44 protein-coding genes (2 of these 44 running past the window's edge) are annotated in these 57671 nt (G+C 57.9%); 23 read left to right on the top strand and 21 right to left on the bottom strand.

The genetic code is table 11. The features are described 5' to 3' along the window. The 4 genes from mnmG to K325_RS0114360 form a co-directional block, all read right to left on the bottom strand. Window positions 1–1456 carry the 5' portion of a tRNA uridine-5-carboxymethylaminomethyl(34) synthesis enzyme MnmG gene (mnmG, locus tag K325_RS0114375; RefSeq protein ID WP_029654965.1) on the bottom strand. The gene continues 431 nt to the left of window position 1, outside the view, so 1456 of the gene's 1887 nt are visible here — the first part of the coding sequence; the start codon lies at window positions 1454–1456; its stop codon lies beyond the left edge, outside the window. Window positions 1457–1843: 387 nt separating this feature from the next. Further along, a complete protein-coding gene (locus tag K325_RS0114370) occupies window positions 1844–4990 on the bottom strand; it encodes an efflux RND transporter permease subunit (RefSeq protein ID WP_029654964.1) in 3147 nt (1048 codons plus the stop codon). A 3-nt stretch (window positions 4991–4993) separates the two neighbouring features. Continuing rightward, complete coding sequence (locus K325_RS0114365; RefSeq protein WP_029654963.1) at window positions 4994–6088, bottom strand: efflux RND transporter periplasmic adaptor subunit; 1095 nt, start codon at window positions 6086–6088, stop codon at window positions 4994–4996. A gap of 23 nt (window positions 6089–6111) precedes the next feature. Then, window positions 6112–6627, bottom strand: a complete 516-nt coding sequence (locus K325_RS0114360; protein ID WP_420835451.1) for a DUF3833 domain-containing protein — start codon at window positions 6625–6627, stop codon at window positions 6112–6114. A gap of 308 nt (window positions 6628–6935) precedes the next feature. Here K325_RS0114360 and K325_RS0114355 point away from each other — a divergent pair, with 308 nt between their 5' ends. Next, window positions 6936–8756: an acyl-CoA dehydrogenase C-terminal domain-containing protein gene (locus tag K325_RS0114355; protein ID WP_029654961.1), complete on the top strand. Its 1821-nt coding sequence runs from the start codon at window positions 6936–6938 to the stop codon at window positions 8754–8756. A gap of 66 nt (window positions 8757–8822) precedes the next feature. On the opposite strand, the gene K325_RS0114350 is transcribed toward K325_RS0114355, so the two are convergent. Further along, the gene (locus tag K325_RS0114350; protein ID WP_029654960.1) at window positions 8823–9572 is read right to left on the bottom strand and encodes a substrate-binding periplasmic protein; all 750 of its coding nucleotides are present in this window, start codon (window positions 9570–9572) and stop codon (window positions 8823–8825) included. Window positions 9573–9787: 215 nt separating this feature from the next. Continuing rightward, the gene (locus K325_RS0114345; RefSeq protein ID WP_051146666.1) at window positions 9788–10900 is read right to left on the bottom strand and encodes a methyltransferase; all 1113 of its coding nucleotides are present in this window, start codon (window positions 10898–10900) and stop codon (window positions 9788–9790) included. 134 nt (window positions 10901–11034) lie between these two features. On the opposite strand from K325_RS0114345, the gene K325_RS0114340 reads away from it, so the two are divergent. The 9 genes from K325_RS0114340 (at window position 11035) to fauA (ending at window position 21616) form a co-directional block, all read left to right on the top strand. Then, window positions 11035–12015 carry a helix-turn-helix domain-containing protein gene (locus K325_RS0114340; RefSeq protein WP_029654958.1) on the top strand — a complete coding sequence of 327 codons (981 nt, stop codon included), beginning with the start codon at window positions 11035–11037 and terminating at the stop codon, window positions 12013–12015. Between the two features lie 169 nt (window positions 12016–12184). After that, window positions 12185–12460, top strand: coding sequence for a hypothetical protein (locus K325_RS0114335; protein ID WP_051146665.1), 276 nt, complete (start codon window positions 12185–12187; stop codon window positions 12458–12460). Further along, window positions 12457–13977 carry a PepSY-associated TM helix domain-containing protein gene (locus K325_RS0114330; protein WP_051146664.1) on the top strand — a complete coding sequence of 507 codons (1521 nt, stop codon included), beginning with the start codon at window positions 12457–12459 and terminating at the stop codon, window positions 13975–13977. Before K325_RS0114335 ends, K325_RS0114330 begins: the two co-directional genes overlap by 4 nt. Then, window positions 13977–15293: an ABC transporter substrate-binding protein gene (locus K325_RS0114325; RefSeq protein ID WP_211218161.1), complete on the top strand. Its 1317-nt coding sequence runs from the start codon at window positions 13977–13979 to the stop codon at window positions 15291–15293. Before K325_RS0114330 ends, K325_RS0114325 begins: the two co-directional genes overlap by 1 nt. Beyond that, complete coding sequence (locus K325_RS0114320; RefSeq protein WP_051146663.1) at window positions 15286–16323, top strand: FecCD family ABC transporter permease; 1038 nt, start codon at window positions 15286–15288, stop codon at window positions 16321–16323. Before K325_RS0114325 ends, K325_RS0114320 begins: the two co-directional genes overlap by 8 nt. Continuing rightward, complete coding sequence (locus tag K325_RS0114315) at window positions 16320–17357, top strand: FecCD family ABC transporter permease (protein WP_036193629.1); 1038 nt, start codon at window positions 16320–16322, stop codon at window positions 17355–17357. The genes K325_RS0114320 and K325_RS0114315 overlap by 4 nt, the downstream gene beginning before the upstream one ends. A gap of 63 nt (window positions 17358–17420) precedes the next feature. Then, entirely contained in the window at window positions 17421–18230 is an 810-nt protein-coding gene (locus K325_RS0114310) for an ABC transporter ATP-binding protein (protein WP_420835450.1), read from the top strand. A 168-nt stretch (window positions 18231–18398) separates the two neighbouring features. Beyond that, window positions 18399–19289: a helix-turn-helix transcriptional regulator gene (locus K325_RS0114305; RefSeq protein ID WP_169441812.1), complete on the top strand. Its 891-nt coding sequence runs from the start codon at window positions 18399–18401 to the stop codon at window positions 19287–19289. Window positions 19290–19453: 164 nt separating this feature from the next. Next, window positions 19454–21616 carry a TonB-dependent alcaligin siderophore receptor FauA gene (gene fauA / locus K325_RS0114300; protein WP_029654950.1) on the top strand — a complete coding sequence of 721 codons (2163 nt, stop codon included), beginning with the start codon at window positions 19454–19456 and terminating at the stop codon, window positions 21614–21616. A gap of 106 nt (window positions 21617–21722) precedes the next feature. On the opposite strand, the gene K325_RS0114295 is transcribed toward fauA, so the two are convergent. The 3 genes from K325_RS0114295 to K325_RS0114285 are packed head-to-tail and all read right to left on the bottom strand — an operon-like array spanning window position 21723 to window position 23320. Further along, on the bottom strand, window positions 21723–22070 hold the full coding sequence (locus K325_RS0114295) for an AzlD domain-containing protein (protein WP_029654949.1): 348 nt from the start codon (window positions 22068–22070) through the stop codon (window positions 21723–21725). A gap of 3 nt (window positions 22071–22073) precedes the next feature. Further along, the gene (locus K325_RS0114290) at window positions 22074–22793 is read right to left on the bottom strand and encodes an AzlC family ABC transporter permease (RefSeq protein ID WP_029654948.1); all 720 of its coding nucleotides are present in this window, start codon (window positions 22791–22793) and stop codon (window positions 22074–22076) included. Continuing rightward, window positions 22790–23320 carry a helix-turn-helix domain-containing protein gene (locus K325_RS0114285; RefSeq protein WP_029654947.1) on the bottom strand — a complete coding sequence of 177 codons (531 nt, stop codon included), beginning with the start codon at window positions 23318–23320 and terminating at the stop codon, window positions 22790–22792. Before K325_RS0114285 ends, K325_RS0114290 begins: the two co-directional genes overlap by 4 nt. 230 nt (window positions 23321–23550) lie before the next feature. Here K325_RS0114285 and K325_RS0114280 point away from each other — a divergent pair, with 230 nt between their 5' ends. From K325_RS0114280 to K325_RS0114255, 6 genes are read left to right on the top strand one after another with little or no spacing between them, the layout of a single operon-like run. Continuing rightward, the gene (locus tag K325_RS0114280) at window positions 23551–24555 is read left to right on the top strand and encodes a TRAP transporter substrate-binding protein (RefSeq protein ID WP_051146661.1); all 1005 of its coding nucleotides are present in this window, start codon (window positions 23551–23553) and stop codon (window positions 24553–24555) included. 47 nt (window positions 24556–24602) lie between these two features. After that, a complete protein-coding gene (locus tag K325_RS0114275; RefSeq protein WP_036193628.1) occupies window positions 24603–25085 on the top strand; it encodes a TRAP transporter small permease in 483 nt (160 codons plus the stop codon). Further along, window positions 25082–26365: a TRAP transporter large permease gene (locus K325_RS0114270; RefSeq protein WP_029654944.1), complete on the top strand. Its 1284-nt coding sequence runs from the start codon at window positions 25082–25084 to the stop codon at window positions 26363–26365. The genes K325_RS0114275 and K325_RS0114270 overlap by 4 nt, the downstream gene beginning before the upstream one ends. Before the next feature lie 16 nt (window positions 26366–26381). After that, on the top strand, window positions 26382–27293 hold the full coding sequence (locus K325_RS0114265; RefSeq protein ID WP_029654943.1) for an acetaldehyde dehydrogenase (acetylating): 912 nt from the start codon (window positions 26382–26384) through the stop codon (window positions 27291–27293). A gap of 15 nt (window positions 27294–27308) precedes the next feature. Beyond that, window positions 27309–28337 carry a 4-hydroxy-2-oxovalerate aldolase gene (gene dmpG / locus K325_RS0114260; RefSeq protein WP_029654942.1) on the top strand — a complete coding sequence of 343 codons (1029 nt, stop codon included), beginning with the start codon at window positions 27309–27311 and terminating at the stop codon, window positions 28335–28337. 24 nt (window positions 28338–28361) lie between these two features. After that, a complete protein-coding gene (locus tag K325_RS0114255; RefSeq protein ID WP_029654941.1) occupies window positions 28362–29756 on the top strand; it encodes an FAD-binding oxidoreductase in 1395 nt (464 codons plus the stop codon). A gap of 20 nt (window positions 29757–29776) precedes the next feature. Here the strand turns inward: K325_RS0114255 and K325_RS0114250 are convergent, their stop codons facing one another. The 6 genes from K325_RS0114250 to rpmH form a co-directional block, all read right to left on the bottom strand. Further along, window positions 29777–30526: an IclR family transcriptional regulator gene (locus K325_RS0114250; protein WP_029654940.1), complete on the bottom strand. Its 750-nt coding sequence runs from the start codon at window positions 30524–30526 to the stop codon at window positions 29777–29779. A gap of 174 nt (window positions 30527–30700) precedes the next feature. Further along, window positions 30701–32071 carry a tRNA uridine-5-carboxymethylaminomethyl(34) synthesis GTPase MnmE gene (gene mnmE / locus K325_RS0114245; RefSeq protein WP_029654939.1) on the bottom strand — a complete coding sequence of 457 codons (1371 nt, stop codon included), beginning with the start codon at window positions 32069–32071 and terminating at the stop codon, window positions 30701–30703. 72 nt (window positions 32072–32143) lie between these two features. Next, window positions 32144–33838, bottom strand: coding sequence for a membrane protein insertase YidC (gene yidC / locus K325_RS0114240; RefSeq protein ID WP_029654938.1), 1695 nt, complete (start codon window positions 33836–33838; stop codon window positions 32144–32146). Between the two features lie 4 nt (window positions 33839–33842). Beyond that, window positions 33843–34136 carry a membrane protein insertion efficiency factor YidD gene (yidD, locus tag K325_RS18435; RefSeq protein WP_084694248.1) on the bottom strand — a complete coding sequence of 98 codons (294 nt, stop codon included), beginning with the start codon at window positions 34134–34136 and terminating at the stop codon, window positions 33843–33845. Continuing rightward, window positions 34136–34534: a ribonuclease P protein component gene (gene rnpA, locus K325_RS0114235; protein ID WP_029654937.1), complete on the bottom strand. Its 399-nt coding sequence runs from the start codon at window positions 34532–34534 to the stop codon at window positions 34136–34138. The genes yidD and rnpA overlap by 1 nt, the downstream gene beginning before the upstream one ends. A 15-nt stretch (window positions 34535–34549) precedes the next feature. Then, entirely contained in the window at window positions 34550–34684 is a 135-nt protein-coding gene (rpmH, locus tag K325_RS18430) for a 50S ribosomal protein L34 (RefSeq protein WP_008940054.1), read from the bottom strand. A 651-nt stretch (window positions 34685–35335) separates the two neighbouring features. On the opposite strand from rpmH, the gene dnaA reads away from it, so the two are divergent. The 5 genes from dnaA (at window position 35336) to gyrB (ending at window position 42937) form a co-directional block, all read left to right on the top strand. Further along, on the top strand, window positions 35336–36781 hold the full coding sequence (gene dnaA / locus K325_RS0114230; protein WP_241264594.1) for a chromosomal replication initiator protein DnaA: 1446 nt from the start codon (window positions 35336–35338) through the stop codon (window positions 36779–36781). Between the two features lie 60 nt (window positions 36782–36841). Further along, the gene (gene dnaN, locus K325_RS0114225) at window positions 36842–37945 is read left to right on the top strand and encodes a DNA polymerase III subunit beta (protein WP_029654935.1); all 1104 of its coding nucleotides are present in this window, start codon (window positions 36842–36844) and stop codon (window positions 37943–37945) included. Between the two features lie 18 nt (window positions 37946–37963). Beyond that, window positions 37964–39235: an ABC1 kinase family protein gene (locus K325_RS0114220; protein WP_029654934.1), complete on the top strand. Its 1272-nt coding sequence runs from the start codon at window positions 37964–37966 to the stop codon at window positions 39233–39235. 101 nt (window positions 39236–39336) lie between these two features. Beyond that, window positions 39337–40458, top strand: coding sequence for a DNA replication/repair protein RecF (gene recF / locus K325_RS0114215; RefSeq protein ID WP_029654933.1), 1122 nt, complete (start codon window positions 39337–39339; stop codon window positions 40456–40458). A 64-nt stretch (window positions 40459–40522) separates the two neighbouring features. Further along, window positions 40523–42937 carry a DNA topoisomerase (ATP-hydrolyzing) subunit B gene (gyrB, locus tag K325_RS0114210; RefSeq protein ID WP_029654932.1) on the top strand — a complete coding sequence of 805 codons (2415 nt, stop codon included), beginning with the start codon at window positions 40523–40525 and terminating at the stop codon, window positions 42935–42937. 87 nt (window positions 42938–43024) lie between these two features. Here gyrB and K325_RS0114205 read toward each other — a convergent pair whose 3' ends face one another. Next, window positions 43025–43792, bottom strand: a complete 768-nt coding sequence (locus K325_RS0114205; RefSeq protein ID WP_029654931.1) for a VC0807 family protein — start codon at window positions 43790–43792, stop codon at window positions 43025–43027. 285 nt (window positions 43793–44077) lie between these two features. Here K325_RS0114205 and K325_RS0114200 point away from each other — a divergent pair, with 285 nt between their 5' ends. Further along, window positions 44078–45871 (top strand): ABCB family ABC transporter ATP-binding protein/permease, encoded by a 1794-nt coding sequence (locus tag K325_RS0114200; RefSeq protein ID WP_029654930.1) that lies wholly within the window; start codon window positions 44078–44080, stop codon window positions 45869–45871. 96 nt (window positions 45872–45967) lie between these two features. Here the strand turns inward: K325_RS0114200 and recD are convergent, their stop codons facing one another. The 5 genes from recD to K325_RS0114175 all read right to left on the bottom strand — a co-directional run bounded on the left by recD (window position 45968) and on the right by K325_RS0114175 (window position 56364). Then, complete coding sequence (recD, locus tag K325_RS0114195; protein WP_029654929.1) at window positions 45968–48220, bottom strand: exodeoxyribonuclease V subunit alpha; 2253 nt, start codon at window positions 48218–48220, stop codon at window positions 45968–45970. Beyond that, on the bottom strand, window positions 48217–51939 hold the full coding sequence (gene recB / locus K325_RS0114190) for an exodeoxyribonuclease V subunit beta (RefSeq protein ID WP_029654928.1): 3723 nt from the start codon (window positions 51937–51939) through the stop codon (window positions 48217–48219). The genes recD and recB overlap by 4 nt, the downstream gene beginning before the upstream one ends. Continuing rightward, a complete protein-coding gene (gene recC, locus K325_RS0114185) occupies window positions 51936–55529 on the bottom strand; it encodes an exodeoxyribonuclease V subunit gamma (RefSeq protein WP_029654927.1) in 3594 nt (1197 codons plus the stop codon). Before recC ends, recB begins: the two co-directional genes overlap by 4 nt. A gap of 116 nt (window positions 55530–55645) precedes the next feature. Next, window positions 55646–55867 (bottom strand): hypothetical protein, encoded by a 222-nt coding sequence (locus tag K325_RS0114180; RefSeq protein ID WP_156836604.1) that lies wholly within the window; start codon window positions 55865–55867, stop codon window positions 55646–55648. Window positions 55868–55887: 20 nt separating this feature from the next. Next, window positions 55888–56364 carry a hypothetical protein gene (locus K325_RS0114175; protein WP_029654925.1) on the bottom strand — a complete coding sequence of 159 codons (477 nt, stop codon included), beginning with the start codon at window positions 56362–56364 and terminating at the stop codon, window positions 55888–55890. A 159-nt stretch (window positions 56365–56523) separates the two neighbouring features. Here K325_RS0114175 and K325_RS0114170 point away from each other — a divergent pair, with 159 nt between their 5' ends. Continuing rightward, window positions 56524–57671: the 5' portion of a VRR-NUC domain-containing protein gene (locus K325_RS0114170; protein ID WP_029654924.1), read on the top strand. 553 nt of this gene lie beyond the right edge of the window; only the first 1148 of its 1701 coding nucleotides appear in the window; it begins with the start codon at window positions 56524–56526; the stop codon falls past the right edge of the window.

Below are 57671 nucleotides of genomic sequence, written 5' to 3'. Positions count from 1 at the left end.
GAATGCGGGTCGCTTCCAGACGACGGCGCTCACTGGTAATGCCATCGCACTTGTTGCTGAACGCCTGCCAGCGTTCGTCGTCCACCAGTCCAAGCTTGCGTCCGGTCTCTGTCAGGCGCAGGTCTGCATTGTCTTCCCTCAGGATCAGCCGGTATTCCGCGCGGCTGGTGAACATACGGTACGGTTCCTGAGTCCCCATGGTAATCAGGTCATCCACCAGAACGCCCAGGTAAGCCTCATCCCGGCGTGGGTACCATTCTTCTTTCTCCTGAGCTCGGAGCGAGGCGTTCAGGCCCGCCAGCAGCCCTTGTGCACCGGCTTCTTCGTAGCCGGTGGTGCCGTTGATCTGGCCGGCAAAATACAGGCCCCGGATAAATTTGGTTTCCAGAGTGTGGCGCAGATCCTGCGGGTTCAGGTAATCGTACTCAATGGCGTAACCCGGGCGCAGGATGTGGGCGTTCTCGAACCCGGGAATCGAGCGCACCGCCTTGAGCTGAATATCAAACGGTAAACTGGTGGAAATGCCGTTCGGGTACAGTTCGTTGGTGGTCAGGCCTTCCGGCTCCACAAAGATCTGGTGTGAATCCTTGTCGGCGAAGCGGTTGACCTTATCCTCGATGGACGGACAGTAGCGCGGGCCCACGCCTTCAATATTCCCGGCAAACATCGGTGAGCGGTCGAAACCACTGCGAATGATGTCATGGGTTTCTTCCGTGGTACGGGTGACGTAGCAACAGATCTGCTCTGGATGTTCGTCACGGTGCCCCAGGAACGACATCACCGGTGTCGGGTCATCCCCCCACTGTTCCTGCATCACGGAAAAATCCACGGTGCGGGCGTCGATGCGTGGCGGGGTGCCGGTTTTCAGGCGCCCGATGTTGAACGGCAGTTCCCGGAGGCGCCGGGCCAGCGCGTTCGCCGGCGCATCACCAGCGCGGCCGCCGGCGTGATTCTGCATTCCAATGTGGATAACTCCGCCAAGGAAGGTTCCGGTGGTGAGAACCACGGTTTTTCCATTGAAGCGAATCCCTGTCTGGGTCACCACGCCCACCACCTGGTCGTTTTCCACAATCAGGTCGTCGGCCGCCTGCTGGAACAGGGTGAGGTTGGGCTGGTTTTCCAGGGTGTGACGAATGGCCGCCTTGTACAGAATCCGGTCTGCCTGGGCTCGGGTGGCACGCACCGCCGGCCCCTTCCGGCTGTTCAACACCCGGAACTGAATACCGGCCTGGTCCGTGGCACGAGCCATCGCGCCTCCCAGCGCATCAATCTCTTTCACCAGATGGCTTTTGCCAATACCACCGATGGCGGGGTTGCAGGACATCTGCCCCAACGTCTCAATGTTGTGGGTCAGCAGCAAGGTCTGGGACCCCATGCGCGCGGCTGCCAGGGCAGCTTCGGTACCGGCATGGCCACCACCTATGACAATGACATCGAAACGGGTCGGGAACTCCACTCTTCACCTCAGAGATCGGGCTTTAAATAAGGGTATAAAAACAGGGCGGCGAGTATAACGTCTCACCCGGGAAAATGCAGTCGAAATGTGCAAATTTTAACCAGATACGAAGTAAAATAGAAGCTGGAGGGCCATCAACAGGCACGGGAGGCCGCTGGGGAAAACCGAAAGTTTCGGGTTTTCATAGCCTTGTCATCTATTGTTCAAAAAAGTTTTCAAAAAGTTATCCACAAAATCCAGGCTTTAAAAAACCACCCAAAAACCACTTAACTATATGATAAAAAATAAATAAATAAAAAAAGCCAGAGGTTGTTAGCAAATTATCCCTAAAATTATCCACAACGCTCTGCCACGATCATGGAGTTTCGGGCAGAGCCGCCGGGCCATTCAGAAATCATCCGCTTTGCGCTGAAGTGCCACCGCTGTACCACCTCCTCCAGAGGTGCCTGTCGCCAGTCGCTCGAGCTCCTGCTCCACCGCATTTGACGATTTAGCGTACCGCGCCAGCAGGTTGTACAACACCGGGATGATGAACAGGGTGAGTGTGGTGGCAAAAATCAGCCCGCCCAGAATGACCACTCCGATCGCCGCCCGGCTTTCCGCTCCCGCTCCGGAGGCAATGACCAGCGGCACCGCACCAAAAACGGTGGAGATGGTGGTCATCAACACCGGTCTGAACCGGAGGATAGCCCCTTCCAGAATGGCATCCCTGACCTCATACCCTTTATCCCGAAGCTGATTGGCAAACTCCACGATCAGGATGCCGTTCTTGGCCATCAGCCCCAACAGCATAATGATGCCAATCTGGCTGTAGATGTTCAGGCTGATGCCCGACCAGGCCAGGGCCAGCAACGCACCGGTTACTGCCAACGGAACCGACAGCATGATGATCATCGGGTGAATCCAGCTTTCGAACTGAGCCGCCAACACCAGAAAAACAATGATGAACGCCAGCCCGAAGGTCAGGTAGATGGCCGCAGAGGAATCCTGGAACTCCTGAGACAACCCCTGATAGCTGAGGCGGGCCTCGGGCGGCAAGTTATCCACAGCCAGGTTATTCAGATACGTGAGTGCCGAGCCCAGATCGTACCCTTCGGCCAGGGAGGCACTGACCACCACAGCAGGCAACCGGTCAATGCGACGGAGGTCAGGGTTGGCGCCGACTTCTTCCACCGACACCAGCGCCTTGAGCGGAATCAATTCCCCTCCAGCCCGGGGCCGCAGGAAAACCTGCTCCAGATCACCCGGTGTTGCCCGGTCGGCATCATCGGCCTGAACGATAACATCGTATTCCCGGCCCCGGTCCAGGTAGGTCGTAACTTGCCGGGACGCAAGCATGGTCTGGAGCGTCTGGCCGACATCCTCAACGGTGATGTCCAGATCCGCCGCCCGATCCCGATCAATCCGAACCCTCAGCTCCGGCCGGGTCAGTTCAAAATCGGTATCCACGTTCAGGAGATTCGGGTTCTCTTTGGCCCGCTCGGCGATTTCTTCACTCCAGGCCTGAACCGACTCGTAATCCGGCCCCGCAATCACAAATTCCACAGGCTGGCTAAAGCCGCGCTGGCCAAGACCCGGTGGGTTAATGGCATTGATTCGGACCCCGCTGATGTCCGACAGCTTGTCCCGGATCTGTGTCGTCACCTGCTGCTGCTTGATGTCTCGCTGCTCCCAGGGCATCAACCCCATGATCATAAACGCGCTGTCTTCCTCATCGCGAAACCCGACAATCGACAAGAAGCGCTCCGCGACTCCCTCCTCCAGGTAGGGTAGCAGGCGTTCCTCCGCCTGTTTCACAAAGTGGTCGGTGAATTCCACGGTGGCGCCTCTGGGTGCGCTGACCGGCATGATGATCACGCCGCGATCCTCAGTCGGGGCCAGCTCCTGAGGCAATTTCGGGAAGATCACAACAGCAACCATCAACCCCACCAGCCCGAGCCCAAGCAACAAACCGGGCTGCTTCAGGGAGAAACGAAGGAGCCTCTCGTAACCGCGGGTGAGCCCGTTGATCAAGCGTTCACTGACCGCCCAGAACCGGTGCCCTTCCGCGCTGTCCGGGCTGTGTCTCAACCATTTGGAACACAGCATGGGCGCCAGAGTCAGGGCAACCAGGCTGGAGACCACCACCGCCGCCGCCAGGGTAAACCCGAATTCCGCAAACAGGCGCCCGACATTGCCGCCCATGAACGAAATCGGCACAAAGACGGCCACCAGCGTCAGTGTGGTCGCAATCACCGCGAAGGCGACCTGCTTCGCACCCCGGTAGGCCGCCAGTAACGGTGGCTCACCTTCGTCGATCCGGCGCTGGATGTTTTCCAGCATGACAATGGCATCATCCACCACCAACCCGATGGCCAGAATAATCGCCAGCAGGGTCAGAACGTTGATGGAGAAACCCAGGAACCCCAGGCCGATGAACGCCCCGATCACCGCAACCGGGATGGTCACCGCCGGAATCAGGGTTGCCCGCCAAGAACGCAGGAACAGAAAAATCACCAGGATCACCAGAGAGACGGCAATCACCAGCGTGATCAGCACCTCTTTAATGGAAGCCCGGATGAACACCGATTCGTCATAGCTCTCGGCAATCCGGACCTCCGGTGGCAGGGTTCTGCGAATGTTCTCCAGTTCGGCCTGCACGGCATCAGATACCGCCACCGTGTTCGCTTTAGATTGTCGGATCACCCCCATTCCGATGGCCGTCTCGCCATTGGCCCGCAACCGGCCAACATCCGATTCCACCCCCACCTGAACATTTGCCACTTCCCCTAGCCGCAACAAATCGTTGCCGTCGCGGCGAATCACCAGATTCCGGAATTCCTCTACGGTGGATAAACGGCCCTCGGCCCGCACGGTAAAATTGCGGGTGGAGGAATCCACAGAGCCCGCCGGAAGTTCGACGTTGTTCTGCCGCAACGCCTGTTCCACCTCCGACACGGTGATGTTGCGTGCGGCCAGGCGGGTTCGGTCCAGCCATACCCGAATGGCATAACGCCGCTCGCCTCCAATTCGCACATCGGCCACGCCATCAAGTACCGACAGCCGGTCTGCCAGTACCCGGTCTGCAAAGTCACTCAGCTCGGCACTGTCCCAGACATCGCTGATGAGGGTCACCCACATCATCGGCCGGGCATCGGAATCGGCTTTTCTCACAACCGGCGGGTCGGCTTCGTCTGGCAACTGGTTCAGAACCCGGGAGACCGCGTCCCGGACATCATTAGCAGCAATATCGACATCGCGGGACGTATCAAACTCGATGGAGGTACGGGACTCCCCCTGTTCGGTGGAGGATTCAATAGAGCGGATCCCTTCAATCCCGCTGATGGCCCCCTCGATGACCTGGGTGATCTGGGTATCGACCACTTCTGCTGCCGCACCGGTGTAATCCGTGGACACAGAGACCACGGGCGGGTCAATGTCCGGATATTCGCGCACCGGCAGCCCCAACAGGGCCGCCAGACCAAAAACCACAATCAGCAGGCTGAGAACGGTGGCAAAAACCGGGCGTTTGATCGACACATCCGACAGTACCATCGCTCAGGACTCCACGGTCTGAGCAAAACGATTGTCCGGAATCGCCTGATCGTTGTTTTGCACGTCAAGGCGGTCGCCGGTACTCAGGCGATCCTGGCCCGTGATCACGACCGCGTCCTCCAGCGTCAGGCCGGAGACGATCTCGACCAGACCCGGCAGGCGCGATCCGGTCACCACAGGCACCCGACGAGCCACACCGTCCTCGGCCAGGAACACATATTTGTCGTTGCCACGAATCATCAGCGCCTGCTCGGGAATGACCATCCCCTCCCGCTCCTGCAGGGTCAGGGCCGCCGACATAAACTGGCCTGGCCGAAGCCGGCCATCCGGGTTCCCGATAATGGCTCTGACCGACAGCGTCCGGCTCAGCTCACTGATGCGCGTCGCCAACTCCACCAGAGCCCCCTCGAAGATTTCGCCCGGAAAGGCCGGTGACGTGGCAACCACCTGCTGCCCCACCCGAACCTGGCCCACGAAACGTTCCGGGACTGCAAAACTCATTTCCATGCTGTCAATGCTGTCCAGCGTGGTAATCCCGGTGCCCGCCTGAAGGTAGGCGCCGATACTGATGTCGGAAAGCCCGGCCACGCCAGCAAACGGCGCTTCAATATGATGGTTTTCCAGTCGAACCCTGGCGGACTGTCGCTGGGCCTCGGCGACACTGACGGCCGTCCTCAGCTCGTCCACCTGAGCTTGCGACACGCTGTTGTTCGCGCGCAATCGCAGAGCGCGTTCCAGCTGTCGACGGGCATCCGCCAACTGGGCTTCAATAACCTGCAGGTCAGCCCGGGCCTGGCGATCGTCCAGCCGCACCAAAACGTCTCCCCTGGTCACTTTCCGCCCCGGCTCCAGATTGATTTCAACTACCCGGCCACTGACTTCGGTGGTCAGTTCCACCGTTTCCAGAGCTTTCAGATTCGCTACTGACCGAACGTCGTCCCGAACGCTCGCCAACCGTGGTTCAACAGCGCTGACCTTGCTCACTCTGGCCTGTCCGCTACCCTGCTCCTCCACAGATGGTTCGATGGACAGGTATATCGCAGCACCTCCCGCGCCCGCAGCAACCAGCACAGCAGCAATCAGCCATTGTTTCCACATGGGGTTCACAAACCTTTCAGAGTTCAGTTCTGCGGGCCGGGCCCGCGTTTCGTTTTCTGTATCACCAACACCACTTCGCCAACCGGTATCCCCCACTTGCTCATGGTGGTCTGATTGATCAGCGTGTCGGGGGTGACCAGATACATCCAGTCATCCATCCGGACGTCGATTGTGCTGTCGCCGTATGACACCCTCAGGACATAGTTCATATGAATCGCATTGCCCTGCCAGCGCATCGTGCCTGCCTCAATCACATCCCCGGCCGTGGCGCGATAACCTCCGTTGTCCGGTGTCAGGGTCCAGACCCGGGTCTGAACTTCTCCATCATCAAACCGGAACACCTCATCCAGCGTTCCGACACCGTGTTCATCCCAACGGGCCACAATGTCGGCATCAAAAGTCCGGATAACCTCGCCGGCGTAGTCCTTGACCACACCCCGGGCGGAAAGTTCGCCCTGAAAGAACCCGGATGGCACCAGAGCCGGCCCCCGATCCCGGTAATCGTCCAGCGACGGCCCGGCACACGCGGTCAGCACCATGGTTATCAACAGTATAAGAGCCCCCCTTCGAAGGCCATTGAAATTGCCTGAAATACGCAGCTTTTGCATGACTTTTACACTCCTGGGCAAACGGGGCGGCCAACCGCCCGGATTGTTCAGGATTACGGGCCAGAGGCCAGGCCCGATCAGTCCCGGGCAGCAAGCGTCATTTCAGCCAATTGTCCGTTCTGACACCTGTCCGGGCGCTTTCCGTCAATGGCAGCCTCCCATGAATGCCGTAAAACGGCTCTTATAACGGCCAACAGGCCCAACCGATTCCGGATAATCAAAGTCAATGAGGACTGGCCATGCCTGTGTATAAAGCGCCCCTGAGGGACATGAAATTCCTGCTCAACGACGTGTTCGACTACCCGGGCCATTACCAGACTCTGGCCTCCGGTGAAAACGCCACCCCCGACATCGTTGAGGCCATCCTGACCGAGTGCGGCCGCTTCTGCGAAGAGGTCCTGAGCCCGCTGTATCAGTCTGGCGATGAAGAAGGCTGCAAACTGGACAACGGGGAAGTCACCACCCCCAAAGGTTACCGGGAAGCGTACGATCAGTACGTGATGGGGGGCTGGCAGGGGCTGTCGGCCCCGGAAGAGTTCGGTGGCCAGGGGTTACCGGCCTCCATGGGCCTGCTGAAACAGGAAATGATGGGCACCGCCAACTGGTCGTTTTCCATGTACCCCGGGCTGTCTCTGGGTGCCATGAACACCATCTTCCTGCACGGCGATGAGCACCAGAAACAAACCTACCTGATCCCCCTCACCGAAGGCCGGTGGGGCGGCACCATGTGCCTGACCGAACCCCAGTGCGGCACCGATCTGGGCCAGGTGAAGACCAAAGCCGAGCCCCAGGCAGACGGCAGTTATACACTGACCGGCACCAAGATTTTTATCTCCTCCGGGGAGCACGATCTCACCGAGAACATCGTTCACATCGTGCTGGCGAGGTTGCCTGATGCCCCGAAAGGCACCAAAGGCATCAGCCTGTTCATCGTGCCCAAATTCCTGCCCGGTGCCGACGGAGGGCTGGGTGAGCGCAATGCCGTAAGCTGTGGCGCCCTGGAAAAGAAAATGGGCATCAAGGCGTCGGCCACCTGTGTGATGAACTTCGACGGCGCAACCGGTTTCCTCATCGGCCCGGAGAACCAGGGCCTGGAGTGCATGTTCACGTTTATGAACACCGCCCGCATTGGTACCGCCATTCAGGGCGTGGGCCCGGCTGAACTGTCGTATCAGTGGGCGCTGGACTACGCCAGGGAGCGCCGTTCCATGCGCGCGCTGTCGGGTAAGAAAGACCCGGACCAGGTTGCTGACAGCCTGATTCACCATGCCGATGTCCGTCGCATGCTGCTGACCCAGAAAGCCATCGCAGAGGGTGGTCGGGCAATGCTCTATTACGCCGCCAGGCTTGCGGACCACATGGTCGAGGCCCACACCGCCGGCGACGAACAAAAAGCCGCGAAATACGACGACAAGCTTGGGTTTCTCACCCCGATCCTCAAAGGCTTCCTGACCGAACTGGGTTGCGAAGCCACCAATCTGGGTATGCAGGTGTTCGGTGGCCACGGCTACATTCGCGAGCACGGGATGGAGCAGATTGTCCGGGACACCCGCATCTCCACACTTTACGAAGGCACCACCGGAATCCAGGCTCTGGACCTGCTGGGCCGGAAGGTGCTGTTGATGACCCAGGGCGGCGCGGTGCGCGAGTTCACCCTGAAGGTTGCCAACTTCGCCCGCAAGCATCTGACCAATAAACAGCTGCGGCCCATGTCGGTGGAGCTGCTGAAACTGACGGCCCAGTGGAACCTGTTAACCGTGCGGGTCATGCTGGCGGCCCGTAAGGATCGGGATGTTGTGAGTGCTGCCGCCAACGACTTCCTGATGTACAGCGGCTACGTGACCATGGCCTACATGTGGCTGCGTCAGGCAGCTGTCGCGGTGGACCGGCTGAACGAGGGAGGCGAGGAATCTGGGGCCTTCTATCAAACCAAACTGGCAACGGCCGAATTCTATTACGAGCGGTTACTGCCCCGGGCCCAGGCGCACGCCACCAGCATGCTGAGCCCTGCCCGGAACCTGATGCAGGTAGAACCGGAGCATCTGGCCTTTACCGGTTGATCACCGGTCATTTCCTGTCCCGGGCAGTGCCCGGGACGTTTTTCGCTTTTTCAGAAACTTACTGGCTCAGAGCCCGTACTTGGTCTCAATCGCCTCGTAAATACCGTTACTCTTGATGGTTTCCAGGCCTTTATTCAGTTTCTGAATGACATCATCCGGCGTATCAACGTTCATCGCCAGATACAGCTCGGCCTCGTTGAACGAATAGACCGGAACCAGACCTTCCACATTCTGCTGAGACGCGAAGTAAGGCCCCGCGAGCTTCTCGGCGATCCACAGATCCACCTGCCCGAGTTCCAGGCGCCGGGGGTTCAGATCATCGCTTTCCATTTCCGAGACCTTGTAGCCACGCTCCAGCAGGTACTCCGTCATAACGTCACCCCGGTAGCCGGCGTACAGCAGGCCACGGGTATCTTCAAGCTTGTCGATCTTAAGATTGGTGCCGGCGGGCGCGAAAATCGTCCACAGGTTTGTCGTCAGTGGTCCGACCCACTTGAACTGAGGCGCCCGGCTTTCGGTGTAGGTGGTGCAGAAAATACCGTGGTTCTTCTTGTTCAGGGCACGGTTATAGCCGTAATCCCAGTTACGCAGTTTGACCACATGGTCCAGCCCGGAAACCTCAAGCACAGCTTTGACCATCTCAGTACAAAGCCCGTCGATGCCATCGCCATTGTGCTCAAAAGCCCGGCCGGTGGAACTCATGTTATAGGGCGGAAAGCTCTCCGTGTAGATATAAAGTTTTTCAGAACCCAGAACAGGTAAAGAAACACTGGAAAACACCAATAATGCGGTAAACAGGAAGGCTGTCTTGGACACAGGTTATCTCCTTATTATTCGAAGACTTTCACTGCAAGTGAAACAACGGCGCTGTGAATCGACATTATAGCCTACATGAATTTTATATATTCTTTTATAACTAAACTGTTTGTTTTGGTAAGGGTGGCGGCCCCCATAGAAGCGAAAGGTTACGCAAAGAGCATACCCTCAGGCACGCTCAGCCACCTGTTCCAGGAGTAGGTCCAGGTATCGACTCATGACCGCCCTCCTTCTTTGCGGGCAATCACCACGTTGACCGGCGCCACCGGAAAGCGCACCTGGGACACGGAGTCCACCCCGGAAAAGCCAGCTGCCAACAACAGCTCTTCCAACTGACCGGCCGCCAGCACCCGTCCTCCCTGCAATCGCAGATTCAGGTAATAAGGCGCCACGGCACGGTTTTGCCACCCTTCTGCCCCGATCACAGCGTGAGCGCACACCAACAACCCACCGGGTGACAACGCCTCATGCAGGCGGGCAAGCAAGCCCGGCAGGTCTGGTACAAAGTGAAACACCGACGAACACCAGATAACGTCATAACCTTTGCCCAGCTCATCGCTCGATAGATCCCCTCCGAGCACACTCAGCCGATCCTCAAGCCCCGCTGTCGCGATGTTCTCTCGGGCCACGCTCACCACCTCCGGGAAATCAAACACCACCCCCGACAGCAGCGGCTGGTGGCGGGCCAACTCGATGGCCACCAATCCTGGCCCGCCACCCAGGTCCAGCACGGTCTGCGCCTGGCCGAACTCCGACTGCGCCGACATCACCGACAACGCCACCTCGGCGCTCACGGCAGCCTGTTCCTGAGCAATCTGTACCCTGGCGGCTTCCGCCCAGAGCGCCGGTTGCCCGGCCACGCCCCTCGGTGGAACCACAGGCACCTCATCCGACAACAACCCCATGACCTGATCTGCGGCCTGGCGCAGCACCCGAAACCGGAACAGCAGCGCATCACCGCAGTAGGATTCAGAAACTGGATTGAGATAAGGAGACAACTCCGGCGCGGTGCCATACAACCACTCACCATCCGCCTGCTGGCGGCGCAGCAACATGCCCAGGCTCCACAACACCTCCAGGGCATACGCCAACCGCCCCGGACTCAGGGCAAGACGTTGCGCCAGAGTGGCGGCTGAGACGGCCTGCTCGGTCTGCGCGAACAAACCGACCTCCAGAGCTTTTTCCACCAGGCCGGCGCCCACAGACGACAACGGCAGAGCCCACAGGGAAGACAACACATGGGGCTCCGCCAGAGCATGTTTCCAGGCTTGAGTGGTACCGGCGGTTTCCGGAGGAACCTCAGGCGCCAGCGAGAAATGGTCAGTCATGAATACCCCGAGGTAGTTGGCTGAATTGAAATCTTGCTATATATTAATGAGATTGAATCTCATTTAGATATGAGGAGGGCAAGAATAACTATGCAAAACGCAAGATCCGGCTGGGCAACCCTGGGAGGGACGTTATGGCGGGCCTGAAGCTCCCTTGCCGTGTTGAGGCGGCCTTGCCGCGAAGTCGACACATTCTGGAAGATGGACGGGTACGCCTGCAGCTCCCCGACGAGCTGGGGGAGTGCTTTCACGACTATGTGGAACTGGAGCCCGGGTTAGGGATAGGCCAGCTTCACTATTCGCCATCGGTACCCCTGATTGAAGAAAGTAATGGCTTGCACCCTGGCAGAGTCATGGTGATTACGCTGGGTATGCAGGGCTGTTCCTCATACCGGGCCGACGATCGTACCCAGCTAGAATTTGCGAAAGGCCATACCACCATTTCGTCGTTTCACGGAATCTCGGGAGAACGCTGCTACAACGCAGGCGAGACCATTTCTCAGTTGCGGGTAATTGTTCACGAATCCCTGATCAGCAAGTACGTTGGCGAGTCCCGCGCTGAGGCCATTCTCGGGCACGATCCCCTGAGCCGCCTGGCGTTCCGTGCCAGTAACCCGGCCGCGTTAGCTCACGCCAGGGCCGTTATGAACCACCTTCGCCCTGACCAAAGCCACCTTCCACGGCTGGATATACATATCCACACCCTGAATCTGCTCAGTGAACAGTTCAACCTGCTGGCACCTGTGAGGGATCTGCGCTCTTCCCCGTTCACGCCTTCTGAGATTGATCGCCTTGAAAAAGCCCGGAACTGGATGAAAGAGCACTTGGACAAACCCCTGACGCTGGATTACCTCTCCACCCGAATGGGCATCAGTAAAACCAAACTCAAAGATGGCATGCTTTATCTGTATCAGCGCACGCCAAGCGACCTGTTGCTGGAACTGAGGATGAAAAAGGCCATGCTGTTGCTGGAATCCGGGCTACAGGTGTCCCAAGTGGCCTGGCAGGTAGGCTACAAATACGCGAACAACTTTACGGCCGCATTTACCCGTTACTACGGCAAATCTCCCAGAGCGATGTTTGGCAGGAAGAGATGCTCAGACAGGACGCCATGAAATCCAAGGAAGCTATGTCATTTGCCACAATGCTTATGCACGCTGCCAAAGCCTCTGTTTGACGAATGCGACGGTGTAAACCAGTCGATAGACTGCGTTCGCTCAGCGCATCCGGGTCTCTCCCATCCGGGTGTCCGCCGTCTCGCTCACCGTTGGACAGGACAGATTCATGACGGCCAAAGTTCGGTTTTATCCAGCCCCCTTGCTCAGGACACTGGTTGCCATTGCCTGTGCATTCCTGTTGACGCGCTGGAGCAGCCTGGCGGTGCTGGCCTTACCCTGGCAGCCGGAGCAATCCGTGGTCGCCGGTATGTTGCTGGGATTTAGCGTCTTCGCGGCCACGGTGATCTGGGTATTCGTTGCGGGCAGCCTGCGCATTGCGTGCCTTGGCATTCTGCCTGCCGGGGCATTTCTTATGTATTTCAGTCAGCAGGGCGCCTTGTGATCGCGCCTCTGGGAGCGGGTGTACGCCAGCGTATGGCGCAATTGCATCGCTGGACGGGGCTGCTCTTGGGTTGGTTACTGTTTGTCATTTTTCTGACCGGCACCCTGAGCTTTTTTCGCCAGGAAATCACATTATGGATGCAACCGGAACGCCCCTTAGTCTCCGAAATGGTTCCGTCGGCTCTGGCGCTTGAACAAGCGTCCGGTTATCTGCAACGGCATGCTTCCGAAGCCAGCCACTGGACCGTGACACTTCCGAACACGCGTGACCGTCTGGTTCACCTGAACTGGCGGGGGCCCCACGGGCAGGGCCAGGCCTACCTGAATCCACTGGGTGGAGAGGTAATACCCGTCCGAGACACCCGTGGCGGGGATTTTTTCTATCGCTTTCATTTCCAGTTGCACTACCTGCCGGTTCTCTTTGCCCGTTACCTGGTGGGCATTGCAGCCATGCTGATGCTACTGGCCCTGATCAGTGGCGTCATCACCCACAAGAAAATCTTCAAGGACTTCTTCACCTTTCGCTCGGGCAAAGGCCAACGCTCCTGGCTGGATGCACACAATGGCTTTTCAGTCCTCGCCCTGCCTTTCCACCTGATGATCACCTACACAGGGCTCGTCACCCTTATGATGCTGTACATACCCTGGGGACTGAACCAAGCCTTTCCTGAACCTGAACAGCGCCAACGCCTGATCAGCGATGTGTTTGCTTTCTTACCGGCAAAGCCCCCTTCCGGCGAACAGACGCCGATGGTGGCTTTGCCAACGTTACTCGCACAGGCCGAGGCACATTGGGAAGGAGCGAAGGTGGGTCGGGTCCAGGTCTCCAACCCCGGTGACCGGCATGCCCGGGTCGTTATGGAAGCCAGAAGCGACCAGCCGGACCTGCTGGGCATCCGCGGTCACCCCCCCTTTCTGGTCTTTGATGCTGGCAGTGGCGAACCGCTGAGAGAGAAAGTCTCGGCGCCAGCCTACGATACCTACGGCCTTCTATTAGGGCTGCATCTTGGGCGCTTTGCCGACTGGCCCACCCGTTGGCTCTATGCTCTGCTGGGCGTTGCCGGGTGTGGCATGCTGGCCTCCGGGTTAATACTCTGGTCCGTCAAGCGGCGCCAGAAGCCGGGGCATTCCGTTGTAGGCCTCTGGCTGGTCGACCGGCTCAACCTGGCAACCCTGGCCGGTTTTCCGGTGGCGGTCGTGGCTTTTTTCTGGCTGAACCGATTGCTGCCTGCAGCATGGCCAGAGCGGTCCCAGTGGGAAATTCACGGGCTGTTTCTGGCATGGCTGGCCATGCTCATTCACGCACTCATTCGCCCCTTACCCGCCGGTTGGCGGGAGCAACTGGGGCTGGCCGGCGCACTGTTGCTGGGCCTTCCTGTTCTGAACATGGTGACCACGGAAAGAGGGTTCGCCACCAGCCTGGTTGCCGGTGACTGGTTGTTTGTCGGTTTTGATCTGGCTCTGATCATTCTGGCAGCCCTGATGTTCCGGTTCGCCCGACAGAAGCGAGCCTCCTGATGACGCATCTGATCGTTTTCACCCTCTCCTTCGCTGGGTTTCAACTGTTGGCGATAACCACCCCCAAGGGAACATTCCGGCATCGGCGCGATGGGTTCTGGTTGGGCTGGCTGATGTTGCTGACGGCGCTGATAGCGGCCATCCATATCTGGCACCCCGGATTGGGCCTGGCGCTTTGGCTCGGCTATCTCAGTGCTGGCGCAGGCGCCGTATTTGTACTGAACATGTCGGGGCGTCGTCATGGTCTCTTTACTCGCTGGCCCATCATTTCGGTCATGCTGTTCGGTGCACTACTCCTGGTTCTTTCCGGTTGTGACCGCACATCCGCGATACCCGATGACAAGGCGACGGACCCAGCCTCCTTGTCACCATCCCGGGCATCCGGTTTTCCGGTCCGGATCCGCACCGCCCACGGGGAAGCGTATATCGCCCGGCCCCCCGAGCGGGTGGTCACTCTTGGAGCAGCTGCGGAAGACTGGGCGCTTCAATTGGGGGTGGTGCCGGTTGCAATTGAGCCCCATTACTGGGGCGGAGATCACGCCGGTTACCTGCCCTGGTTCCGTGACGCAGTGCAGGCTCAGGGGGGCAAGTTGCCGGAAATCATCAGCAGCTACCCGGAGCTGGATGTGGAGCGCCTGCTCGCCCTGCAGCCGGACCTGATTCTGGCGCCGCAATCCGGACTGACGCGCGAAAGCTATCATCAACTCAGTCAGTTGGCACCGGTTGTCGGCTATCCCAGCCAGCCATGGCTAACCCCGGTTGAGGATCAGGTTCGGCTGATTGCCAGAGCATTAGGGCGATCGGATCGCGGCGAGGCTCTATTGGCGGAGCGTCGGGCCTATCTGGCGGCCCATGCCAAGGCGAATCCTCATTTTTCCGGGGTATCCCTGGCCTATATCAATGCGGCAAGCCGGGTCGGCAACCTGTCGGTGTATGTGCGGGGTGACCCACGTGTCGATGTGCTGTTGGCACTGGGTTTCGTTGAACTACCTGAACTGGCGGATCTGCAGGCAAGCCGTGGCCACTTTGCAGCCCTGCTCGGTCTGGAGCAGGCTGACCGGCTGGATAAGGCCGGCCTGATTATCAGCTGGTACAGCTCTGAGCAAAGCCGGCGTCAGGTTGAATCCCTGCCGTTGATTCGTCGGTTGCCAGCCTTGCGGGAGTCCCGCTATCTGGCCATTACAGACCCTGCACTGGTGATGGCCAGTTCTTACGGCAGCTTGCTCAGTTTGCGCTGGAGCCTGCCCGAGCTGATCGCCCAACTCAATCAGGTTTTGCTACCGGCACTCGCAGGGGAAAGCAGTCTCTATGATTAGTAACGCAGACCTTCTTACCGAGAAGCGGCCAATCCCCGTTTCGATCAAGCTGGGCCTGCTGACCGTTATTCTGGCGTTTCTGGTCCTGGCGAATCTACTGGGCGGAACCCGCTGGCTTTCCCCCGCCTTACTGATGCAGCTGTTTGAGCCCCCCGGTAACAGTCATGAGCTTCTGGTTCTGCAAGCACGACTCCCGCGCTTACTGATCGGTCTGTTGGCAGGAATGGCACTGGCGGTGGCTGGCACAGTAATTCAGGCACTGTGTCGCAATCCATTGGCCGATCCCGGCTTGCTGGGTGTCAATGCCGGTGCCAGTGCCTCGCTGGTCACCCTGAGCCTGTTGCCGGTAGCCGCTGAATGGGGCCTGTTCTGGCAGGCATTACCCGGAGCGCTGTTGGCCAGTGCCTGCGTCTATATGCTGTCATTGCTACAGCATGCCAGTGGACAGTCGCAGGCTCCTGTACGCCTGATTCTGGCAGGAGCAGCCATCAGCGCTGTGTTGGGGGCCTATGTTCAGGCCCGAGTGCTGCTGAATCCACAATTATTCGATGGTTTTCGCTACTGGATGGCGGGTTCACTGGCCGGACTGCGCTGGACCGACGTGCATGCTCTCTGGCCTTACCTGATTCCCTCGGCGATCACTCTATGGCTCTTGTCACCCGGGCTGAACCTGTTGCTTCTGGATCGAAGCACTGCCCTGTCACTGGGCGCCAGTCTGCAGCGACATTCCGTACTCGCCTGGCTGAGTGCCACCCTGCTTTGTGCGGCGGCAACGGCTGTCGTCGGTCCTCTGGCGTTTGTCGGCCTGGCATCTGGCCATCTGGCGCGGGCCTGGCTCCCCCAGTCGTTTCGACTTCTATTACCTGGCACTGCGCTGATCGGCGCGGTGCTGGTGCTGCTGGCCGATCTGATGGCCAGAACCTTGCTGCCGCCAAGGGAACTGCTTACCGGAATCCTGATCGCCGCTCTGGGAGCCCCTTTTCTCTATTTTTCGGCACGCAGCGCGGCCGGGGAGCGGAGCGCCTCATGAGTGTTTCTCGCTTTCCTGTGTGGCAATGGGGCCCTCTTACGATCCGGGCGCCCGCCCGAGGCGCCGTAAAGACCGCCGTATTTGGCACCCTGGGGGTCTTCCTGGCCCTGGCGTTGAGCCTGACGCTGGGCGAAGCCGGGCTGTCTCCGGACCGCCTGCTTCAGGCCTTTCGTGGCGAAGCCGAACCCTACGAACACTGGCTGTTTTGGCAATCACGTTTACCCAGAGCACTGACTGCACTGGGAGTGGGTGTAGCGCTGGGGGTTGCCGGCGCCATCTTTCAGAGTCTGAGCCGCAACCCGCTGGGGAGTCCGGATATTATCGGTATCAATGCCGGTGCCAGTGCCGGAGCCGTCCTATGGCTGCTACTTGTACCAGGGATGTCAGTTGCCTGGGGGGCCCTGATTGGTGTCGTAACCGTGCTGCTTTTGCTGATACCAGGGATGGGGAGAAACGGACAACTGTCTCGCAGTCTGGTGCTCATGGGTGTCGCAATCAATGCGCTTGCCATTGCTCTGGTGCAGTTTGCCCTGACGCTGGTACAACGAGAACAGGCCCAGCAAATGCTGGGTTATCTGGCCGGCAGCCTGTCTCATAGAGATTGGCAACAAGTCACCTTGATTGCCACAACCCTCGCCGTAGCATTGCCTTGGTTGCTGCTGTTGAGCCGTCGGCTGGGACTGCTGGCGCTGGGACGGGATACCGCAATAAGCCTGGGCGTCCCTCTGCGCACCACTCAGTTACTCGCACTCGTACTCGCCACGGTTCTGGCACTGGGCGCAGTGCTGTGTGCCGGGCCGGTCGCCTTTGTTGCTCTGGTTGCCCCCCACCTGGCCCGCTGGAATGGGAAACAACTGGCTTTGCTACGCTCAGGGTTAATCGGCGCCTTGCTGCTGTTAGGGGCCGATACATTAACTCTGATATTGCCGGGAACTCAGCGGCTGCCAGTCGGGGTGCTGACCGCCATGCTGGGCGGTGCCTATCTTGCCTGGATCCTGTTTGCCGAACTCTTCCGACAAAGAACGCCGTCCTGAACACCGCTGACATTTGATAAAACCAAGGAGATTCCCGTGACACCCAAGCAACCAAAGGACTGTATTCTGCAAGGGCAAGAGCTGCATCTGGACTATGCCGGCAAATCCGTAATCGCCGGGTTGAACATTCATATTCCTCGTGGGCGGCTCACCGTTATTCTGGGCACCAACGGGTGTGGTAAGTCCAGCCTGCTAAAGATGCTCAGCCAGGTGTTGCCCCCCAGCAAAGGGCGAGTCGTGCTGGATGGAAAAACGCTGGCAGAAATGGGCAACAAGGAAAGAGCGCGGCAACTGGCGCTGCTGGTGCAAAAACCCGAACTGCCGGAAGGAATCGAAGTCCAGGAACTGGTCAGTCGGGGCCGATACCCGCATCAAACGTTGTGGCAGCAATGGTCACCCGTCGATGAACGCGCCGTTGCCAACGCCCTGTCGGCAACCGGGTTAACCGGTATGGCTCGGCATCAGGTCGCCAGCCTGTCTGGCGGCCAGCAGCAACGGGTTTGGCTGGCGTTAGTGCTGGCCCAGCAAAGTGACGTCCTGTTGCTGGACGAACCCACTTCGTTTCTGGATATCCGAGCCCAGCTGTCGGTTATGGATTTTTGCAAAGCCCTGAGGCAGCAGGGCAGAACACTGGTGCTCGTGTTGCATGATATCAATCAGGCTCTGCGCTATGCCGATCATCTGCTGCTAATGCGAGAGGGGCGAATACTGGCACAAGGAGCTCCCGAAGAGCTGATCAGCGAGCAGTTATTGAGGGACGCGTTTGACCTCGATGCCCGTATTATTCGAGACCCCGAAGCGGGCTGCCCAATGCTGATACCCCGGGTCTGTCAGTACGACCATGCCTGGGACAGAAGAGAAGGCCCTGTCTGAAAACCGGTGACCCCTCACCTGTCAACAACATATGATAATCATTTAGATTTGCACTTTTAGCTATTGGCAGGATAATAGGGCTTGTTGAATCATTATTACGTCTAATCAGCCAGCGTATTGTATCTTCTCATGCCAGATCGCCATTCTCAGGAGCCATTGGACACACGAATGTTTACGCATCAGGATCTGCTTGCTTTTGGCAGAAGGTATGCGTTGGATTACCGTTTTCCTGATTGCGCTGGCTCGGGCAATATCCTGCAAGGCCAGGTGGAAGAGTTCCGGTTACGCCCAGGCATGCAACTGGTTTGCTCCAATGTTCGGGTGATCGAACCTTACGAATCCAGTTCTCTGGACCCTGCCCCACTGAGCATCATCATTGTGCTGCAAGGGCGTGTCAGCCTGACCCTCAGGGGCGAAACCGTCGAACTGTCAGAGCAGATGGCCCTGACCTTGAGTCTGGAAAAAGAAGTGCAGTTTGATGCCTTACAACAGGCCGGCCAGGACCTCCGGGTGTTGACCCTGAGCCTTGATCATGTCGCTCTGGACCAATTACAAGCCCCCATCCGCAGGGGAAACGGATGGTTTATCTGGCGATTACCCCCACACCTCTATCAGGGATTACAGCTCTTCCGCAACGATATGAGTCTGGCAAAACTCTATCTCGAAGGGCTGAGCCTGCAAATCCTGTCACAAGGCCTGAAGCTCGATAAGCCATGCGCATCCGTGTGTGAGGTTCGCATTCACCCGAAGGAACGGTTACGCCTGGAACGCGTTCGGGATCGGATTGCGGCCCATCCGCAAGCCGAGTACAGCCTCAACGAACTGGCCCAGACGGCTGCCATGAGCCCAAGCAGCTTGCGCAGCAAGTTCAAAGCCTGCTATGGGCAAACACTGTTCGACTTCCTGAAAGAACAGCGGCTGCAAATGGCACGAGACTATCTGTTGAGGGGGTTTAGCGTGCAGCAAGCGGCACATTTCACCGGCTACAGTTACGCCACCAATTTTACGACAGCCTTCCGAAAACATTTTGGTGTTGCCCCCAGCTCCCTGATTCGCTGACTTCATCGCCAGCTGCATAGGTATCCTGTCATTTGGCATAGCTCAACTGCGAGGGAATACTAAAAAATAACCATTCCCATTTGCTACTGATTTTGGCTTGGCACCTTGCAAGGTGTGAAGTGCAGAACATGGCATCATCCCCTGTGGTTTGGAGATCCCCCTGCATGTTCCTCGACTCTTTTGCACTGCGTCAGATTGGGCGATTCGGCCTGCTGACCGCTCCTCTGTTGTTGAGCGTTCCTGTTTCCGCCAAAGAGTTCCCTCTGGAACTGGAAGCGCTGGTAGTCAGCGGGCGCCAGTTATCCGCTGATTCAGAGCAGCGCGACAGCTATGCCCCTGGCGCCAGCACAACGGCGACAAGCTTACCCCTATCCATCAAGGAGACGCCCCAGGCCGTCAGTGTGATTACCCACCAACAGATCAAGGATCAGGGATTGGGCACCAGCGGCGAGATCTTGCATCGGGCCCCGGGCATCTCGATGACCCGCAGCGACAGCAACCGTTTCAACTATTCCGCCCGCGGGTATTCGATTAGTACCTATCAGTTCGATGGACTGATGACGCCCATTCAGGGCTACTGGAACTTTGGCGATACCGACTGGGACAGTGCTATTTACGACCGGATAGAAGTTGTTCGTGGCGCAACCGGGCTCCTGACCGGCGCCGGTGATCCCTCCGCCAGCGTCAACTTCATTCGAAAAAAGCCCTTGCCGGAGTTCGCCGCTCGTCTCAGCGGAGATCTCGGGCGCTGGGACAAGCGACGGTTGGCGGCTGACGTCTCCACCCTGCTCGGAGATTCAGGCCGAACCGCAGCACGTTTCATTGCGGTGCGCGATCAACAGGATACCCATGTCGATAACATGGAGCACGACAAACAAACCTACTACGGTGTTCTCAACTCGCAACTGACCTCTAACACCGATGTCAGTCTGGGGGTTGAATACCAGCACAATCAGACCGATGGTGCCGGAAGCGGCTTTCCCATGTTTTATGCGGATGGCAACCGCACCGACTTCAATCGCTCTGCCTCCAACAACACCCGCTGGTCTCACTTTTTCAATGAAACCACCCGGGCGTTCATCGACGTGAATCACTTCCTGGACAACAGCTGGCGACTCCGGGCGGCTTACAGCTATGACGACGGCAATTACGGTTTAACCTATCTTTTCCGGAGCGGTTTTCCTGACAGGAACACCGGGGAAGGTATGTCCGCCTATTTTGCCAACTACCGGGGCGATCGTAGCCGTCAGGATGTGCATTTCACGGCTGAGGGACCTTTCGAACTCTTTGGTCGAGAGCATGAAGCAGCCTTCGGCTGGGTGCGTACTCAGGACGATCTCGACATGCGCCTGGCTGGACCCGCAGGAGCAGCACCAGGCATCGGAGCCTACCATGATGGCCAGGGCGATCCGGTTGCCGAGCCAGTCTGGGGTGCATTCAACAGTGTCGATGACAGCAAGCTGGTTCAGAGCGGCGCCTATGCCGTTACCCGATGGTCACTCGCAGCCCCGTTGCATCTGGTTGCCGGTATCCGGCTGAGCAACTGGGAGCTTGAACAAGTCTATTTCGGGGACAATCGAAAATACTCCTACAGCGATGAACTCACGCCCTATGCCGGGCTGATCTACGATTTCAACCACCGTTTCAGTGGTTATGTCAGTTATACCGAAATTTTTCAGACTCAGAACGTCCGTTCCGCAAACGGCTCTCTGCTTGATCCGATCACCGGCCGCAACTACGAGGTGGGCTTGAAAGCGACGCTGGCGGATGAACTTGATATGAACGTGGCCGTTTTCAGAAGTGAACAGGACGGCCTGGGTGAAGCCATTCCAGGTGAGACCGTGAATGGTCGCCCGGACAGCCAGGCGTATCGGGCCGTCGATGGCGCCACCGTTGAAGGTTTTGAAACCGAGCTGGTCGGGCGTCTGGCGCCGGGCTGGAACGTCAACGCCAGCTTTACTCTGGCGAATCCGAGAAATGCAGACGGGGACCGCATGAATACCGCACACCCTCGCCAGCAAGCCAAACTGTCTACCAGCTATCAGTTTACCGGCAACTGGCGTCCGCTCCGCCTGGGTGGAGGCATGCGCTGGCAGAGTGACATCTACAGGGATACCCAAGGGCCGGCAGGCACAACGCGTGTTACCCAGGGCAGTTACTCTGTGGTAGACCTGATGGCCCGTTACGACTTTACTCCGGATATCAGTGCTCAACTGAACCTGAACAACGTGTTAGACAAGGAATACCACGATCAGGTCGGATTTTATAGCCAGGCCTGGTGGGGCGCACCACGCAACCTTCGCTTGTCACTGAGCTACGACTTTTAAGTGGCAACAAGCCCCTGCTGATATCTGTAGCTCATGGCAGACAGATAAGTCTGCCATGAGCCATCGACGCAGATACCCCGAAACTTCAAGATTGGTATTGCCCGGTTCAATTGACGGTGACAGCAAGAAACCGCACCACCCCAAACGCTACAACACCCCAGACGACCGGCCACCCCAGGGACTTGGTTCTCCACCAGACCAGTAGAGTTACGGCCCCCCCAACAATCGTTGCAACCCAGGCATTCAGGGTCCCGGCAGCGGGGACCAGCGAAGCCCCCAGCATGGCCGCAATCATCACCGGGCCGAGCACGCCCAGCCATCGGGGCATGGCCGCTGCACCGCCCTGACCGTCTTCCCGGGCCAGACGCCTCTGCATCCACACCAGGGGTAACAAACGCATTAACAAGGTACCCGCTGCCGCAACGATCACCGCAACCCACAGTTCGCCAGCCATGCGTTAAACCTCCGCCCGTGTATTGGATTGCATTACAAAGAACACCGCCGCGCCCAGAAGCGCCGCAACCGGTATCGCCACATTAGGCAGGCCATTGGCCGCAAACAACAACGCCACGACAATGGCACACCCCAGGGCCGCAGCCCATAACCAGGAGGTAAATCTCGGGGCCAGCAGCACCACGAACAGGGCCGGTAGCGCAAAGGGCATCACGTCGTTCAGCAATGGCCAGCGCCCGGTCAGCTCCTGCCCCGCGAAAGCGCCCAGGGCCGTGCCTCCCACCCAACTGAACCAGGCCAGCAACATGGCGCCAGTGAACCACCCCAGGCGCTCCGATGACGGCAACGCCGGCAGGCGGGTGTGCGCCAGGGCGAAAACCTGATCCGTCAGCCCGTGCATCAACCAGAACCACCACCGGTTTCCGGTGAGCCAGGGAGCCAGGTTCGGGGCATAAACCAGATGCCGGGCATTGATCAGCAGCGTCATCACCACCACAAGCCACAAAGGGGCTCCCGAGGCCACCATGCCGACAAACAGGAACTGGGAGGCCCCCGCATAGATGACCAGAGAGATGATGATGGCTTCCCAGCTGCTGAAACCCGACTGATTGGCGATCAGGCCAAAGGAAATCGCCACCGGAATGTAGCCCCCGAGCAGCGGAATCGCATCCCGTACCCCTTTTACCCAGGCGCGGCCACCCGCGCTGATTGCCTGATCGTTCATGACTCGTCACCGTCTTTCTGGTACACGATGGTCACCAGTAACGTCGCCCAGGCTTCCCGTGTCCGGTAAAGGTGTGGCTGCTCAGCATCAAAGGTGTGGCTCTGCCCGGCCCGCAAATGCTGGCTTTGGCCGGTGACACCGACTTCCAGTTGACCACTGATCACGGTCACAGACTCCACCGTCCCCGGCGTATGGCCCTCCGCCATGCGCGTGGTGTTGGGGGCACAGGACATCCAGTAAGCGTCTACCCTGGGGTTGTCCCCACCCTGATCCACAAGCCGGACCTGCACCCCCTCCTCACCAACCGGAACACGGATGGGGGCAACCAGATTGCCGAAGGGGACATTGAGCTGAACCGCCAGTCGCCAGATGGTATCGAGCGTCGGATTCCCGTTTCCCTGTTCCAGGCGGGACAGATTCGATTTGGCAACACCTGCGGCGGCGGCAAGCCCGGAGAGCGACCATCCGCGAGCCACCCGCAGGGACTGCAGGTGTCGCCCCAGGGTTTCGAGAGAAAGCTGATCCATGTAAACCACTCCCAGTGTTCTATTTATAGAACGTTCTACAAAAGGAACAATAAAATGTCAATGAAGTGGTATCAACGCGTACTATAAATGATCAAAAATTTTCCACATTGTGAAATTATAATTCGCCATTTGACACATTTAGGTTTTTTTACCTATTCTCCGCCATCAGCATCTCGACATTACGAGTAAACCGATAAAAACAACGGCAACAATGACTAAACGAGGCAAACATGAAAAAACTGTTACAGATTGGCAGTAAACTCGTCTTGGCCAGCACCCTGGCTACCACTTTCACCTTTAGTCAGGCACAGGCTGCTCCAGAGATAACCATTAAGGCCGCCCATGCCGCCTCCGCCACCAATACCGGCCACCTGGCGCTGGAATACATGGACAAGGAACTGCGCGAGCGCACCGACGGTAAGGTTGGTCTGGAGATTTTCCCCAACGGCCAGCTCGGCGGCGAACGGGAACTGATCGAGAGCATTCAGCTTGGCAACATCGACATGGTGTTTGTGTCCTCCGCGCCACTGGCCAGCTTCAATAAACAGTTTTTCGCCCTGGACATGCCCTTTCTTTTCCAGAATAGAGACTCGGTCTACAAGGTACTGGATGGTGATATCGGCCAGGAGCTGCTCAGCAGTCTCGATGGCGTCGGAATCGTTGGCCTGGGTTACTGGGAAAACGGTTTTCGCCAACTGACCAACGACCGCCAGGTTGTTCACACAGCCGAAGACCTGAAGGGTCTGGACATGCGCACCATGGAAAACCAGATCCATCTGATGGCCTGGCGTGAGCTGGGGACCAACCCGGCACCTTTGGCCTTCAACGAGCTATACACCGCGCTGCAGCAAGGCACTTTTGAAGCCCAGGAAGGCCCCATCAATCTGTTCCGCGACATGCGTTTTGATGAAGTACAGAAGTACATCAGCAAAACCAACCACATTTACTCCCCGTTTGTTGTCCTGATGAACCCGGAAGTCCAGTACCGGATGTCTGATCAGCAACAAGCGATCTTCAGTCAGGTGTTTCAGGATGCCAAAGCCTACCAGCGCGGCCTTGCCCTGGAAGCTGACGAGGCGGCTACAGCCGAACTGGTAGAAAAGGGAATAACCATCACCACCCTGACACCAGAGCAACTCAAGAGCTTCTCATCACAAATGAAGCCAGTCTACGACCGTGTCGAAGACATTGTTGGTGCTGACTTTGCTAAACGCGTAATCGAGGCGGCTCAATAACAGCACCTCCAGGCAGGCCCTGCGCCTGCCTGGTAAGAGGCCCTACCATGAAGTTCCTTGACAAATACTTTGAAGAAATCCTCCTGGTCGCACTGATCAGTATTATGTCGGCCCTGATTATCGCTCAGATTTTCATGCGTTTTGTTATTGGCTCGTCCATCACCTGGTCGGAAGAACTGGCCCGGTATCTGTTTATCTGGGTCACCTGGATCGGGACCAGCTATGCCGTGAAAAAGCACGCCCACATTCGGGTCACCGCCTTTTCACAAAAGTTCCCACAGCGCTTCAGCCATCATATCAACATCATGACGTACATCGTCTTTATGGTGTTCTGCGGTTTGGTGATCAAAGAAGGAATTGCCCTGACGGAGAAAATCTTCCGCTTCAACCAGCAATCCGCGTCTCTGGGTGTGCCCATGGGCTATGTCTATCTTGCCCCCGTGGTCGGTCTGTCTTTGACCGTACTGCGCCTGCTACAAGCCATTTATCAGGAAATCCACGCCATCCTGAGCGGGGGTAAAACCGCATGACCGCTTTGATTCTGTTTGGTTTGTTCGGCCTGTTACTGATGGCAAGCGTGCCGATTGCTATTGCTCTGGGGCTGGCCTCAACCGCTGCCCTGCTCTTCAGCGGAAAAGTCAGCTCAAGTTACGTGGCCCAGGGGCTGGTGACCTCGATCGATTCGTTCCCTCTGATGGCGGTGCCCTTCTTTATTCTGGCCGGTAACCTGATGAGCCATGGCGGCTTATCCGAGCGGCTGCTGGCAGTCGGCAAGATTCTGTTCGGCCGGTTCAATGGCGGTATGGCAGTAATCGCCGTGGTGACCTGCATGTTTTTTGGTGCCATCTCAGGCTCCGGACCTGCCACGGTCGCGGCGGTCGGCGCCATTCTGTTGCCAGCAATGACCCGGAACGGCTACCGGCCCGCCTTTTCCAGTGGCCTGATTGCCTCTGCCGGCAGCCTGGGCATTGTCATCCCTCCCAGCATTCCGATGGTGATCTACGCCTCTTCCGCCAACGTCTCGGTGACCGGTCTGTTCCTGGCGGGCATCGTCCCGGGCCTGATCATCGGCCTGTTTCTCATTGGTTATGCCTGGCTGGTAAGCCGACGCGAAGGGATTGGCCTCAAAGAACCCAGTCCCAGTATAAAGCAAGCCCTTGCCACGGTCTGGGATGCCAAGTGGGCTCTGCTGGTACCGGTGATCATTCTCGGCGGCATTTACGGAGGCGTTTTTACCCCCACCGAAGCCGCTGCCGTCGCGGTATTCTACGGCCTGATTGTCGGTCTGTTCCTGTATCGGGAACTGAACCTCAAATCGCTCTACCAGATCCTGGCGGACTCAGCACTGGTAACCGCCACCATCATGATCATTGTCGGCGCCGCGACCATTTTCGGGCGGGTACTGACCATTGAACGTATTCCGGTCCAGCTAACCGAATGGGTGATGGAATTCATCAGTGATCCACTGATGCTATTGCTTCTGATCAACATCCTGCTGCTGATCATCGGCACCTTCATGGAAACTCTGGCGGCCGTCATCATCCTGACGCCGATCCTGCTGCCCATCGCCAACAACATCGGGGTCGACCCGATTCATTTCGGCATCATCATGATCGTAAACCTGGCGATCGGCATGATCACCCCGCCCGTCGGCGTCAATCTCTTTGTCGCCTCCCGGGTAGCGTCGCTGTCGCTTGAGAAAATCATGCGCAGTGCGGTGCCTTTCCTGATTGTGATGCTGGCTGCATTGCTTCTAATCACCTACGTACCCGCGATTTCGCTGGGCCTTGGCAACCTGATCAACAGCTGACAGGCGAGAGATAAGTATGAGTAAGAAACTGAAAGCGGTCATTATTGGCCCCGGCAACATCGGCACCGACCTGCTGATGAAAATGCAACGATCCGAGTGGATTGAGCCCGTCTGGATGGTGGGGATCGATCCGGAATCCGAGGGCCTCAAACGCGCCGCGGAGATGGGGATCAAAACCTGTGCCACGGGCGTGGATGGCATGCTCGAACATGTGATTTCAGATGACATCCGCATCGCCTTTGACGCCACCTCGGCCTACGTTCATGCGGAAAACAGCCGCAAACTGAACGAGCTGGGCGTAATCATGGTGGATCTCACCCCCGCAGCGATTGGCCCCTTCTGTGTGCCACCGGTGAACCTGGCAGACCATGCCCGCAACCTGGAGATGAACGTCAATATGGTGACCTGTGGCGGGCAAGCCACCATCCCCATGGTGGCGGCCGTGTCCCGCGTACAACCGGTGAACTACGGTGAGATTATCGCCACGGTCTCATCCCGCTCGGTTGGCCCGGGTACCCGCAAAAACATCGACGAATTCACCCGCACCACCGCCAGTGCCGTGGAGAAGGTCGGCGGAGCCCGCGAGGGCAAGGCCATTATCATCATCAATCCGGCTGAGCCTCCCCTGATCATGCGCGACACCGTTCACTGTCTAACCGAAGGTGAACCGGACCAGGTGGCCATCACCGAATCGGTCCATGCCATGGTGAAAGAGGTGCAAAAATATGTGCCCGGCTATCGCCTGGTTAACGGCCCGGTCTTCGACGGCAACCGTGTGTCCCTGTTCCTGGAAGTGGAAGGCCTGGGCGACTTCCTGCCGAAGTACGCCGGTAATCTGGACATCATGACCGCAGCGGGCCTGCGGACGGCAGAGATGTTTGCCGAAGAAGCCCATAACGGCGTCATTTCACTACCCGAGCGCGGCTAAGCAGGAGCTACTCCAATGAATTTAAAAGGTAAGAACGTCACACTGCACGATATGAGCCTGCGCGACGGTATGCACGCAAAGCGCCACCAGATCAGCCTGGAGCAGATGGTGGATATCGCAACAGGTATGGACGATGCTGGCATTCCACTGATTGAGATCACTCATGGAGATGGCCTTGGCGGACGCTCCGTGAACTACGGGTTCCCCGCCCACAGCGATGAAGAATACCTCAACGCGGTCATACCGAAAATGAAGAACGCCAGGGTATCGGCACTGCTGCTACCGGGCATTGGCACCGTCGATCACCTTAAAATGGCACGGGACTGCGGCGTTTCCACCATTCGGGTGGCCACGCACTGCACCGAAGCCGATGTCTCCGAACAGCACATTGGCATGGCCCGGGAAATGGGCATGGACACCGTTGGCTTTTTGATGATGGCCCACATGAGCACCCCGGAGAAGCTTCTGGAGCAGGCCAGGCTGATGGTCTCCTACGGCGCTAACTGCATCTACGCCACCGACTCCGCCGGCTACATGCTGCCAGACGACGTCGCTGATCGAATTGGTCTGTTGCGAAAAGAACTTCCGGATAACGTTGAGGTCGGCTTCCACGGCCACCACAACCTGGGCATGGGCATTGCCAACTCACTCACGGCCATTGAGGCCGGAGCCACCCGGATTGACGGGTCCGTTGCAGGCCTGGGTGCCGGTGCGGGCAATACCCCTCTAGAAGTGTTCTGTGCTGTGCTTGACCGCATGGGAGTGAACACCGGCGTGGATCTCTACAAAATCATGGATGTCGCTGAAGACCGAGTGGTACCGATGATGGACCAGCCGATCAGGGTCGACCGGGACGCGCTTACTCTGGGCTATGCCGGTGTCTATTCCTCGTTCCTGCTGTTTGCTCAGCGGGCCGGTCAGAAATACGGCGTGTCTGCCCGGGATATACTTGTGGAACTGGGCCGGCGGGGAACTGTCGGTGGCCAGGAAGACATGATTGAAGACCTGGCACTGACCATGGCCAAAAACAATCCGTCTAATTGAAACCCCACAGATAACGAGTATGTCATGAAGCCAAGTACTGATCTGAAGGTCCTGTTCGCCGAACTGGCAGACTGCCTCGACGAGAGAGACCTGCATCAGGATGTTCCGCCCGCCCACCTGCATGACTGGAGTGACGAGCGCGCGGGACAGCCCCTGGCGCTGGTCACCCCACGTTCCACCAAACAGGTATCAGACGTGATGGCTGTGTGTGCCCGCCATAGCATTCCTGTCGTCCCCCAGGGTGGCCTGAGCGGTCTTGCCGGAGGCGCTGTGCCCTCCGAGGGTTGCCTGTTGCTCTCTCTGGCACGGATGAATGCCATTGAAGAACTGGATTCGGCCGTTGGCACCATGCGTGTGCAGGCGGGAGCCGTTCTGCAAACCATCCAGGAACAGGCAGAGTCGGAAGGCTGGATGTTTGCACTGGATCTGGGCGCACGGGGCTCCTGCCAGATTGGCGGCAACATTGCGACCAATGCCGGAGGCAATCGGGTCATCCGTTACGGTGTGATGCGCGATCTGGTGCTGGGGCTGGAAGTCGTCCTGGCCGATGGCCAGGTGCTGGACCTGATGCAATCCATGAAAAAGAACAACACCGGGCTTGATCTTCGCCAGTTGTTCATCGGCTCTGAGGGTACACTTGGCATCATCACCAGGGCCGTGCTCAAACTGAGCCCGGGGGTAGGCGGCGCCAACACGGCCCTGATTGCCTTTGCCAACTACGATCAGGGTTTGCAATTCCTGAAACAAGCGCAGACCGCCTTTTCCGGCCACGTCAGTGCGTTCGAACTGATGTGGCCAGATTACTATCAGTTTGCACTGAAAACCCTTGGGCGGCCTGACCAGTTTGACCGTGATTATGGCTACTACCTGCTCTTCGACGTTCAAAGCAGCCACCCCGAGCAAGACTACCCGAAGTTTGAGCAACTGATGGCCGATGCCTTCGAAAACGGCACGGTCGAGAACGCGGTGCTGGCCAGCTCTGAGCGGGAAACGGAAGAGCTCTGGCAACTACGCGATTGCGTCTCGGAAATTCTGTCAATCAATGCCCCAACCATCAACTTCGATGTCTCGGTAAGCCTGAACCGAATCGGTGATTTTGCCGACCAACTCAAGGCAACTCTGGACGAGCGCTTCCCGAACCTGATCACCCTGTTCTTCGGTCACGTTGGTGATGGCAACCTACACTTGGTTGCCGGGCCGGTACAGGGAGGAAAGGAGATGGAGCACGCCATTGAATCTGAGGTCTACCGGATTACACGGGACTTCTCAGGGTCCGTCTCCGCGGAACACGGTATTGGCCTGCACAAGAAAAAATGGCTGAGCCATTCCCGCTCAGAGTCGGAGCTGGCGCTGATGAAATCCGTCAAACAGGCAGTAGACCCTCAGGGTTTACTTAACCCTGGCAAAATCATGGACTGAAATGGTGAACCGGCTGGGCGTCAACCCGGCCGGTATCCATAAACTTCCGCACTGATATCGGCCGCGGTGTTTTTGACGACTTGAATCAACTCATTGATTCTCTGATCGTTCATATACTCCACTGTACTGGAAACACTGATCGCAGCCACCAGGCGGTCAGGTTTAGCCAGGATGGGGGCAGCCACACAACGAATATTCGGGCTGTCTTCCCCGTTATCCAGCGCGTACCCCTCCCGGGCATACTGCTGCATATTAAGCAGAAACTCACGGCGCTGCTCGGGAACCCCACCTTCCCTCTCGTAGACTTCAGCCAACTCCTCCGGGGTGCTCAGCAATAACAGCGCTTTCCCCACACCGGTGTTGTGGAGACATTTTCGGCCGCCAATACTGGAGCTGATGTTCACAGCCCGATAACCGGCCAGTTTGTCCAGATACACAACATTGCCAGACTCCCGCACCGCCAGATGGACGGTATCCTGCGTCTGCTCGTTCAATGCTTCGAGAAAGGGTCTGGCCGAACGGACCAGATTCGTATTGTCATACGCCCGGAACCCCAACTGAATCAATTTGGAGCCCAGCTTGAATTTCTTGCCGTTGGATTTCTGGACATAGCCCTGATCGTACAGAAACTGCACAATCCGGTAGGCCGTGCTGTAGGTCAGATTGCAATGTTCGGCCAGAGTCGGAATATCCTGATCAGCGATCATCAGCTCATCAAAAATAAGAAAAGCACGCTCAATCGTCTGACTTTTACTCTTGGGCTTAGTCATTCTTTTTCTTGGAAATTTTGTATCATGGCTAACCAGATCCCGTGCTCGCGGAAACACCCTTCATGATACCATTTCAAAGCCCGGGTAGCAGCCAATGGATAGTGCTACCGGGTACCGGAAAGCCCAGCTTCTTGTGTCCGGAACGTTTGTTGAAGTTAAACTTTTTTTACCACCTTACTTCCCGATGCAGAAACTGCTGAATATCTTGCCCAGAAGCTCATCCGGAGTCAGGTGTCCGGTAATTTCGCCCAGAGCATCCTGGGCCGCACGCAGGTCTTCGGCCAGCAGTTCTCCGGCACCGTAGCCCTCCAACTGGCGTTGCCCCTGCAACAGGGAGTCCCTGGCCCGTTCCAGCGCATCCAGGTGCCGGCGTCGGGCGAGAAATCCCCCTTCGGTAGTGCTGGCAAAGCCAATGCAGTCTTTCAGGTGGTCTCGCAACACCTCAAGTCCTTCGGAAGCTTTTGCCGCCAACCGGATAACCGGAGCGGTCTGATGAGGCTCAGCACTAATGCCAACCGGTTCGCCAGACAAATCCACCTTGTTGCGGATCACAGTGACCGGGGCATTCGCCGGGAGCTGATCAATAAAGTCCGGCCATATTTCGTGGGGTTCCGTTTTATCGGTGGTGGTGGCGTCGACCATCAGCAGAATGCGGTCGGCCTGGCGGATCTCTTCCCACGCCCGGGCAATGCCGATGCGCTCAACCTCATCCGGGCTGTCCCTCAGGCCCGCAGTATCGATAATGTGCAGCGGCATGCCATCAATGTGGATATGTTCCCGCAACACATCCCGGGTGGTGCCTTCAATGGCAGTAACAATGGCGGCTTCGCGCCCGGCCAGGGCATTGAGCAGGCTGGACTTGCCAGCGTTGGGACGACCGGCGATCACCACCTTCATACCATCCCTGAGAATGGTGCCTTGCTGAGCTTCAGACAAAATCTTATCCACAGCCTGGAGCAGCGCCTGTAGATCCGAACCAACCTTGCCATCCGCCAGAAAGTCGATCTCTTCTTCTGGAAAGTCGATGGCCGCTTCCACATAGATTCTCAGGTGGGTTATGGCATCTACCAGGTTATCCACACGCTGTGAAAAAACGCCTTGCATGGACCGCACTGCGCACCGGGCCGCCTGCTCAGAACTGCTTTCAATCAGATCCGCAATGGCCTCTGCCTGAGCCAGATCGAGTTTGTCGTTGAGAAACGCCCGCTCAGAAAACTCCCCCGGCCGGGCCAGGCGGGCCCCCAGGCTACAGACTTCTCGTAACAGGATATCGAGAATCACCGTGCCACCGTGGCCCTGGAGTTCAAACACATCCTCCCCGGTAAACGAGTGGGGATTCGGGAAAAACAAGCCGATGCCTTCATCGACCAGCTCACCCTGTTGATCCCGGAAGGGCCCGTAGTGGGCGTAACGGGGTTTGGGCTCAAAGCCCAGAACGGCGCGGGCAATGTCGGCGGCTTTGGGCCCAGAGACCCGGATGATTCCCACACCGGCTTGTCCCGGGGCAGTGGCAATGGCGGCAATGGTGTCTGTCGCTGGCTGCATCTTGGTGTTCCTGCAATAGAAAAAATAAAGGCTCCGCGAGGGAGCCTTTATCAGGTCAGAAGTACTGTTGGGTCAGTATTTCTTGCCTGCGGTTTCCGCTTCGATCTTGCGGGTAATGTACCACTGCTGGGAGATCGAAAGAATGTTGTTCACCAGCCAGTACAGGACCAGACCTGCCGGGAACCACAGGAAGAACACGGTAAAGATCAACGGCATCAGCTTCATGATCTTCGCCTGCATGGGGTCTGGCGGTGTCGGGTTCAGGCTCATCTGGATGAACATGCTGGCGCCCATCAGAATCGGCAGAATGAAGTAAGGGTCCATCTGGGACAGATCCTGAATCCAGAGCATGAACGGCGCATGGCGCAGCTGAACACTTTCAAACAGTACCCAATACAGCGAGATGAACACTGGCATTTGCACCAGAATGGGCAGACAGCCACCCAGCGGATTAATCTTTTCCCGTTTGTACAGTGCCATCATTTCCTGGGACATACGCTGACGGTCGTCACCGTAAAGTTCTTTCAGTCGGGTCAACTGAGGAGCTACGGCCCGCATTTTTGCCATTGAGCGGTAGCTGGTGGCCGAGAGGTGGAAGAACACCGCTTTCACAAGCACCGTTAACAGGATGATGGCCACACCCCAGTTACCGACCAGAGCGTAGAACCACTCCAGAATGTAGAACAGGGGCAGAGAGATAAAAAACAGCCAGCCAAAATCAACCGTTCGGTCCAGATTCGGCGCCAATGCCTCCAGCCGGTCGATGATCTTGGGACCAACGTAAGCGGTGGCTCCAACCTCAGCGCTTTCACCCGGGGCAACGGTGGTGGCGGGATAAACGAATCCCATCACATGCAGATCACCGCGACGGGTGGTCTGGTACTGAGCTTTCTGGTCACGTTCCGGCACCCAGGCCGTCAGGAAATAGTGTTGCAGAAAGGCCAGCCAGCCATTGGTAACCGGCTGGTTCACCCGCTTTTCCGAGAGATCTTCAAAGTCGTATTTCTCGTAAGGATCTTCCGGCGTACTGACAACCATTCCCAGGTAGGCGCGAATGCCCATGCTGGCCTGAGAGGTTGGATCCGGTGCCTGATCCCGGACAATTTTACCGGTGAAATTGCCCTGCCAGGGTGTCTCGGAGCGGTTATCAATCAGATAACGGACGTCGATCTGATAACTGTCTCGGGCCAGGTGGTAACGCTTGGTGATTGCAACACCGCTGCTGGTGGTGTGTACCAGATCCACCGTAATTTCGTCCTGGCCTTCTGCCAGTTCATACCCTGCCGACTCTGACTGGAACACCGGAGCGTTGCCTGCTTTGCTGCCATCCGGCCCGTCCCGGCCGATCAGGCCGCTCTCCAGCAGGTAAGTCCGTGTGCGGGTATTCGTCAGCAGCTTGAGAGGCTGTTCGCTGTCCAGAGATTCATCGTATTGCAGCAGTGAACTTTCCACCACGTTGCCACCGACCCGGTCAATCTTGAGCCTGTAAACGTCGGTGGTGACAGTTACAAACCGATCCGTCAGGTCTACGGCACCTTCAACGGAAGGCTGGGAGCCGGATTCCGGCGTGGAGAACTCTTCAGCACCAGACTGGCTGTCTTCCGGCAGAATCATGTCATCCGCCGCTGAACCGTTGCCCTCGGCAGATGCTTGTATCTGGGCGACCTGTTCTGTTTGAGGCTGGTGATAGTCCTCATTCCAGGCAAGTACCATCAGGTAACTGACAATGGCGAGACCGGCAAACAAAACAATGCGTTGAATATCCATAAACTTAGTGTCTGGTCTGAGTAGTGGAATGTGTGCGTTCTTTCGGGTTGCAGGCCTGGCCGGAGCAAGGCGCCGTTTTCAGGTTGGTTCCCGGTACTGGATCATAACCGCCTTCGGACCAGGGATGACACCTGAGTAATCTAGCTGTTGCAAGGTATCCGCCTTTGAGAGCGCCATGATGCTGAATGGCCTCAATGGCGTATTGTGAACAGGTAGGGTAATGGCGGCAATGGCTGGCCATCATAGGGCTGATCGCGTACTGATAGAACCGGATAGGCAAGAGCATGAGCTTGCGCATTACTCTGTACCTCTGAGATCACCAGAGGAAGGGCTTGATGCTGTCTGACGATGCTTTTTCTTCAGGCGACGCCAGATGTCGTTCAGGGCATCAGACACCGACGAATTGTCCAGTTTATCGAGACCTTGTCGTCCGAGCACAATGACATCCAGACCGGGTAAATCGGGCTGTAGCCGGAAAGTCTCTCTGACCTGACGCTTGATCCGGTTTCTCTGAACTGCGAGCCGAAGGTTCTTCTTCGAAAAAATCAATCCGACCCTGGCGTGGCCCAAAGTATTGGGAGTGGCCAGGATCAGAAAATTCCTGTGCGGAACTTTCAGCGTGACGCCATCGAAGACCCTGCTGTAATCCGAAGGTTTCAACAGCCTGTGAGACTTCGGAAACGGTAAGGCCTTCATGAGGCGAGCTTCAGATTACGCAGACAGGCGCGCACGGCCCTTGGCACGGCGACGGGACAGTACCTTGCGACCGTTGGCAGTGGCCATCCGGGCACGGAAACCGTGTACACGCTTGCGCTTCAGGACGCTTGGTTGAAACGTTCTTTTCATGGTGATGATCTCACAAATCGTCAATGGACATTGTCACTGGCTGGAAAATAGACAGCCAAAACAGGAGCGGCATTCTAGTCAAATACCGGTGCAAGTTCAATGGTTATACGTTAGCCAGGCCAGTTTTCGGCATGGGTACTATCCGACATGACGAGTAATAGAATCTATAAGGTCTTTTTTAAATTCTTTCAAAGATATTTATTACTGTTATTAGGCACATGCTTTTCTGTGGATAAGGTTATTTTATTGCAATAGATCAGTAAGTTATTGCGATGACAAGGCATGTGACAGATGGGGCTGAGGCCTGTGGATTTCGTTATCACGGATTGTGTATAAGTCGGATTCAGGGTCCGGAGGGAAGTTATGCATGGATGGGTTCATAACTTTCACACAGGGTCAGACACCGGGTTTACACAAGGTACTGTGAATAACTTTTTTTCAAAGGTTTTCTGTACACAAGGTTGTAGATATGTTTGAAACATTCTGAAATTTATAAAGAAATGTTTCCACAGGCTGTTCATGACCCAGGTTTTCGGTCTTTTACTGAAGGCTGGCGCGGGGTAGAATCGTCGGTCACTTCAGGCACCGGTCGATATCCGTCCAGTGCCTTATCAGTCAGGTTTTCGGGAGCAGGCGGTCGTGCCGAACAATATGTGGCATCAATGTCTTGAGGTACTCCGGGATGAGTTTCCCGCACAGCAGTTCAATACCTGGTTGAGACCCCTGCAGTCAGACCACCGGGAGGGGCAGCTGATGCTGTTTGCTCCTAATCGGTTTGTGATGGACTGGGTAAATGAAAAATACCTTCGCCGTATAGAAGAAGTACTGAAGGACCTGAATGGCGGCCAGGCGCCGAGAGTGACGATGAAGGTGGGCTCGGCACCAAAACCGACAGATCCTGTGGTTCGGTCAGAAGTGGCGCCACCGGTTAGGGTTTCGGAAGAAGCGGGACAGACGGTCACAGAAGAAGAGAGAAGCGTGGCGGCCACCGTTTCAGAGACGAGCCGGCCGGCGCCTGCGGTGTCGAAGCCCCAGACAGAGCGTCGCACGGTACAGGTTGAAGGGGATATCAAGCATCAGAGCTTTCTGAACGAGACCTTTACCTTTGATACCTTTGTTGAAGGCAAGTCGAACCAGTTGGCTCGTGCTGCTTCGATGCAGGTTGCTGAAAACCCGGGTGGCGCCTACAACCCGCTGTTCCTGTATGGCGGGGTCGGGTTGGGGAAAACCCACCTGATGCATGCCATTGGCAATGAGATCGTACGTCGTAATCCCCGGGCGAAGGTGGCCTATCTGCGATCAGAGCGCTTTGTGGCGGATATGGTCAAGGCGCTGCAGTTAAATGCCATCAACGAGTTCAAGCGATATTATCGGTCGGTGGACGCCCTGCTGATCGACGATATTCAGTTTTTTGCCCGCAAGGAACGGTCCCAGGAAGAGTTTTTCCACACCTTTAATGCCCTGCTTGAAGGCGGGCAGCAGGTCATTGTGACCTGTGACCGGTTTCCGAAAGAAATCTCCGATATGGAGGAGAGGCTGAAATCCCGTTTTGGCTGGGGGCTGACGGTGATGGTGGAGCCACCGGAACTGGAAACCCGGGTGGCGATTCTGATGAAAAAGGCGGAACAGGCGAACGTTAAACTCAGCAGCGAGGCGGCATTTTTTATCGCTCAGAAAATCCGCTCAAACGTTCGTGAACTTGAAGGGGCGCTTCGTCTGGTGATAGCGAATGCTCACTTCACGGGTTCTGAGATCACCCCGCCGTTCATTCGGGAGAGCCTGAAGGATTTGCTGGCACTGCATGAAAAGCAGGTCAGCATCGACAACATTCAAAGAACGGTGGCTGAGTATTACAAGATCAAAGTGTCAGACCTGTTGTCGAAGCGCCGGACCCGGACGGTGACAAGGCCCCGGCAGGTAGCGATGTCGCTCTCCAAGGAACTCACCAATCATAGCCTGCCGGAAATCGGAGATGCTTTTGGTGGGCGGGATCACACCACGGTATTGCATGCCTGCAAGAAGATCGTTGAATTGCAGGAAACGGATCCGGGGATCCGCGAAGACTATCAGAACTTTATGAGACTGCTGACCACCTGAGGCAGGTGGTTTTTTGCGAACAACACATACATTCACTTCCGATAACTGAAGCCGAGTGCCATGAAACTGACCATCAGCCGTGAATCACTGATCACCCCGCTGCAAAGCATTGCGGGCGTTGTGGAAAAGAAACAGACCATGCCGGTGTTGTCCAACGTCCTTCTGGAAGCGGAAGACAATACGCTGACACTGACCGGCACCAACATGGAAGTTGAGCTGGTGGCGCGGGTCACGCCGGTCCACGTGGATCAGCCGGGCCGGATCACGGTGCCTGCCAGAAAGCTGGCCGATATTTGCCGGGCTCTGGGGGATGAAGCCCCGATTGACCTTGTGCTGGAAGGCGATCGCCTGCACCTGCGTTGCGGCAATTCGCATTTCACCCTGTCGACGCTTCCGGCTGAGCATTTTCCGAACGTGGAAGATGAGCCTGAGAGTTTTCGTCTGGCGCTGCCGCAGAAAGAACTGGGCCGCATGCTGGACGCCACAGCGTTCGCCATGGCGCAACAGGATGTGCGTTATTACCTGAACGGCCTGTTGCTGGAAGTGGATGCAAATCATGCCCGAGCCGTGGCAACCGACGGTCACCGGTTGGCGATGGCTCAGTTTGATCTGGATACCGGTTGTCCTGAACTTCGGCAGGTGATCGTGCCCCGCAAAGGGGTACTGGAGCTGGCGAGGCTGCTGGACGATGTTGAGTCCCCGGTCACGCTGGTCATTGGGGACAACCACCTGCGGGCGACTGTCGGGAGTTATACCTTTACCTCGAAACTGATCGAGGGCAAGTTCCCGGATTACAACCGGGTGATTCCTCGCGGTGGCGACAAGACGGTACTGGCGGATCGATCAACCCTGAAGAGTACCTTGCAGCGAGCGGGCATCCTGTCCCACGAGAATATCCGGGGAGTGCGCCTGAACCTGTCGCCAAACCAGCTCCAGGTATTTGCCAACAACCCCGATCAGGAACAGGCCGAAGACGCGCTGCCTGTTGAGTATCAGGGCGAATCCCTGCAGATCGGATTTAATGTAGGCTATCTGGTGGACGTGATGAACGCACTGGATGATGACCAGGTGAAGATGACACTCTCGAATCCCAACAGCAGTGCGTTGATTGAGGCACAGAACGATAACCGCTGCCTGTATGTTGTCATGCCTATGCGGTTGTAGTCGGTTTCGGAGGACTCTATGGGTGCTGTAACGAATGGAATCAAAGGGGTATTCAGGGTCGGTCAGACCCTGTCTGTGCTCGGCCGAACCGGGTTCAATTGGGTACGGGGGGATCGCCCCCCTACCCCAACCCTGCTGCGGCAGACCTTCGAGAACCTCGGAGCCACTTACATCAAACTCGGACAGTTTATTGCCAGTTCCCCCACATTCTTTCCAAAAGAATACGTCGAGGAATTTCAGTTCTGCCTGGATAAAACCCCTAGCCTGCCGTTCAGCGTTATCAAGAAGATTATTCGGGACGAACTGGGCCGGCCTATCGATCAGGTGTATTCAGAGATCGACCCCGTCGCCCTTGCGTCGGCGTCCATTGCCCAGGTTCATGCCGCACGTTTGGTAACGGGTGAAGAGGTGGTCATTAAAGTGCAGAAGCCCGGGGTGGAAAACATTCTGCTGACCGACCTTAATTTCCTTTACCTCTCAGCCCGGATTCTGGAAACCCTGGCACCGAAACTGTCCTGGACGTCGCTGTCCGGCATTGTCGATGAAATCCAGAAAACCATGATGGAAGAATGCGATTTCATCAAAGAGGCGAACAACCTCAAGGTATTCCGGGCGTTTCTCCAGGCCACTCACAACGATGATGCGACGGCACCGAAAGTGTATGAGCAGTGCAGCACCCGCCGGATTCTGACCATGGAGCGCTTCCATGGCGTTCCTCTGACGGATCTCGACAGCATCCGGGCGTTCTCCCGGGACCCTGAGCGAACGCTGATTACCGCGATGAACACCTGGTTTGCCAGCCTGACGCAATGCGAGTTTTTTCATGCCGACGTTCACGCCGGAAATCTGATGGTGCTGGAAGATGGTCGGGTTGGTTTTATTGATTTTGGGATTGTTGGCCGCATCAAACCGGACACCTGGCAGGCGGTGAGTGATTTTATCTCCGCGATCATGGTTGGAAATTTTGACGGCATGGCCGACGCCATGATCCGAATCGGCGTAACCCGTCAGACTGTTCGGGTGGCGGAGCTATCGGCGGACCTCCAACGTCTGTATCGGCAGATGGACCGCATGGTGCCGGATGACGCGCCCTATGAAATGGAACAAGCAGACGACGACGTGAACAGTATTCTGATGGACATGGTGAAAGTGGGCGAAAGCCACGGTTTGCACTTTCCTCGTGAGTTCGCGTTGCTATTAAAGCAGTTTCTGTATTTTGATCGATACGTCCATATTCTGGCCCCGGAAATGGATGTGTTCATGGACGAACGCCTGACGATGCTTCATTAACCTCTCCTCTCTGCTTTCTAGTACACTAGGGCAATATCGGAAACGGTATTGCCCTTTCTTTTCGTCTGCTTCAATCCCAAGAACCTGAGCACTCCGATGTTATGGCGCTAGTCAAACTTCAGACCCAGCATTTCCGGAACCTGTTACCGGCGCCCATTGATTTTTCGCCCTCCTTCAATTTGCTCTACGGGGCGAACGGAAGCGGTAAAACCAGTATTCTGGAGGCCATCGGGTATCTCGGGCTGGGGCGCTCGTTCAGGGTAAGCCGGCATCAGGCGGTGGTGGCCCATGGCCAACCGAAACTGACGGTGTTTGGCGCATTGGATTCCGGGCTTGAGGAATCGGAATTCGCAGAGCCGATCCTCCATCGTGTTGGTATTTCCCGCGACGTCAGCCTCAAGGAAACCCAATTACGGGTGGATGGTGAGGCGGTTCGCAGCCTGTCGTTCCTGGCCATGCATTTACCCGTTTCAGTGATCGACCCCGGGGTGTTCGACATTGTGGCGGGAGGCCCGGGAAAAAGGCGCCAGTTTCTGGATTGGTTAGTGTTCCACGTGGAACCTTCGTTTTCCTCGCTTTGGCAACAGGTTCAGAGAGTGACGTCACAGCGGAATCAAATGCTCAGAAATGGTAGACTGGACGAATCTCTGATGCGCGTCTGGGATTCCCAGTACGGGGCTCTGGCGGAGTCCTTAACGGATATCCGGCAGTCGGTCTTTGGGCAGTTCAAAGCAGCCTTTGAATCGGTCCTGGCAGAGCTGGATGCTACCTGGGTGGATGGATTAAAGATGGAGTTCTATCCAGGTTGGGATCGCGGGTCGCCATTGACGGACGTGCTGCTCGGTCACCGGGATCAGGAGCGCAGGGTTGGACATACACTGTATGGTCCGAACCGGGCGGATATCCGGCTGAAGTATGGCGGACGCCCGGTTGCTGAAACCTTTTCAAGAGGCCAGCAGAAAACTCTGGTGATTTTAATGAAGATTGCTCAGGGAAAGGTACTGAGTGATCTGGGTAAGCAGGTGACGTTTCTGCTGGATGATATCAATGCCGAGCTCGATGTTCGCCACCGAATCATGCTTGCCCAAAAGTTGCAGGAACTGCGTTGTCAGGTGTTCATTACGTCTATTGAACATCCCGAGCCAGAAACGTTGTGGCAGAGTGGATGCGCACCTGAATACAGAATGTTCCACGTGGAACATGGAAAATTGACGGAAGAATAGACTGGCCTAGCTGCAGTGACGTTGGTCGCTGCAGGGCCGGGCTCACCTCCAGGAGTCTCTATTAATGAGTGAATCGAACTACAATTCCTCCAGTATCAAAGTCCTCAAAGGGCTCGACGCGGTGCGTAAACGGCCTGGCATGTACATCGGGGACACCGATGACGGGACAGGGCTGCACCACATGGTCTTTGAATTGGTGGATAACTCCATCGATGAGGCTCTGGCTGGCTATTGTTCCGAGATCGGCATCGTCATCCATCCGGACGAATCCATTACAGTAAGGGATAACGGCCGCGGTATTCCGGTGGATATTCATGAAGAAGAAGGGGTGTCGGCTGCTGAAGTCATCATGACCGTACTACACGCCGGTGGTAAGTTCGACGACAACTCCTACAAGGTGTCCGGAGGCCTCCACGGTGTGGGGGTGTCGGTGGTTAACGCGTTGTCCTCCACGTTGACCCTCACCATTCGCCGTGAAGGTAAGGTGTACGAGCAGAGTTATACTCATGGGGTTCCCAATGCGCCGCTGACAGAGGTTGGTGAAACCGACGCGTCCGGCACCAAGGTTCATTTTATTCCGTCACCGGAAACCTTTACCCAGATTCAGTTCCACTATGACATCCTTGCCAAGCGGCTGCGGGAGCTGGCGTTCCTGAACAGTGGTGTGCGCATCCGTCTCACGGACGAGCGTACCGGTAAAGAGGAAATATTTGAGTATGAGGGCGGCCTGAGGGCCTTTGTTGAACACCTCAACACCAATAAAACCTCAATCAACCGGGTTTTCCATTTTAATCACGACCGGGAAGATGGCATCGCCGTGGAAGTGGCCATGCAGTGGAACGACGGTTTTCAGGAAAACATCTACTGTTTCACCAACAACATTCCCCAGCGCGACGGTGGTACTCATCTGGCCGGTTTCCGGGCTGCCCTCACCCGCTCCCTGAACAACTACATTGACCATGAAGGTCTGGGTAAGAAGGCCAAGGTAGCGACCTCCGGCGATGATGCCCGTGAGGGGCTCACGGCGATCATCAGTGTGAAAGTGCCTGATCCCAAGTTCTCCTCCCAGACCAAAGACAAGCTGGTGTCTTCGGAAGTGAAAACCGCCGTTGAGCAGGAGCTTTACCAGAGCTTGGCGGAGTACCTTCAGGAGCAGCCCAACGAAGCCAAATTGATCGTCAACAAGATGATCGAAGCGGCTCGAGCCCGGGAAGCTGCCCGAAAGGCACGGGATATGACGCGTCGTAAGGGCGCTCTGGATATTGCCGGGTTGCCGGGCAAACTCGCGGACTGCCAGGAAAAGGACCCTGCCCTCTCCGAACTGTTTATTGTGGAGGGTGATTCTGCGGGTGGCAGTGCCAAACAGGGGCGGGACCGGAAGACTCAGGCGATCCTGCCTCTGAAAGGTAAGATTCTGAACGTGGAAAAGGCGCGCTTCGACAAGATGCTGTCTTCCGCGGAAGTGGGTACGCTGATTACGGCTCTGGGGTGCGGCATTGGCCGGGAAGAGTTCAACGCCGATAAGCTTCGTTATCACTCCATCATTATCATGACGGATGCCGACGTCGACGGCTCCCACATTCGTACCTTGCTGCTTACGTTCCTGTTCCGCCAGATGCGGGAAATCATGGAGCGTGGCCATGTGTTCATAGCCATGCCACCACTGTACAAGGTCAAGCGCGGCAAGCAGGAGCAGTACCTGAAGGATGAAAAGGCCAAGGAGGCCTACCTCACTCAGACGGCTCTGGAAGGCGCCCAGTTGTTTGTGAACCCGGATGCACCAGCCATCAAGGATTCGGCACTGGAAACCATGGTGAAGGACTACCAGGCAGTGATGGCCATGATCGACCGCTTGTCCCGGGCCTATCCGGCCAAGGTTCTGCAGCAGATGGTCTACAACGACACGCTGAAGCCGGAGAACCTGAAGGAAGAAGCGGATGTTGCCCGCTGGGTGGCCCGTCTGGGTGAAGGGCTGGAACTGGATACCCGCACCGGCACCAAATACGTCTTCTCGGTGACGCGCGATGAGGAACGTGGGCTGTATCTGCCCAAAGTCACCATCTATGTCCATGGTATTCCCCATGAGCATGTCTTCAGTCACGACTTCTTTGAGTCGTCCTCCTATGGCGCAATTGCTCGCCTGGGTGAGACTCTGGAAGGCTTGGTTGAAGACGGTGCCTTTATTCAGCGGGGAGAAAGGAAACAGCCTGTACTGTCCTTCGAAGGCGCACTGGCGTGGTTGATGAAGGAAGCCCAGCGTGGCCTGAACATTCAGCGCTATAAGGGGCTGGGTGAAATGAACCCGGAACAGCTGTGGGAAACTACCATGGACCCGGAAACCCGTCGGATGATGAAGGTCACGATTGAAGACGCCATCGCCGCCGACCAGATCTTTACCACCCTGATGGGCGATGATGTGGAGCCACGCCGTGACTTCATCCAGACCAACGCCCTGGAGGTAACGAATCTGGATGTTTGAGTCCGGCTTCGAGGCCTCATAAAAAAACGGTGGCTCCTTTTGGGATGCCACCGTTTTTTTTAGTTCAGTTTTTTCGGATCGCGGGATCTATTTGGATGAACCGGACTCCGCCCTCTTCCGTTCCTTTTCTTTTTCCTTCTCCACCAGGTGCGGCGCCATGACTTCTTCCAGCGTGTAACCGGTCAGCCGTCGTATGGTTCGCCACAGGTAATAGAAAATCAGGATCATCATGATCATGGAAGGAATAGCGATCATGGGATAGCTGACCAGTGTCATGCGCCCCAGCTCTTCGTTGAACGCCTCGGTCCCGGACGGGCTGACCACGATCCACTTGGCCAGCACGTAGTTCATGATGGAGGAGAACAGGAAGGTCCCGGAAAAAAAGTAACTGGCCTTCAGCAGGCGGGCTTCAAACTGGTCGACACAGCCCTTCTCCTCCAGCGAAGCGTGAATTTTATCCACATCCAGAACGTTCGGGTTATAGAGCAGTGTCCGTACCAGAGGGTATCGGGTGCGAGTGGAGATGAGCACGGCCAGGCCGATAACGGCGGGTACCGCAGCCTCCTTGATCGCCAGCCAGCCGGCATCCAGTTCCAGAAGGCCGATGCCTCCGGTCAGGGCGACGCTGATCAGGCCGAGAAGCGCAATGAAGTTCTTCTTGTGGTAGCGGATGAGCTCGAACAGCCCCCAACCTAAGGGGAAGGCCAGGCCAAGGATCAGAGCATTAACGCTACCCAGATGTTCGTCGCCACTGAATTTCATCAGGATGACCGAGGGGATAATGATACTGACCAGAAGGTCAATCCAGGGCCGGGGCTGATGGTCCGGGGTGTTCGAGGAATTCGGAGACTTCATGATGAACGCCTGATAGGTGAATCAACAGCGAGGATAAACGAAAACAACCCGCTGAACAGAGTTTCGGGCAGTATACGATGAATAGGAAGGTCAGGGTAACCGCTGCCAAAGCGCCAACGGTCTCTGTGGATAACTCCGGAAGCCCGGGCGCCGGTATCCGGTGCTTTAGTTGATAATTCGGTTTGTTCGCCCGCCAGAGCGTATCATGGGTACGGATTCCGCCTCTGGCGTATGGGTCCTTTACCAGGTTGCCCCCGCCTGCCCCTCAACCATGGAGAATGCTGCTTGCGCGCTTACGCTGACAACGACTACCCCGCCAGCCACAAACCGGACTGGTCGATCATTGCCGGGCTCTGGCCATACCTGATGGAGTTCCGGGGACGGGTTGTTCTGGCCCTGGCTCTGTTGGTGCTGGCCAAGTTGGCGACTGTGGCCACACCGGTCGCATTGAAGTTCATCGTTGACTACCTGGACCAGACCCGGGGCGTTGATCTGGCGCTGTGGGTTCCGGTCATGCTCGTTGTGGCCTATGGCTCACTGCGGTTTGGCGCGACCCTGTTCAGTGAGCTGAGAGACGCGGTGTTTGCGAGAGTGGCGGAACGGGCCATGAGGCGGGTGTCACTTCGGGTGTTTGAGCACCTGCACCAACGGGAGCTGGGTTTCCACCTGGATCGAAAAACCGGGGGGCTGGCTCGGGATATTGAGCGAGGCACCAATGGCATCAGCTTTCTGCTGCGTTTCACCCTGTTCAACATCGTCCCTACCCTTCTCGAGATTCTGTTGGTGGCGGGCATTTTACTGGTGGTGTTCAACGTTGGCTATGTACTGGCAATTCTGGTGGCGGTGGTCGTGTACGTGGCGTTTTCCATCAGAATGACCGAGTGGCGCACCCGGTTCGTGCGGGAAGCCAATGCCCGCGATAATCAGTCCAACTCCCGGGCCATCGACAGCCTGTTGAACTACGAGACCGTGAAGTATTTCAACAACGAACGCTACGAAGCCCGGCTGTACGATCAGGACCTCGACGACTGGGAGAAGGCCCGGTTGAAGAACCGCTTGTCGCTGGCGGCGCTGAATACCGGTCAGGCGCTGATCATCGGCGTTGCACTGATTGTCATCATGGCTATGGCGGTAGGTGAAGTGGCCAATGGTGAGATTACCCTCGGGGATTTCACCATGATCAACGCGTATCTGATCCAGTTGTTTATCCCTTTGAATGCCCTTGGGTTTGTCTACCGTGAGATTCGTCAGGCGCTGGTGAATGTGGAACGCCTGTTCAGACTGCTGGGCGACCAGCCGGGGATTAAGGACGCTCCAGACGCCAAACCTCTGGTTGTGGATAACGGCGACATTCGCTTTGAACACATTGAGTTCGCTTACCGGCCGGATCGCCCTATCCTGCAAGGTGTGAGCTTCACCATTCCCGCTGGCCATACGGTGGCTGTCGTGGGGGCCAGTGGCGCGGGCAAGTCGACTCTCGCCCGCTTGCTGTTTCGTTTTTACGATGTGGACAGTGGGTCGGTCTGCATCGATGGGCAGGATATCCGGACCGTAACTCAGGACAGCCTGCGCTCTGCCATCGGAGTGGTACCGCAAGACACGGTTCTGTTTAACGACACGCTGTACCGAAATCTGGCGTATGGCCGGCCGGAAGCGACAGAGGAAGAGGTGCATCAGGCTGCCCGGCTGGCCCACCTGGAGAATTTTATCCACAGCTTGCCAGAGGGCTACAATACCAAGGTAGGCGAGCGAGGGCTGAAGCTATCCGGAGGCGAAAAACAGCGGGTGGCGATTGCCCGGGTTATCCTGAAGAACCCGTCGTTACTGATTCTGGACGAGGCAACGTCCTCTCTGGACTCCCTGTCGGAACAGGCCGTCCTGGGGGCCTTGAACGAGGTCAGTCAACAGCGCACCACCCTGGTCATTGCCCACAGGTTATCCACAGTTCGTGATGCCAATACCATCCTGGTGATGGACAGTGGCCGGATTGTGGAAAGTGGCAGCCACAATGAGTTATTGGCTGCGGGCGGGCGCTATGCTCACTTGTGGGAACAGCAACATCGGAGTGGCGAGCAGTAAGGGACGAGGAGCCTTGCCTCAACCCGCTCCTCAGGCATGTGCATATCATGCCTGGGCTCTGAGGTTCGGCAGAGTCCCTGGCGCGCAGAGCGTGGTTTAACGCTCGCCAAGCCGAAGCGCCAGCCCTGAAGCGCGCACCACCTGCTGTCCCACGCCATCCTTGAAGACCTGGGCATCGCCGGTGATCAGGCTGAACCAGTTCTTGGCCCGGGTGATGCCGGTGTACACCAGTTCTTTGGTGAGCACCGGGCTGAGCCTGTCTGGCAGTACCAGGCAGGTGTGGTTGAACTCCGAGCCCTGGGATTTGTGTACGGTCATGGCATACACGGTCTCCAGTTGTTGTAGCCGGCTGGGCGAGATCCAGCGGATGCCGCCAACGCTGTCGCTGCTCGGAAATGCCACGCGCAGAGTGGTTTTCGGTTCGCCAGCCGCGGTTTTATCCCAGGGCACACGGAATGTAATGCCGATGTCGCCGTTCATCAGACCGAGGTTGTAGTCGTTGCCGGTGATCAGTACCGGGCGGCCAGCGTACCAGCCTTCGGCTTTTTCGATCAGTTTCTCCGCCAGCAACTGTTGGGCGATGAGCTGGTTTAACCCCTCAACGCCCCAGGGGCCCTTGCGCAGGGCGCACAGAATCTGAAATTCGTTAAACGCCTGGAGCACAGAGCGCGCGTGGGCATCCCAGGCTTCTCGGGGGCTGTCGGCGGTTAGGTCTGGGTTGTGGATAACTTTCAGGTAATGGCGATAGCCCACTGGTGATGGCAGTGTTTTGTCATTGACCATCCGCCCCTGCCCGGCGTTTCGAAAGCGCTCCGGGGTGCCGGTGATGGCGTGGCTGCGGATCAGGCCCAGCGTTTGTTCGGGGTCTGGTTGCTGAGCATGGCCATTGAGCCAGATGACATCGTCAAATGCGGCACTCCGGATATGCTTCAACAGGTGGTTGGTCAACGCACCGGTATTCACGGCTTCTGCCAGCTGACGGATACCGCTGTCCTGATCGAAACGGTAGCTTTTGCGTAGCATTGCCACAGCCTGGTCGAGGGCCAGGCCTGAGTTATCCACAAGGGGCGCCGGGATTCGGGTACCCGAGATGGTGGCCAGCCAGCTGGCGGTATCGGGCGTGTAGTGGGCCTCGAAAGCCCGCTGGCACAATTCACCCAGAACCGCACCGGCGTCCACCGAGGCCAGCTGGTCTTTGTCCCCCAGCAGGATCAGCTGGGCGCTGGCGGGCAAGGCGTCGAACACCGAGGCCATCAGGTCGACATCCACCATGGAGGCCTCGTCAATTACCAGGATATCCACAAGCAAGGGGTTATCCCGGTTATGGCGAAAATGGCGGGTATCGGGCCGACTGCCCAGTAACCGGTGCAAGGTGGTGACCTTGGTGGGAATGTCATCCAGGTGCACATCGCCTGGTAAGGCCGCCAGCGGCAGTTTGCTGGCTGCGCCGCCAATGGATTCGTTCAGGCGGGCGGCAGCTTTTCCGGTGGGTGCGGCCAGGCGGATACGGTACTTGCGCCCTGCCCGGTGTGGATCATTTCCGGCCATCGACTGCAGTGCGGCCAGCAGGTTGACGACGGTGGTGGTTTTGCCGGTCCCGGGGCCACCGGTAATCACGGCAAACCGGTGACGGGCGGCCAGGGCACAGGCCAGTTTCTGGTAATCCACCGGTTCGGTGGGCGGGAACAGTGTATCCAGTGCTTGCGACAGGGTTTGCGCCGCTGCGGATTGCGGGTCGGCCAGGGGGGATGGCAAAGCCAGCCTTTCCTGAATGCCCTCGACAATGCGTTGTTCATAGCGCCAGAACCGGCGAAGATACAGTCGGGAGTTATTCAGTACCAGTGGAGCTGTGACCGACCCATCGCTCACGGCGACCGACCCCATCAGTGCGGCCAGGCAGTCACCCAGCTGAAACCGGGCCAACAGGTCCTGGGGCCGCGTAGCCTCGGGCACCGGTATCGGCGTTTCGGTGATCGCCCGGCTACCCGTTTCCTCCGGCGGTAAGGCCAGAGTATTGCCGGCATCGGCCAGCAGGGTCGCCAGATCCACACAGACGTGGCCCCGGCCAACCTGATGGGACGTCAGTGCCGCCAGCAACAATACTAACGGTTGCGTGCGCTCACCCTGCTCGTCGCTCAGTTCGCGGATCAGCCTGGCAAAGCCGGTGTCCAGGGGGCGAATCCAGCCCGCCTGTTGCCACTGCAGCAACAGGGCTTCGGTCTTCGCCAGGCTGGCCAGGTGGTATGAGTTATCCACAGCTTCATTCGGGTCGGGCGCTGACTTATTCACCGGCGTGTCGTCTCCCAGATCCAGGGAAAACTGGCTTTCGGTATGGCGGGTGCGGCTCATGCGGTCACCTCACCGGTCAGGGATGTGCCATCGAACAGGGCATCCAGTTGCTCAATGAGTGTTCGGGGTGGTTTGTCGGTAAAGGTTCCGCTTGTGGCGGAGTGTACCCCGCGCAGGAACAGATACACCGCACCCCCGATATGCTGGTCGTAGTCATAACCGGGCAGCCGGGCTTTCAGCAGCCGGTGCAGGGCAAGCAGGTAGAGCACATATTGCAGGTCATACCGCTTGGCAAGGATGGCGTCGCCCATGTTCTGGTCGGTGTAGTCACCGTCGACTTCACCCAGAGTATTGGATTTGTAGTCCAGCACGTAGTACTGCCCTTTGTGTTCAAACACCAGATCGATAAACCCTTTGAGCATACCGTTGAAGCGGTTGGCCACAGCACGGGGCCGGTCGGCGCCGTTCAGGGTGTGTCGGGTAACCAGAGCATCCAGCGTCTGTATGCTGACGTTGTGGCTTTCAAACCAGAATTCCAGCTCCGGGCGCAGGTTACCCAGTTCTGCCAGGCTGGTGCAGTCTCGGCCGCTTCGATCCAGTGGCAGCGGTTTTTGGATCAATGCCAGCAGCCACCTTTGCAGCGGCTCCACCCAGTCGTCCCAGCCCCGGGTGCTGCAACGCCGGATGAGCTGTTCGCGCAGTTGTTCAGAGTTATCCACAACCTGCTGGAAACCCCGGGCTGTGCACCATTCCAGCAACTCGTGCAGGAAGGTGCCCGGGCCAGCGCCCTTTGGAAAGTGGTGATGGTCCCGGTCCCGGGCCGTGGACACAATGGGAGCCTCTTCGTCGTGATCCTGGGTACTTTCTTCCAGCAGGTTCTGGGTCTGAGCGTCTTCCACTTCGCCGCTAAACGTAATGCCGGTGCCGGCCATGCCGGTGTACTCGATGGCAGAATAGCTGGCAATCCACCAGTCCTCTTTCGCCTCCCGGGCAGACACCAGCGCTGGCCCCAGGCTTTCCGGGTCACACTCACGGAACACGGTGTCTCCGGGGTCCGGCAATGGGCTGATGAGAATTTCCGGGTGGCCTTGTGTCAGGGGGGCCAGGGCCTGGCCTATGGGTTGCTCTGGTGTTCCGCCGATGGCATAACCCAAGCCACTCTGGTGCCAGTTATCCACAGCCGCCGCGCCCACCCAGGTGGCAAACCGGGCCCGGGTCAGGGCCACGTAGAGCTTGCGGATATCCTCCCCTAACCGCTCCTGGTCGGCCTTGTCGAGGTCTTCCGGGGTCGGGTCGAACACTGTCACCAGTTTGGCGTCGTCGTTGTGGTAACGCACATACGCCTGTTTCTGGTTCTCTGCCCGGAAGGCGGTACCAAAGGGCAGGAACACCAGCGGGTACTCCAGACCTTTGGATTTATGCACCGTGATCACCTTCACCAGCCCGGCATCGCTTTCCAGGCGCAGGGTGCGGTGTTCGTCTTCTTCATCTCCGGCCCGGAGGGTCTGAGTGAAATGGTGGACCAGTGCGTGCTCGCCATCCAGTTGCAGGCTGTCCTGCTGCAGCAGCTCGGCAATGTGCAGCAGGTCGGTGAGCCGGCGCTCGCCGTCGGGCCGTTGCAATAGCCGGCCGGGGACCTCGAAGTCCATCAGAAAGCTGCGCAGCATGGGCAGCACGCCCTGGCTTTGCCACTGCTGCTGGTAGCCCTGAAAGCGCTCGATTTCCCGTTCCAGTACCAGCTCATCGGTCAGCAGCAGATTCAGCGTCTGCCAGCTCAGGCCCAGAGTCGGCGTGGCCAGGGCAGCCCGGATCAGTGAGAGCTGCCGGGGTTCAGCGAAAGCCCGCAGCCAGCACAGCACTTCGGTGGCCTCCCGGGAGGTCAGTACCGAATCCCGGTCCGACAGGTAGACGCTTTTAATGCGTCGGCGGCCGAGAGAATCCCGCACTGCCGCTGCCTCGTTGCGGTTATTCACAAGCACAGCGATGTCTTTGGGTTCGACCGGTTCCACATCGGCGGGATTGTCTGCCAGCGCGAAGCCGGCCTGCCGGGATTGCCCCAGAATCAGTAGCCGGGCGATCTCGCTGGCGCAGGTTTCTGCCACCTCGGTGGTCGCGGTGCCCTTGGCGATGCCTTTTGGCTGGCCCTCCTTGTCGGATTCCCCGGATTCGTGGGCCCAGAACACCAGGCTGGGCTGGACCTCATCAAGCACCACCCACCGCCGTTTCGTGCCGTTGGCCTTCACTCCCTGGAATGGCAGCGGGGTGCTGTCTCCTTTCCCGAACAGGAAGGCCCCTTTAAGGCTGTTCTGATCGCTGTGTTCAAACACCCGGTTTACGGCGTTGACCATGGTCTCGGCTGAGCGGAAGTTGGTGCCCAGGGTCCAGGTCTGAACACCCTCGCGGGCCTGCAGATAGGTGTAGATGTCGGCGCCCCGAAATCCGTAAATGGCCTGTTTCGGGTCGCCGATCATTAACAGGCAAGTGGCGCTGTCGTTGTTGTCTTGAGCCTGGTAGATCCTGTTGAAGATGCGGTACTGCACCGGGTCGGTGTCCTGAAACTCATCAATCAGCGCCACCGGGAACTGGCGGCGGATGGTTGAGGCCAACTGGTCACCCCGGGGGCCATGCAAGGCATCATCCAGGCGGGTGAGCAGGTCATCAAATCCCATCTCCGAGCGCTGCTGTTTTTCTGACTCCAGTCTGGCGGCAATCCAATGGCTGGCGTGGCGCAGGATGTCGGATTTGGCGCTGGGCTGATGCTGGCTAAAGGCCAGCAGGGCCTCAATGGCGTCGAAAGCCGGGTGGTGGGGGGCGGGGGCGTCCCCTTTCAGGATGTTGTTCAGACCTTCGGGGCTCTGGTTCCGGAACCCGGCTTTGTCCAGGCCTTCGGGAAGCAGGTCGGTGGACTCGGCCCAGGCGATCAGAGGCTCCCACGCCTTGAGCATGGCGTTCTTGCTGCCACCATGCAGGCGTTTGCTTTTGTTCAGGTCGTTCAGCAGATCGGTAACGTCCGGCTGCCACTGGCCCCAGGGATGGGCTTTCAGTGCGTTGGCCTGTGTCAGCCGTTCGCTGACCACCTGATTGATGGCCTGATGCACGCTCTCTGGCGGGGTGCCAAGAGCATCCGGGTCATCGATCAGATTACGCACTGCCTTGCGCAGATCGGCAGGGGTTTTCCAGTGGCTCAGAACTTCGTCCATCAGTGCCGGAGGCAGCGGGTAGACAAAGGTACGCCAGTAGTCCCGGACCACATCGTCCAGCAGTTCGCTCTGGTCGGTTTCCAGAGTGAGTTTGAACAGGCTGCCGCTGTCGAAGGCGTGCTCACTGAGCATGCGGTTGCAGAACCCGTGAATGGTAGACACCGCTGCCTCATCCATCCATTCGGCGGCCAGCAGCAGCTTTTTGCGGCAGTCGGGCCAGGTGCTCCGGTCCGGGTAACTGTCATCCCGCAGCTTGTGGATAAGTTCGGTTTCCGGGGTTGGTTCGAGGTGGTCGGTGCCTGAAAACACCTCTGCGGCCTGGGTCAGCCGGGTACGGATACGGTCCCTCAATTCCTTGGTGGCGGCGTCGGTAAAGGTGACGACCAGCAGGTTGGGAGGCAGCAGATTCTGCAGCGGGCTGTCGTCACTCTGACCGTGCCCGAGCACCAGACGTACATACAGAAGAGCGATGGTAAAGGTTTTGCCCGTGCCGGCACTGGCCTCGATCAGGGCGCGGCCGTTCAGAGGCAGTGCCAGCGGGTCCAGGTTCGGGTTCCGGTTGGTCATCTGTTCGGTCATTCCATGCTCCCGATTTGCTCCGCCGCCGATTTGCCCTGCTCCGCTTCCCACAGGGGGACATAGAGCTGGTGCAGGAGAGCCTCAAATTCGCCACTGGCGAACAGGGCCTCCGGGCTTTCAAAGGCGCCAAGCAGGTAGCCTGTGTCCCGCTCCAAAGCGGTTGTATAGGCTTGCTCCGCCTCACGGATGGCCCGCTCGTGATCGCCGATGTGTTTCTTTCCGCCGTAGTAGCTGGTAATCCAGGCAAATCCGGATTCACAGTGTATGGGCAGGGCCCGGGTGGTGGCTTCCATCCACCGGTCCAGAATTACGTTGAAGTGTGATTGAGCCTGTTCGGGGGACATCACCGGAAAACGGAACGTCCGGCCCTCTTCCTTACCCAGAATCAGGGTTTCAAACGGCTGGCCGATGAGTTGCCCGGCCAGGTGAATCAGCCAGTCTCGCAGCAGGTTGGCGTAGCGGACTTTCTTCGAGTAGCCGGAGCCGGTGAGCAGGCCCGAGTTGGCGATCACCAGTCGGCACAACTGGCTCTGGGGATTACTACGAAGATGGTTGATCAGGTCAGCGACTTCCACGGAACCGAGCGCACCGGCATAGTGGAACTCGAATGGACGCGGTTCAGCCACCGCTTCCGGCCACTGTGCCAGGGCGCTGCGATACCGTTTGAACAGGTCTGGCAGACGCCCGGCCAGCTCAGTGCGCAGCCGGTGTTCGGTAACCCCCATTCCCAGGTCGCCCCGGCGGGCCATCCGGTCCAGCGTGGTTTCCAGCCGCTCATGCAGCTCATCCTCGCTGGCCGCTTTCATCACACTGTCGGTAATCAGTTCGTTGTCCAGGCGCCAGCGGTCCAGGCCGTTCAGGTCGAAGTTTTCGTTGTCGGTGTCCTCGTCTTCGACGGCCTCAAATCGCACTTGAAGGCGGCGCTGGTAAAAGGTGTCGATGGGTTTTTTCAGGAAGCTCGCCAGATCGTTCAGGCTGACAGGTTCTTCCGGGGCCTGATACGGCAGGGCCTGGTGGGCCGTTTCTATGGTTTCAACGCCATGGGCGCTGCGCCACTCCCGTTCGTAGGTGAACAGGCCCCGAGCCCGCAAGATGTCTTCAAGGGGCTTCGGGAGTGCTGCTTCGCCTTCCATCACGCCGTTGTTCTTTGGGAAATAATCCCGGCTGAAGGGTTGAAGCGGGTGTCGGGTGGTCAGCGCTTCGGTGACCGTGCGGCTGCTACCCTCAGCGACGGTCCACAGGCTGTCGATGTGATCCTGTAGCTGCCCTACCAGTACTGAGGGTGGTCGTTCGGAATCGTCCTTGATGCTTCTGCCCACCCAGCTGATGTACAGCTGCTCCCGGGCTGATAGCAAGGCTTCCAGAAACAGGTAGCGGTCGTCTTCCCGACGGGAGCGGTCTCCGGGGCGATAGTCCCGGGCCATCAGATCGAAATCCACCGGTGGCCGGGAACGGGGATAGTCGCCGTCGTTCAGGCCAAGCAGACACACCTTGCGGAAGGGAATGGCCCGCATGGGCATCAAGGTAGCAAAGTTTACCTTGCCCGCCAGGAAGCGCTGGTTCAGGCCGCCTTCATCCAGCCCCTGCAGCAGCACATCCTTGACGATGTTCAGTGGCAGTGGTTGCTGGTCGAGCCCGGCGGCGAGGGCATCCTCCAGCCATTGCTCTAACTGGCGGCGAAAGCGGTTCAGTAATAACAAATCCTGGCCGTCTACCCTGTGGAAAAACTGCCCCAGCATGGTGGAGAACAGGGTTTCCCATTCCATGGGTGTACGGGGGGGCTGCAATGCCTGCCACAGGGTTTCGAGCTGGTGCAAAAACTCGCTGAGGTGACCGGCCAGGCTGGCTTGAAGACCGCCAATTTCGCCGTAAGGTTCTACCCCACCCCAGGGGTCGTCATCGCCCATGCCATAGCCCAGCAACATGGCGCGGAGTCCGGATTGCCAGGTGTTGCGGTCCAGTTCCGCGGGCAAGTCCAGAGTTTCCCGGTGCTGACCATGCAGGCCCCATCGGATATTGGCGCCTTCCACCCAACGCCGGACCAGGGGAATATCGTCCTGGCCGATCTCAAAGCGGTCGCGGATGCCGGGCACTTCCAGCAGGCTGAGGATTTCGCTTACGCCAAAGCGGCTGCGGGGCAGCGACATCAGGGTTTCCAGAGCGATCAGCACCGGTTCGTGGTGGCGCTGGCCCTGGTCGGAAATGGTGAACGGAATGTGGCGTTTGTCGCCGGCGGCGTGGCGGCTGAACACCGCCTGGATATGGGGGGCATACACGTTGATATCCGGCACCATCACGATGATATCCCGGGGCCGCAGGGTTGGGTCGGCGTTGAAGGCGGCCAGCAACTGGTCGTGCAGGATTTCCACTTCCCGCTGTGGGCCATGGGCATTGTGAAAGACCACCGAATGGTCAAGGCTCAGATCAATCGTTCGGTGTTGATCACGGATTTCCGTCAGCGGCGTCAGGCTGTGGATATCGTTCTGCAGCTGGTGCAGCAGGCTAGGGGCATCCGGGTTGCCGTGATCGGTAAAAATGTCGATTTTCTGGCCCGGCGTCTGGAAGCTGGCGCGGTAATCGTCCGGGTTATCGAATTCATCCAGCAGGCGGATATAGTCCCGCCCCTGTTTGCCCCAGGCCGCCAGCAACGGATTGGCGTGCTGGTGCAGCTGGTCTGGATCGTCTATCTGTGACAACACCGGGTGTGCGATCCCCCGCTTGCGTTCGGCCTTCAACAGTTCCCGGTCGCTGATGATGTCTGCCCAGTAGAACTGACAGGGGTTGTGGACGCACAGCACCACCTGGCTGAAGCGACTGAGCACATAAAGCGCTTCCAGGGCCTGCCGGGGCAAAGACGACACCCCAAACACGACAATGCGATTGGGCAAGCGGTCAGGATTGGCCGGCTCGTCCATGCGCTGGCCCTGTACCATAAAGCGGGTGTGAATCTGTGAGCGACTGGTGTGGGCTTCGATGCCCACGTCTTCGACCAGTTTACGCCAGAGCAAGGGTTGCCAGAGGGTTTCAGGGTCCAGAGCATTGTCTTCACCCCGGGCGGAGATGATCACATCCCTGCCCTGCTCCCACGCTGCCAGCCAGTCAGCGCGGAACACCTGATACTGATCAAACAGGTCGGCCACTTTTTCAGCCAACTGGAAATTACGCAGATCAGAGTCGGGGCCTTCCAGAAACCGGGCCAGCGGGCTGAACGCCGGGTCCTGCCCGACCAGATCCGGCAGCAATCGGTACAGACGCCACACCAGCCGGGGCTTATCGAAGGGGGATTGTTCCGGTACCTCTCCGTCTGGCAGGACCGCCCGGTAGGCTTGCCAGATAAACCGGGCCGGGAACAGGAAGTCCATGCCGGCGGCAATGCCCAGGCCGCCGCCGGTTTCTGCTTCAGTGCGTTTTTCAGCCAGGGCCAGTTTCAGCCATTGAGCGATGCCGTTGCTCTGAACCAGAAAGGTTTCGCTCTGCAGTGGTGGCATCGGGTTCTGGCGACAGATGTACACCACGGCCCGGCGCAGATCTTCCAGGTGATTGGCGTGGATGGCGTGAAAGCCGGGTTCGATGGCGGTGGCGTCGGCCATGGGAATCCTTGTTGGGTGCTCGGTTCAGTCCTCCGCTACAGCTTACCGTATGTCGCCCCGGATTCGGACCGTCTGACACACGGAAGTTCCCCCGCCGATTTCCGGTTCTGGTAGGGTCAGTTCTGACGCAGCAAGTCCAGCAGGAGGTTCCGGACCACCGCCTGGGAGGCGCTGTCCTGACAGGAAAAGTCCTGAGCGTGGAGCTGATGGCTGGCCATCAGCCGGGCGAGGCAGCGGGAGTCTATGCTGATGCAGACCCGGTCACTGGTGCCATCTCCTGGCCACTCCAGGCCATCCAGCCTGTGGGCCTGAACCGGAGCCACGCGTGTGAAGGGCATTCCCATAGCTCCCTCCAGGGTCAGTGCACCGCCAGGGCGGAGCCGGCGACCGGTGTGGTAAACGGAAACGATGGCCAGTTCAGGTACTCGGCAAAGAACCCGGGTTGCCGGCGGGTGTCCAGCAGGACCTCGAGGCATTCATCGGTGCTGCATTGGCCACTTGGGCTGCCACCCCAGGATTCGGTAGACTGAAGGCTGTCGAGGGCGCGAAACAGGACGCGGTCGGCTGCAGAGCTTTCTCCTTTGTCACGCAACGCACGGCACACCAGAATGGCCGCCAGTGTCAGTTCCACCTGCATGCTGTCTGGGTGATGAATTCGGGCAAGACAGGCCAGGTCAAACGCACTGCCGGTAACCGCTATCATTTTGTCCGGGTCTGGGTCAGGTGCTTCGCTGAAGGTGATGGCGTGCTCCATCCAGAGCAGCCATAAGTCATTTTTTTCGCCGAGCGAAAGGCTGGAAAACAGATCACGATGGCGGGGGCAGAGAAATTTCATTGGCGTCCTCCTTGTCTTGATGTAAATGATAATAGTTATCATCTCTCTTGCTGGCAAGGATTGATTTGATGAATTTTTGTGCATGATTTCTGATTTGAGGCTGTTCGTTTTCCATCGTAAAGTTCCAGACCCTGTCGCCATTCCCAATGCACTGATGTGATGACTATGCGCCATCCGGTTCCCGCCAGCCTGGATAACCCACTCTATTATCAGGAGAACATGGATGTTCTGGTGTCGTGGGTTATGACCCATCACGGAGACCTGCTGACCGGGCCGGAACGTACCCGGCTGTCCGAGTTCGCTGGTCTTGAGACCGGGCCGCGGGCGCTGCTGACTCGCATGGTGATGCGCACCGGTGAATTGTTCCGGGCCGACAAGCTGCGTTATCCGGAACTGCCGGTACCGGAATCTGAAGCACTCCGGGTGCTGGTGCAGGCGGGCTGGCTGGACCGTGCGCCGGAGCTAAGCCTGGACGACCTGTTCCGGCTGTTTACCCTGGCGGAATTACGGCCGGTGTTCGCCGATTGGCTGCAACAACAGGGCCACCCGAAAACCCTGGGCAAGGCGCAGATGCTGGACCTGCTGGCGGAGTCGTTCAGTTCGCCAAGAGCCTTGGAGGATTGGTTGCCTGGTGGCGGTGAGGCTTCAGATGTCGTCCAGCTGCAGGACATGGCTCTGTTCGACCGCATCCGCCTGATGTTCTTCGGCAACCTGCGCCAGAGCTGGACCGACTTTGTGCTGGTGGAACTGGGCGTACAGCAGTTCGAATCCGTGCCTTTTACGCCAGCATCCCGCGCCTTCCAGCAGCGGGCAGAGGTGGACTGCTACCTGCAGATGCACCAATGCCGGGAACGGCTCGACAGCGGCGAACCGGCGGTGGACGTCTGGCCCGATGTCCCTGCTCCTGTGGATAACGCGTGGCTGACCAGCCGTCGAGACCGGCTGTTGCTGGAGCTTGGTCGGCAGGCAGAACGTCAGGGCGAGCCTGAACTGGCGTTACAGGTATGGGGCGGCAGTGGTCACCGCGATGCCTGGCTGAAGCAACTTCGTTTACTGGAACGGATGAAACGCTATGAGCGGGCCTGGGCCATGGCTTGCCAGCGCCTGGCCAGTGAGCCAGACGATGCTGAAGCCCAGGGACTGGCGCGGGTACTGAAGCGGCTGGCGAAAAAAGTGGGTGCGGAGCAGCCGGACCCTGTGGATAACCCGCTCCTGAACGAGTTTACCCTGACCGTGCCAAAACCGGACACCGGGACGGTGGAGCTGGCCGCTTTGCAATCCCTGAGCACTGTGGATGCTCCGGTCTT

This window comes from Marinobacter daepoensis DSM 16072 (assembly GCF_000421165.1).
GTDB classification, from domain to species: domain Bacteria; phylum Pseudomonadota; class Gammaproteobacteria; order Pseudomonadales; family Oleiphilaceae; genus Marinobacter; species Marinobacter daepoensis.
Note: the sequence above shows the minus strand (reverse complement) of the source record. Positions and strands in the feature narration are given on the sequence as shown.

Excerpts from the sequence above, each read along its gene's own strand:
- K325_RS0114370 (WP_029654964.1), bottom strand. The coding sequence starts at position 4,990 with ATGGTACTGTCGGATGTGTCGATCAAACGCCCGGTTTTTGCCACCGTT.
- K325_RS0114365 (WP_029654963.1), bottom strand. The coding sequence starts at position 6,088 with ATGTGGAAACAATGGCTGATTGCTGCTGTGCTGGTTGCTGCGGGCGCG.
- K325_RS0114360 (WP_420835451.1), bottom strand. The coding sequence starts at position 6,627 with ATGGTGCTGACCGCGTGTGCCGGGCCGTCGCTGGACGATTACCGGGAT.
- K325_RS0114355 (WP_029654961.1), top strand. The coding sequence starts at position 6,936 with ATGCCTGTGTATAAAGCGCCCCTGAGGGACATGAAATTCCTGCTCAAC.
- K325_RS0114345 (WP_051146666.1), bottom strand. The coding sequence starts at position 10,900 with ATGACTGACCATTTCTCGCTGGCGCCTGAGGTTCCTCCGGAAACCGCC.
- K325_RS0114340 (WP_029654958.1), top strand. The coding sequence starts at position 11,035 with ATGGCGGGCCTGAAGCTCCCTTGCCGTGTTGAGGCGGCCTTGCCGCGA.
- K325_RS0114335 (WP_051146665.1), top strand. The coding sequence starts at position 12,185 with ATGACGGCCAAAGTTCGGTTTTATCCAGCCCCCTTGCTCAGGACACTG.
- K325_RS0114325 (WP_211218161.1), top strand. The coding sequence starts at position 13,977 with ATGACGCATCTGATCGTTTTCACCCTCTCCTTCGCTGGGTTTCAACTG.
- K325_RS0114320 (WP_051146663.1), top strand. The coding sequence starts at position 15,286 with ATGATTAGTAACGCAGACCTTCTTACCGAGAAGCGGCCAATCCCCGTT.
- K325_RS0114315 (WP_036193629.1), top strand. The coding sequence starts at position 16,320 with ATGAGTGTTTCTCGCTTTCCTGTGTGGCAATGGGGCCCTCTTACGATC.
- K325_RS0114305 (WP_169441812.1), top strand. The coding sequence starts at position 18,399 with ATGTTTACGCATCAGGATCTGCTTGCTTTTGGCAGAAGGTATGCGTTG.
- fauA (WP_029654950.1), top strand. The coding sequence starts at position 19,454 with ATGTTCCTCGACTCTTTTGCACTGCGTCAGATTGGGCGATTCGGCCTG.
- K325_RS0114295 (WP_029654949.1), bottom strand. The coding sequence starts at position 22,070 with ATGGCTGGCGAACTGTGGGTTGCGGTGATCGTTGCGGCAGCGGGTACC.
- K325_RS0114290 (WP_029654948.1), bottom strand. The coding sequence starts at position 22,793 with ATGAACGATCAGGCAATCAGCGCGGGTGGCCGCGCCTGGGTAAAAGGG.
- K325_RS0114285 (WP_029654947.1), bottom strand. The coding sequence starts at position 23,320 with ATGGATCAGCTTTCTCTCGAAACCCTGGGGCGACACCTGCAGTCCCTG.
- K325_RS0114280 (WP_051146661.1), top strand. The coding sequence starts at position 23,551 with ATGAAAAAACTGTTACAGATTGGCAGTAAACTCGTCTTGGCCAGCACC.
- K325_RS0114275 (WP_036193628.1), top strand. The coding sequence starts at position 24,603 with ATGAAGTTCCTTGACAAATACTTTGAAGAAATCCTCCTGGTCGCACTG.
- K325_RS0114270 (WP_029654944.1), top strand. The coding sequence starts at position 25,082 with ATGACCGCTTTGATTCTGTTTGGTTTGTTCGGCCTGTTACTGATGGCA.
- K325_RS0114265 (WP_029654943.1), top strand. The coding sequence starts at position 26,382 with ATGAGTAAGAAACTGAAAGCGGTCATTATTGGCCCCGGCAACATCGGC.
- dmpG (WP_029654942.1), top strand. The coding sequence starts at position 27,309 with ATGAATTTAAAAGGTAAGAACGTCACACTGCACGATATGAGCCTGCGC.
- K325_RS0114255 (WP_029654941.1), top strand. The coding sequence starts at position 28,362 with ATGAAGCCAAGTACTGATCTGAAGGTCCTGTTCGCCGAACTGGCAGAC.
- K325_RS0114250 (WP_029654940.1), bottom strand. The coding sequence starts at position 30,526 with ATGACTAAGCCCAAGAGTAAAAGTCAGACGATTGAGCGTGCTTTTCTT.
- mnmE (WP_029654939.1), bottom strand. The coding sequence starts at position 32,071 with ATGCAGCCAGCGACAGACACCATTGCCGCCATTGCCACTGCCCCGGGA.
- yidC (WP_029654938.1), bottom strand. The coding sequence starts at position 33,838 with ATGGATATTCAACGCATTGTTTTGTTTGCCGGTCTCGCCATTGTCAGT.
- yidD (WP_084694248.1), bottom strand. The coding sequence starts at position 34,136 with ATGCGCAAGCTCATGCTCTTGCCTATCCGGTTCTATCAGTACGCGATC.
- rnpA (WP_029654937.1), bottom strand. The coding sequence starts at position 34,534 with ATGAAGGCCTTACCGTTTCCGAAGTCTCACAGGCTGTTGAAACCTTCG.
- rpmH (WP_008940054.1), bottom strand. The coding sequence starts at position 34,684 with ATGAAAAGAACGTTTCAACCAAGCGTCCTGAAGCGCAAGCGTGTACAC.
- dnaA (WP_241264594.1), top strand. The coding sequence starts at position 35,336 with ATGTGGCATCAATGTCTTGAGGTACTCCGGGATGAGTTTCCCGCACAG.
- dnaN (WP_029654935.1), top strand. The coding sequence starts at position 36,842 with ATGAAACTGACCATCAGCCGTGAATCACTGATCACCCCGCTGCAAAGC.
- K325_RS0114220 (WP_029654934.1), top strand. The coding sequence starts at position 37,964 with ATGGGTGCTGTAACGAATGGAATCAAAGGGGTATTCAGGGTCGGTCAG.
- recF (WP_029654933.1), top strand. The coding sequence starts at position 39,337 with ATGGCGCTAGTCAAACTTCAGACCCAGCATTTCCGGAACCTGTTACCG.
- gyrB (WP_029654932.1), top strand. The coding sequence starts at position 40,523 with ATGAGTGAATCGAACTACAATTCCTCCAGTATCAAAGTCCTCAAAGGG.
- K325_RS0114205 (WP_029654931.1), bottom strand. The coding sequence starts at position 43,792 with ATGAAGTCTCCGAATTCCTCGAACACCCCGGACCATCAGCCCCGGCCC.
- recD (WP_029654929.1), bottom strand. The coding sequence starts at position 48,220 with ATGAGCCGCACCCGCCATACCGAAAGCCAGTTTTCCCTGGATCTGGGA.
- recB (WP_029654928.1), bottom strand. The coding sequence starts at position 51,939 with ATGACCGAACAGATGACCAACCGGAACCCGAACCTGGACCCGCTGGCA.
- recC (WP_029654927.1), bottom strand. The coding sequence starts at position 55,529 with ATGGCCGACGCCACCGCCATCGAACCCGGCTTTCACGCCATCCACGCC.
- K325_RS0114180 (WP_156836604.1), bottom strand. The coding sequence starts at position 55,867 with ATGCCCTTCACACGCGTGGCTCCGGTTCAGGCCCACAGGCTGGATGGC.
- K325_RS0114175 (WP_029654925.1), bottom strand. The coding sequence starts at position 56,364 with ATGAAATTTCTCTGCCCCCGCCATCGTGATCTGTTTTCCAGCCTTTCG.